Here is a 57671-nt window from a genome sequence, read left to right as displayed (position 1 = left end):
ATAAAAACAGTGAGATTTACGAGGTAGAAACAAAATATTTAAAAAGAGATACTAAAGGCAAGTTAAGATTTATACCACCTATGCCATTAAACATTTTCAGAGCTGAAGCAAAAAAGCAGTTGGAAAATATTTTGATTTCTATTAAAGCAAAGAACAAAGTAGTTACTGTAAACGTAAATAAAACAAAAAAATCGGGTGGAGTAAATAAGAAAAAGCAACTTACGCCACGTGGTCAGCTACATAATGAAACTATCTACGGTAGCATTCAATGTCCTAATGTAAGAGAGGAAAAAGTGGGTGGGGGATTCGATGAAGCACAAATAGCCAAAGTCGCAAGTAAACGCTATCGTGAAGCCCTTTTGGCTCGTTTAGCGGCATTCGGAAATGATACGAAAAAGGCATTCACAGGAAAAAATGCTTTAACTAAGAACCCTATTTATTTGGGTGAACGTCAAATGGAGTGTGTGCCCGAAAAAGTGAAGATAGTAGATGTGGAAACAATCTATACGATTCGTAAAGAGATTAGTCCCGATCTCAAATTAGATAAAGTGATCGATTCGGGTATTCAAGCTATTTTAAAAGTACGGTTAGATGAATATGGCGGAGATGCTAAAAGAGCATTTTCTAATTTGGACGAAAATCCCATTTGGCTGAATAAAGACAAAGGTATTTCTATCAAAAGGGTAACTATTCGAGGGATTAACAACGCCAATTCGTTGCACGATAAGAAAGATAAAGACGGCAATTTGATATTGGGCAAAAATGGTAAAAAACAACCTGTGGATTTTATAAATACTGGAAACAATCATCATGTTGCTATTTATAAAGATAATGAAGGCAACCTGCAAGAAGTGGTTGTGTCATTTTATGAAGCGACAATGAGAGCCAACCAAAAATTGCAGATTGTTGATAAAACTTATAAACAGAGTGAGGGGTGGTGTTTTTTGTTTACCATGAAACAAAACGAATATTTTGTTTTCCCAAATCCTAACACAGGATTTGATCCTCATGGCATCGATTTGAAAGATCCCGATAAGTATGCAGAGATAAGTCCGAATTTATTCAGGGTACAGAAATTCACGAACAAAGATTATTTCTTTAGACATCATCTGGAAACTAATGTTGAAAATAATAATTCTTTGAAAGGAATTACGTGGTTGAGATTAGGGCTAAATGGAATTAATAATGTTTTAAAAGTGAGAGTAAACCATATTGGGCAAATAGTGGATGTGGGAGAATAAACAAACAACCCAAACCACTATAGTTTGGGTTGCCAATAGCAATCTATTAAACAATGAAAGCAAATCATAACTGGACTTGATATTCAATAATGTAAAACCCATCTCGAAATATAGATTGCCGTTTATTTAGTCCAGGGGTGGTACTTTCTAAATGAAGAGAATACCCAACATAAATGAATGTTCCTCTTTTATTATTATTTATAACTTTGAATAACAATATACAAATATAATAAAAAATATTATTATCAAGTCCAAGAACGTAAAATTTTATTTTTTTTTGTTTAATTTGTTATTTAATAGTGTTTTATGATAATTAAATCTTCAACCTATGATAAAGAAAACTCTTTACTTTGGCAATCCAGCGTACTTGAGTATGCGCAACAATCAGTTGGTAATAAAGCTACCCGAAGTTGAGAAAAATAGCAGCTTACCAGATAGCTTTAAGAAAGCAAGCGAAACCCTCTTTCCCATTGAAGATTTGGGAGTAGTTATACTCGACCATAAACAAATAACGCTAACACATGGGCTTATCGAAAAACTGTTGGATAACAATACTGCTCTCTTGACTTGCGATAGTAGCCGCATGCCTGTAGGATTGATGCTTCCATTATGCGGAAACAAGACACAAAGTGAAAGATTTAACTCGCAGATCAATGCTTCTGACCCTTTAAAGAAAAACTTATGGCAGCAAACCATAAAGGCCAAAATAACCAATCAGGCAGAAGTCTTGAAAAAGATTAGATCGTGTAATATTCGTAATATGATATATTGGGCAGGAGAAGTAAAAAGTGGCGATCCAGATAATTTTGAAGGGCGTGCTGCTGCATATTATTGGAAAGAGGCTTTTCCTCAGATCGAGAATTTTACTAGAGGCAGAGAAGAGAATCCTCCTAATAATCTGTTAAATTACGGATATGCTATTCTTCGTGCAGTTATTGCCCGCTCTTTAGTAGCAAGTGGTTTATTACCAACGTTAGGTATACATCACCACAACCGTTACAATGCTTATTGCTTAGCGGACGATATAATGGAACCATATCGCCCATTTGTAGATGAATTAGTTTTCTCGATAGTTGATAGTGGAGAGGATTATACCGAATTAACGACTTCGTTAAAAAGCAAACTGCTACAAATACCAACAATAGATGTGATGATGGGGAAACAAAAAAGCCCCTTAATGATTGCTGTAGGTCAGACAACTGCATCCTTAAACCAATGTTTCGAAGGGAAACTACGTAAAATTAAATATCCCGAATTATTGTAATCTGTCGGTAATATGGAGCAAGACCGATTAAATCAATACCGTATTATGTGGGTTCTAGTATTATTTGATCTACCTACCGAGACAAAGAAAGATAGAAAAGTATACGCTGATTTCAGAAAAAACTTACAGCGAGATGGATTTACCATGTTTCAGTTTTCGACTTATTTACGGCATTGTATGAGTGTTGAGAATGCGAATGTGCATATCAAACGAGTGAAAAACTTTCTTCCGGCAAAAGGACATGTTGGAATACTCTGCATTACAGATAAACAATTTGGAATGATGGAACTATTTTATGGGAAAAGCCCTGAATCAAAGAAAACAGGAGCGCAGCAACTTGAATTATTTTAGAAAATAAAAATCCCGACTTCGATCGGGATTTTTATTTGAAATACATTGATTTTTTTAATGCTAATGGTGTTTGCAATGTATTGAAATACATACACTTGTTGTATGGTATGATGTATTTCAATGAACTAAGATACAATTTTGAAAGCAAATCACAACTAGTGAAGATTATTTGTTACCGGGTGTAGAGATGTATTTCAATGAACTAAGATACAATTTTGAAAGCAAATCACAACGGGGATTAGTTGAAACTTACGAAGATAAAGATGTATTTCAATGAACTAAGATACAATTTTGAAAGCAAATCACAACTGTGCAGTTAAATTTCCTATCGTTTCTATGATGTATTTCAATGAACTAAGATACAATTTTGAAAGCAAATCACAACTTGTAATATCGTGTGCTGTATTTAGCGAAGGATGTATTTCAATGAACTAAGATACAATTTTGAAAGCAAATCACAACATGCCATATCGAAGGCTATGGACGGTTTATGATGTATTTCAATGAACTAAGATACAATTTTGAAAGCAAATCACAACAAGCTTTTTACGGTAAAACGATTTTAAGAGATGTATTTCAATGAACTAAGATACAATTTTGAAAGCAAATCACAACTGGAGCACCCGATACTATTCAGGTGTCAAAGATGTATTTCAATGAACTAAGATACAATTTTGAAAGCAAATCACAACAGCTACAAGATGAGATAAAGAGCAAAACAGGATGTATTTCAATGAACTAAGATACAATTTTGAAAGCAAATCACAACCGGATATTTATTGTTTTGCATATCACTGGTGATGTATTTCAATGAACTAAGATACAATTTTGAAAGCAAATCACAACATCAATATAAGAATATGATTGCTTTCGGTGATGTATTTCAATGAACTAAGATACAATTTTGAAAGCAAATCACAACGCGTCTCTACGGTTCTTAAAACCAATGCAGGATGTATTTCAATGAACTAAGATACAATTTTGAAAGCAAATCACAACTATTCCATCCTTTTAATGAATCTTCTATTTGATGTATTTCAATGAACTAAGATACAATTTTGAAAGCAAATCACAACAGACTCTTCTTTTGTGACTATTCAACCGAGGATGTATTTCAATGAACTAAGATACAATTTTGAAAGCAAATCACAACCGACAAAATATACTTCCAGTCAGAATAACGATGTATTTCAATGAACTAAGATACAATTTTGAAAGCAAATCACAACAGGTGGTTCACGTTATATTGAACAGATTCGATGTATTTCAATGAACTAAGATACAATTTTGAAAGCAAATCACAACAGGGGAATATATTTTATTCTTAGGCGAAAAGATGTATTTCAATGAACTAAGATACAATTTTGAAAGCAAATCACAACAGATTGGTAGCTAAGGCTTTCATTCCAAATGATGTATTTCAATGAACTAAGATACAATTTTGAAAGCAAATCACAACGCTTTCCGCTCTTCTCCTTTATCGAAATAGATGTATTTCAATGAACTAAGATACAATTTTGAAAGCAAATCACAACGCATAAGGTCCATATCAATGGAACGAATGAGATGTATTTCAATGAACTAAGATACAATTTTGAAAGCAAATCACAACGTACGAAACATGCTTAGCAGGACGGTTCATGATGTATTTCAATGAACTAAGATACAATTTTGAAAGCAAATCACAACCAGGTCTGCTAGCAATAATCCGATCAACATGATGTATTTCAATGAACTAAGATACAATTTTGAAAGCAAATCACAACTATGTCACAAGACACAGGGGATAAACTTGTGATGTATTTCAATGAACTAAGATACAATTTTGAAAGCAAATCACAACATCTATTGATGTCACAGCAAGCTTAATTTGATGTATTTCAATGAACTAAGATACAATTTTGAAAGCAAATCACAACTATTCTCTTATAGGTATTATATCATATACTGATGTATTTCAATGAACTAAGATACAATTTTGAAAGCAAATCACAACTTTACGAGCCTCTTCTCTTTTTGATTTTTCGATGTATTTCAATGAACTAAGATACAATTTTGAAAGCAAATCACAACATCAGTCGGATTAGCCTTTCCGTTTGCGAGATGTATTTCAATGAACTAAGATACAATTTTGAAAGCAAATCACAACATGTATCTTGATGTACGTTTGGAACTGTTTGATGTATTTCAATGAACTAAGATACAATTTTGAAAGCAAATCACAACAAGGAACTACTCTTATAAACAAGATATATGGATGTATTTCAATGAACTAAGATACAATTTTGAAAGCAAATCACAACATCTGTTAAAGATTTTATAACTAATGTGTTGATGTATTTCAATGAACTAAGATACAATTTTGAAAGCAAATCACAACTAATCTTTGTAGTATAAAATTACTTAGGAGATGTATTTCAATGAACTAAGATACAATTTTGAAAGCAAATCACAACCGTTGTAAGATCGAAATACATAAGTCTATCGATGTATTTCAATGAACTAAGATACAATTTTGAAAGCAAATCACAACCGAGCTGCAAAAGTAAAACGGTATATGTGGATGTATTTCAATGAACTAAGATACAATTTTGAAAGCAAATCACAACTTTCATATATTTATCCGCTATCTCCGGATTGATGTATTTCAATGAACTAAGATACAATTTTGAAAGCAAATCACAACTATACACCGAGTTGTAGCTGAAACGTTTATGATGTATTTCAATGAACTAAGATACAATTTTGAAAGCAAATCACAACAAGTTGGGTTACACATCGGAGACGCTTCTGATGTATTTCAATGAACTAAGATACAATTTTGAAAGCAAATCACAACCAGAGAGCGCTCCAATCTTGAGCACGGTGAGGATGTATTTCAATGAACTAAGATACAATTTTGAAAGCAAATCACAACATCGGTATCTTCGTACCCACGATTAATAATGATGTATTTCAATGAACTAAGATACAATTTTGAAAGCAAATCACAACAGGTTTGATACGAAAATCACGTCCCGGAACGATGTATTTCAATGAACTAAGATACAATTTTGAAAGCAAATCACAACGCATCTTTAAAGTTATATTTATAATTAGCTGATGTATTTCAATGAACTAAGATACAATTTTGAAAGCAAATCACAACATAATCATAGTTATAGAAAAGCATATAAAGGATGTATTTCAATGAACTAAGATACAATTTTGAAAGCAAATCACAACATTTCGATACTGATATTGCTACCACAAGGGGATGTATTTCAATGAACTAAGATACAATTTTGAAAGCAAATCACAACTAATGCTGCTGATGGTGCAATTGATGGTATGATGTATTTCAATGAACTAAGATACAATTTTGAAAGCAAATCACAACGGTGTCTAGCGTATAAATACGATCAACGTTGATGTATTTCAATGAACTAAGATACAATTTTGAAAGCAAATCACAACGAATGTTGTAGGGTCAAAGAAGTCAATATTGATGTATTTCAATGAACTAAGATACAATTTTGAAAGCAAATCACAACAGGACTGGTGAAGAAATTGAAGATTTTATGATGTATTTCAATGAACTAAGATACAATTTTGAAAGCAAATCACAACACCTGTCAACTCAGCACGATGCTACTATGTGATGTATTTCAATGAACTAAGATACAATTTTGAAAGCAAATCACAACTCAGTCGGATTTGGCTTTAGCGAATATTGGATGTATTTCAATGAACTAAGATACAATTTTGAAAGCAAATCACAACTGGTGGGCTGATGAATCTTACAACGAAGTTGATGTATTTCAATGAACTAAGATACAATTTTGAAAGCAAATCACAACCAGTATATCCTGCTGGATGTATTGTTCAGAGATGTATTTCAATGAACTAAGATACAATTTTGAAAGCAAATCACAACTACGGAGAAGGTATTTTGTTTACTCGCCGGATGTATTTCAATGAACTAAGATACAATTTTGAAAGCAAATCACAACAAAGGCTTATCACAGTACGCCGGCTATCAGATGTATTTCAATGAACTAAGATACAATTTTGAAAGCAAATCACAACACTGCGCTTACGTGTATTGATTTACCAGATGATGTATTTCAATGAACTAAGATACAATTTTGAAAGCAAATCACAACAGGTTCTAACGCTTTAAATAAACATAATCCGATGTATTTCAATGAACTAAGATACAATTTTGAAAGCAAATCACAACTTCACTCAGGTATCTTTCGCCTTGCTCTATGATGTATTTCAATGAACTAAGATACAATTTTGAAAGCAAATCACAACTTATCAAACAGCCGAAGATTACATCTTGGTGATGTATTTCAATGAACTAAGATACAATTTTGAAAGCAAATCACAACACACCAGGCATATATTTGAGATACAAGGTCGATGTATTTCAATGAACTAAGATACAATTTTGAAAGCAAATCACAACAGATAGAGTGCAGTATGTGTTACCTGATAGATGTATTTCAATGAACTAAGATACAATTTTGAAAGCAAATCACAACTTATCAAACAGCCGAAGATTACATCTTGGTGATGTATTTCAATGAACTAAGATACAATTTTGAAAGCAAATCACAACACACCAGGCATATATTTGAGATACAAGGTCGATGTATTTCAATGAACTAAGATACAATTTTGAAAGCAAATCACAACAGATAGAGTGCAGTATGTGTTACCTGATAGATGTATTTCAATGAACTAAGATACAATTTTGAAAGCAAATCACAACAGGTAAAAGATCTATATCAACACCGCCAAGGATGTATTTCAATGAACTAAGATACAATTTTGAAAGCAAATCACAACAAACGAAAGCGAGGAAAATATATTAAAAAGATGTATTTCAATGAACTAAGATACAATTTTGAAAGCAAATCACAACGACAAACTTGATTATCCTTGGCCTGAGTTAGATGTATTTCAATGAACTAAGATACAATTTTGAAAGCAAATCACAACGGTTGGAGTTACACCGCCAACTCTATCGCTGATGTATTTCAATGAACTAAGATACAATTTTGAAAGCAAATCACAACCCAAATACGGCTCTGTTACTTTCTTTTGAGATGTATTTCAATGAACTAAGATACAATTTTGAAAGCAAATCACAACGTTTGCTTCCTAAGTATGGTGTACCAATTTGATGTATTTCAATGAACTAAGATACAATTTTGAAAGCAAATCACAACGACAAGCTTGATTATCCTTGGCCGGAATTAGATGTATTTCAATGAACTAAGATACAATTTTGAAAGCAAATCACAACAGATAAAACGTCAGACAGTTGATTCCATGTGATGTATTTCAATGAACTAAGATACAATTTTGAAAGCAAATCACAACATTAGGTCGTCATCATTCCAACGTGTAAAGGATGTATTTCAATGAACTAAGATACAATTTTGAAAGCAAATCACAACTGTTGAACCTCCGGATAATGCTATATCATGATGTATTTCAATGAACTAAGATACAATTTTGAAAGCAAATCACAACAGAGTATGTCTGAGGGATTGACGATACAAGGATGTATTTCAATGAACTAAGATACAATTTTGAAAGCAAATCACAACACTTAGGGGATAATGTTTTTGATCAATCAGATGTATTTCAATGAACTAAGATACAATTTTGAAAGCAAATCACAACTGTCAGCGAACATCTGACGAATGTTCTTTTGATGTATTTCAATGAACTAAGATACAATTTTGAAAGCAAATCACAACGACAAACTTGATTATCCTTGGCCTGAGTTAGATGTATTTCAATGAACTAAGATACAATTTTGAAAGCAAATCACAACGTTTGCTTCCTAAGTATGGTGTACCAATTTGATGTATTTCAATGAACTAAGATACAATTTTGAAAGCAAATCACAACGACAAGCTTGATTATCCTTGGCCGGAATTAGATGTATTTCAATGAACTAAGATACAATTTTGAAAGCAAATCACAACAGAAGTAAATTGGGCTTCAACCATCAACTGGATGTATTTCAATGAACTAAGATACAATTTTGAAAGCAAATCACAACGCACCAGCCTCTTTGGCTGCTCGTATTATCGATGTATTTCAATGAACTAAGATACAATTTTGAAAGCAAATTAGCAATTGATGGCTCAAAATATATTAAGCAGATAGTCTTGTCGCTAACTTAATAGTACATTGTTAGTATGCGAGTACTCTATTGAAAAATGTATCTATTCCCAAGCGCGTATTGACGATAATTTGTAATGTTCTTATTGTCCGTAAATAGCAGACGCTATAGTAGTAGTTCTTTATATACCTATCTCGACTTCTATAGCACACTGTCTGTAGCAAAATCGGTTTACAGAACCATATAGTCCTTCAGCTTGATACGGAGTATTTTTAAAGATCTTGTTATACGATATTCCACCGTTTTTATAGATATTCCGAGGTTTGTAGCGATCTCTGCATTCGTATTTTCTCCAAACCTGCTCATTTCAAAAACTTCTTTGTATTTTTCAGGCAATTCTTTAATAGCGGACTGTATTCTGATTGCCAGTTCTTCTACCATGTAATAATCGGGGTCTTCGAATTGCTCTTTTATTTTTTCATATAATATCGTATGTACTTTTTTTCTGTATTGTTGACTCCTGATTGCATTAAAAGTACGGTTTCTGGCAGCAACGAACAGATACGATTTCAGGGACGTTTCGACAGCCAGATATTTCCTTTTCTCCCATATATGCAACATGAGATCTTGAACTAATTCTTCAGCCTCAACGTCAGAAATAAATTGTGAAACATATTCACAAAGAGGTGAATAGAACTTAATAAACATTTCTTTATAAGCCCTAGTATCCCCTTCTAAAATTCCGTTTAGAAGCAATTGTTCATCCATAATATTTAAGGTGCGGGCAAAGGTAATTTTTTCATCAATAATAAGTATATAAAACTTTCAAGAAAAGTAGGGCCATTAAAATTAATAAAAAATTTGATTTGTAGTTTAGGGTGGTGCACAATATATGTGTCGTATATATAGAAACATGTAGTCAATAGACTTATAAAAAAAATGGAATTAAACGAAAAATCATATATTGAGGTACCAGATGAGTCATTGCTCCTTAGATATATTACCGGAGAAGTAACGCAAGAGGAGAGTTTATTGGTCAAAGAATGGAGTGGGAAAGACACCGCAAATGAAGAGCTCCTTATTCAGCTGGCACGCATGTATTATGCTCAAAGAACACAACAGCGGATTAAGAATCGTGATACTGAAGCCGCATTTCGAATCGTAAATAATAAAATCAAGAGAAAAGGAAGGCGTTTATTCCTCCAGCGGGTTGGCGTAGCAGCATCTTTGATTATAGGTATTCTAGGTATAGGTTCTTTCTTCTTTCAATATCTAGGCTTGCGCGAGAGCTTTCTTCCATCTATGATTACAGTAGAATCGAATGATAACTCCCGTACTCGTCTGGTGTTACCCGATGGAACGGAAGTTTGTCTTAATTCGGGAAGCAGCATCACATATCCGTCCCATTATACCGACGGAGAACGAAATGTTACTCTCTCAGGTGAAGCATATTTTAAAGTGACTCATAATAAAGAGAAACCTTTTGTTGTGAGTGCTTTGGATAAGAAGTATAAAGTTAAGGTACTCGGAACAGAGTTCAATATGCAGGCCTATAAAGACGACAATGTTATTCAGACAACACTTATATCCGGAAGTGTTCAGGTCGATATTCAGGGGAAGAACACGAAGACGGTTTTGTTGCCTTCGCAAAAAGCAATCTACTCCCTACAGAATAACGAATTGGAGGTAGTAAGTGCTAATACGGATAGAGAGACAGACTGGATGTATAGCCGTTTGGTATTCAAGAAAACACCCATGCCGGAGGTATTGGCGCGATTGTCCCGTTTCTATAAAGTGGAGTTCGATGTGAGAAATAAAATCATAGATACTTATACATTTACCGGAACCTTCGAAGACAGACCTTTGTATCAGGTGTTGGATTATATGAAGATATCATCACAAATAGATTATAATATAACTTATCAGAAAGATGAAAAAGGGACTAAATCTGTCGTGGTATTGAGGCGATAGAACGAAAAGAAAACAACTCGGATATCTTTCAAAATCAACTAACCTTAAAATTTAACAGCCTATGAAAAAATAACCAGAAGAAATCTAATAAAAACACGGAAACATGTTACCAGCATATTCCCGTGCTAAAAAACAAATCTGAAAAACAATTTATTTTTTACTTAAAGCATAACAAAAATATGAGAAAAATCCATCATCTCCAACAACCTTGGAGATATTGTAACCGTTTCCTCGAGTTACACAAAATTCCTCTTACTATGAAATTATCGTTGACATTACTTATTCTGTCAATTAATGTCTCTTTTGCAGCCCATTCGTATGCTCAACAAGTAACATTATCCCTTGACATCCAAAACAAGAAAGTCGTTGATGTTTTGGACGAAATCGAAAAACAATCGGAATTTCGATTTTACTACAATAATAAACTGGTCGATGTAGATCGTACGGTATCTGTAAAAGTGAAGAAGAAAGCCGTGTTTTCTATTCTGGACGAATTGTTTTCAAATTACAATGTAGAGTACAAAGTAATTGATAAAGATATCATCCTTACTGAAAAAAATAAGGGTGAAAATAAGACCCGCGAAGCACATCAGCAGCAAATAGATATAACGGGTATAGTTACAGATGCAAACGGAGAAGTATTACCCGGGGTAAGTGTTGTCGTGAAAAATACTACATTCGGTACAATTACCGACACAGATGGCAAGTATACCATAAATGTTCCCGACAGAAATGCTGTTCTGATCTATTCGATGATAGGTTTTTTGAAATATGAAGAGCCTGTGGGTAATAGAAGGTCTATAAATATATCACTGAAAGAAGAAATCCGCGAAATGGATGAGGTTGTTGTGATAGGTTACGGAACTGTAAAAAGAGCCAATCTGGGAGGAGCTGTCGCTACAGCCGATTCGAAAGTATTCCAGTCCCGTCCTATCCAAAATGCAGCCTCAGCACTCCAAGGCGAGGTTCCGGGTCTTACTGTGATACGTACAAGTGGGGCCCCCGGAAGTAGTCCGGTTTTGCGTGTACGTGATATCTCGTCTGTCAATGGAGGAGCTCCGTTGGTATTGATTGATGGCGCAGAAGGAGATTTGGGTACAATAAACCCTGCCGATATCGAGAATATATCTGTTCTCAAAGACGGGACAGCAGCTATCTACGGGGCGCGTGCTGCTGACGGGGTTGTACTGATTACAACAAAAAATGCGAACAGGAACCAAAAATTAAAGGTAACCCTCGATGCATATTACTCGATAAAGAAACCGGCACTGTTGAAAAAACCTGCCAATCTTTATCAGCATGCTGCTATGGCTCTTGAAATCACAGACGGCAGTTTTCCTATAGAATATACCCAAGATGAATTACAACTCATTCTTGAGGGCAGCGATAAAGTTATTCCAGCCGGAACAACATGGGGACGCTGGGGCAATGCATATCCAAAATTCTACAAAGACCAGAATTGGAATGAACATATTATAGGAAATGGCAATATTCAGAATTATAATGTCAGCTTTTCCGGAGGGGGAGATAAATATACATATCTCATTTCTTTGGGCTACCAGAAAGAAGAGGGACTACCTAAATTTGGAATAGATTCGGACAAGCGTTATTTTGTGCGTGTAAAATCTAATATAGAAATAGTAAAAAACCTCAACTATGACCTTAATATATCCTATGAGGCTAGTGATAGGGATTACTCTTCCAGTATTAGTCAGGGACAGAATATATGGGAGTTGATATACAAAACTCGCAGTTGGGCACCTGTATACAATCCGGCAGGAAATTTCTATACTTTCGAAGGTTTTGACAATCCGGCACAAGTATTGCAAGATGGAGGAGAGTCTCGTCGAACAGCCGGAAACTTTACGTTCAACAACCAATTGCGTTGGCAGGTTATAGACGGGCTAAACCTTACAGGGCGTGCTATAGTTCGCAAGAGCGATGCAGATGAGTATATCGTCCAGAAGATGCTTTACAGCTACAATTGGGAAAATGTAAATCATCGGACGGCAAGAAAACCCAATAGCGCCGAGCGTAATTATGCCAAAACGTTGTCTAAAAACTTTACATTGTATGGAGAATACAAAAAGACATTTGCTCAAAAACATGATATAGGTATAATGTTCGGAGGGTCTCATGAATCTGCCGACTATGACAAATTCTGGGCAAAGCGTATCAATTTCGATCAGCAGGAACAGATGCCTATCAGCATGGGTAGCCCCGAAGATCAGGATGCAGCTAGTGATGGTAACGCATGGACCATTAACTCTTTCTTCTCGAGGCTTAATTATGGATTCGCTAATAAGTATTTTATCGAAGCTACATTACGTGGGGATGGTTGTTCTCGATTTGCGCCGGGTGAACGTTGGGGATATTTCCCGGGAGTAAATGCAACATGGCGTATAGGTGAAGAATCATTTATAAAGCCGCTAAATATTTTCGACGACCTCAAATTCAGGGCTTCCTACGGAAAAATGGGAAATCAATCTAATATAGGTCCTTATGATTTTATCGAACTAATTAATATCAACAGAAATTATTACCCGTTCGGCAATGGGGCAAAAGGTCAGATGGCGAATCAGTCGAATCTGGTTTCTACTTCCCGTACATGGGAGACTATCAGGTCTGTAAACATCGGTATAGATTTCAGTTTTCTGAATAACAGACTATACGGGTCTTTCGACTACTTCTGGAAAACCAATGAGAATATGTTGATTTCCATTACTTATCCTTCCATTTTGGGGATTGCAGCTCCTTCAACGAACAGTGGAGAACTGAAAATCCACGGTTGGGAAATCATATTAGGATGGAGAGACCAGATCGGTGATTTCAAATATTCGGTAAGAGCGAGTTTAAGTGATGCTCAGAATGAAATAGCCAAAAGAATCGGGAACTCTATAATAGGATATGGAAATAACAGGACACCTGTAGGCTATCCAATGGATTCTTATTTCGGATATGTATTTGATGGTATTATCCAAAATGAACAGGAACTTGCCGAATACAAGTCTCGTTTCCCTAATAGCGGAACCGTACAGGATAAAAGGATACAAGTAGGAGATGCCAAGTATAAAGATCTGAACGGCGATGGTAATCTGACTGAATATGCTGATGGCGATGGCGACCTTGTTTATTTAGGAAATACTAATCCCCGGTACAACTTCGGATTCAATCTCAATGCTGAATATAAAGGCTTCGACTTAGGTGCATTCTTTCAGGGAGTAGGCAAGCGCACGATGTTCCTCGAAGGAGATGCCAGTAAACCGTTTAATGCACCATGGTATCAGTCGGCAGAATACTGGTATGGAAAAACATGGACGCCAGAAAGAACCGATGCCAAGTATCCGGCTATATCAAACGATGGTACCAGAAAAAATTATAACTATTATATCTCTACCAACACCAAACATAATGTAGGGTATATCAGGTTGAAGAACTTGCAGGTCGGCTATACTATCCCTAAAAAGTATACACTGAAAGCGAAACTGGAGAAAGTCAGGATATACTTCAGTGGGGAAGACCTCTTTGAAATACACAATGCGCCCGGCGGATGGGACCCTGAAGACGGAGGCAGTTTTGTGAGTTATCCGTTTGCCCGTAATTACTCGTTAGGTGTTAATATTGTTTTCTAAATTTCGCTAAAGTAAATAATCATGAAAAAATATATATCAATAATTTCTGCGCTCATTGCTATTTTAATGGTAATGTCAGGTTGCCAGGATATGGATTTGCTTCCGAAAGAAAACCTAAGCGATCCTCAGTTTTGGAAAACCCCGGCCGATTATAAGAAAGCGGCAAATCTCTTGTATGACAGGATGGAAAGTTTTAATACAAGCGACAGTGAAAGTGATATTGCTTACGGCGAAGGAGCAAATAATGTAAGTAATGGAACATATATAGCAAATTCTTCGGATGGAAATTGGAATGACAGGTTTACTGATATCCGTAATTGTAATAAAATTATAGAGAAAAGTGAAGCCTACGAGGGCAATCCTTCCGAAATAGAACATTATGTAGCCGAAGCCCGTTTTTTCAGGGCCTATACTTATTGGCGTTTGATGAAGAGATTCGCTGACGTGCCTGTCATTACTAAAACTTTAAATGTGGATTCCCCTGAATTATTTGCTCATAGAGATTCTCAGGACAAAGTAGAAGATTTTATACTTTCGGAACTGGAAGCAATCTATACTAAATTGCCAAAACAGAGTGAGCTTGCAGCCGATGATAAGGGGCGTGTAACACAGGGCGCAGCCTTAGCTTTGAAAGCGAGAGTTGCATTATTCTCCGGAACATGGGCCAAATATCATAAGCACCGGACAGATTATAAAGGACTGTTGGAACAGGCGGTAGCTGCAGCTGAAAAAGTAAGGGCAAGTGGAGAATACTCCTTATATGAAGGCTCAGGTGCCGAGAGCTATCGTTATCTGTTTATAGAAAAAGGGGACGATGCGCCGGAAGCGATTCTTTCTAACCGCTACTTTAAAGATATACGTATGCACTCGCAGGCTCACGGTGTTTATTGGGGGCAGAGGGGTACTCCGACCAAAAAGCTGGCCGAGATGTATCTGTGCAAAAGTACGGGCTTGCCTATAACCGCCTCCGGATCAGGATTTGAAGGATATAAAAAAATGGCTGATGAGTTTAAAAATCGTGACCCCCGTATGACTCAGACGTTCTTGATACCGGGGACAACATTCCTGAGCCCGCAGGATGGTCAGTTGGTCAGTGCTCCGGGTTTTGAAACCCGTCCGAATACGAAGACAGGATATAAGCTATGGAAGTTTATGGGAGAAGAAAGAACCGGAGTAAACGATTCGTATTATGATTATCATATCATCCGTTATGCGGAAGTATTACTTATCTTGGCAGAAGCCACATTCGAAAAAGATGATAAAATAAGTAATGAAGTCCTGAATAATACGATCAATGTAGTCCGCTCACGAAAGGGAGTAGAGATGCCTGTCCTTACAAATGAATTTGTACAGGCAAATGGACTGGATATGCGGACTGAAATACGCAGAGAGCGTACGATAGAGCTTGCATTTGAAGGATTTAGACGAGATGATCTCAGACGTTGGAAAACGGCGGAAACTGAATTGGTTGGAGCTCTGAAAGGTTTCAGGTATAAAGGTAGTGAGTATGCAGAACTGAAGGTGCTGGATGATGAAAGCGCAAAGAAGCTGGATGAGAATGGTTTCTATATTGTAGAACCTGAGACAAACCGTAAGTTTATAGCACCTAAAAATTATTATTATTCTCTGCCTTTGGATGAAACAAAACTCAATCCGAATTTATTACCAAATAATCCGGGGTGGTAGAATATATTAACGGTTATAAGATGACAAAGAAAAGTTTATTTTTAATTCTATTAACCTTTACTTCAGTTTGGTGTGGCTCTCTCTCTTCCCTAAAAGGACAGAGTAAGGGGGAGCCGACACCGGCTGTACTGATGGGAAATCGTTTCCTCACCCTGAATACAATAATCCGTGTAAATCAGATTGAGGTAAGCAGAGACAGAAACGAAGGATTGGACGAACGTTCGGAGCATACCCCTGAGCGTATAATCGCATTCCGGGAAGCTGTATCTTCTGAGTTTCCGGGTGCAAGGATAACATGGGCATTTAGTTGGTTGGCATTGCATGACGAAACCGAAAATTATAAGAAGATTCGTGAACTGGTAGTCGGATATCGCCTTAAGTATGGTGACGATATTACATTCATACCCGGTGCATACTTTGCCAATGCTTATAATACTCGCGAACAGGTAAATAAAGACTTGCACGATGGCCTGGCTAAGGTGAGTGAAATAGTCGGAAACGGATTCCGCCCCAAAAGTGTTGTCGCCGGCTTTCTGTCTGCCGAAAATCAACAATTCTTAGCTGAAAAAGAGGGAATACATGTATGTCAAGGCAATATATGGAGCCAATTTTCTATCGATAATCAGGATGGCGACGGGGCAGTTTCTTATCCTTTCTATCCATCGAAGGAACATTTTTGTAAGCCCGCTCAAGGCAAAGATGACTTTATTGACTGTGTGAATCTGGATGGATGGACAATGGATTTCCTCTCGGCTCGTAGAGCTGGTTTTGCCGACGGTTTCAACAGCCGTATGGGGGTAGGTCCTATCGAAACCTTAATGGCCTATGGGAAATTGACAGGACTAACGCAGATGCTATATACTTCCGCTATGCATTATGACAGGGGATTTGAGCTCAACGGATTTGCCTGGGTAACTAATTGCTGGGAACTGTCTCTTCCAATAGATATATCAGGCCTTAAAGACTGGCTGAATGAGATAAAACGAAACTGGCCAGATGTTAAGTTCATCACTCAGGGCGAATTCGGCTTATTGTGGAGGGATTATTACAAGGATAATTCTTTCAATTACCGTTTCGAGCAGAAGGGCTCAGGTATCGGAGGTTCTGATTCTAATCTGAAAATCAGATGGTTTATGAACAAGGATTTCCGTCTGGCGCTAGTTAAAGATTGGCAGAAAAACAGAACGGAAAATGTGATTGATTTTACCAACTATAATCTCAAGGCAGAAGAACCTAAGGATATGACCCGAAAATGGAGCCTGATGGGAGAAATTAATCAAAAACAGAGCCGTCCGCAAGATAAACCGAAGGCAATTGATAAAATATCTCCGGAAGGACTTGCTCTAATTAAGAAATATTACCCATATTTGCTTGTTGACTGATGTCCACAGTTACTAAAAATGCCCTGATTAAGTAAATAATAATAACCGGCTATTTATTCTTTTTATAGTAGGCCGGTTCTAAAATGAAAATTCTAATAAACAAATGATATTTATGAGTCTAAGAAAACTGACTGTTCTAGCATTACTCTTCTCCGCTGTGAGCATGAGTTGTACTACCAATGCTCCTAAAACCCAAAAGGAAGGGATATCGGATGCTCCCCGGATAATCAATATTGTAAATTTTATCCGTCAGACCGACTACCGTGTTGAAAATGCAGATAGTCTTCTGTTCGAAACTGTTCGGGAGCAAATTAAGTTACTGGATAAGTATTCCTTTCCGGCCACATTCCTGCTTCAATACGATGCTTTGATCAATCCTAAATATCAGGATTTACTCAAGAATGAACTGAAACCAAATTCTGAAATTGGTGCGTGGTGGGAAATTACCCAGCCTCATGTAGAAGCTGCGGGCATAAAGTGGAGAGGAGAACATTCATGGGTTTCTCATGCCAATATTGCTTTCACTACAGGATATACGCCCCAGGAAAGAGAAAAGCTGGTAGATGTATATATGGAGAAATTTAAGAAAATATTCGGGAAATATCCGCAATCGGTAGGTTCGTGGTATATCGATTCGCATACATTGGCTTACATGTACGACAAATATAAAATAATAGCTTCGTGTAACTGTAAGGATCAGGTGGGTACCGACGGCTACACACTTTGGGGTGGATACTGGAATCAGGCATATTATCCTAGCAAACTAAATGCTTATATGCCTGCCCAAACGTCGGAGGGACAGATACCTGTGCCTATTTTCCGCATGCTGGGAAGCGACCCTATTTATCAATACGATACCGGACTGGGACACGACAGGCAGGGTGTCATATCTTTGGAACCTGTTTACCGCGAGTCGGGTATGGATAAGAAATGGGTGGAGTATTTTCTGGAATCGATTGTCAACCAGCCTTGTTTGGCTTTCAATTATGCACAGGCCGGACAGGAAAATTCTTTCACATGGAATGGCATGCAGAAAGGACTGGAAATGCAGTTCCCCATTTTTGATTCACTAAAGAAATTGCATAAAATCAAAATACAGACATTGGGCGAATCGGGCAGATGGTTTAAAGAGAAGTTTTCAACCACTCCGGCTACAGCAGTAACTACCATGACTGATATCCGTAATGAGGGTAGAAAAACAGTTTGGTTCAACAGCCGCTACTATCGTGCCAATCTTTTGTGGGAAGGAAAATCTTTCCGTTTCCGCGATATTCATCTTTTCGATGAGAAATTCGAATCTCCTTATCTGAATAAACCAGGAGAAGGAAACCAGTTCTTATATTATACGCTTCCGTTTGTCGACGGCTTCATGTGGAGTGTAAACGACGACCGGGCAGGACTGTACATAAAGAGTATAGATAAAGACGGAAATAAGAAGGAAGTATTGTTGAACGAGCCTGTAGTAACAGAAATAGCCAAAGATGTGCTGCAAGTGGAATGTAAGGATGATAACAAGAATGTTTTTAGAATTATATTCCATGAAGATGTGTTTGAGGTACACTGTGAAGCTGCTGAAAAAGAATTTCGCTGGGTACTTGAACTTAAAACTGCCGAAGGAAAAGAATTGCCATTCCACTTCATAGGCAACAATCGTATCGATGCTGAATTTATGAACTACAAATACAGTATTACATGCAAAGCAGGGATAGTAGAAAGGGGGATTGCTGCCAACTATGTCTTTCGTCTGATACCTGTAAATAATCAACTAGTTGTTGATTGTACAAATAAACGATGAAATGAATTACAGTGCATTCGCTTTTCTTGAATGCACTGTGCTTTTTAATTCTTTCCGAAAGATTTTGTAAAACAAATAAATATGAACAAAAATATTCTTTTGTCAAAGATTATATTCCTTTTTATAATTTTTGCTTTTACCAACTTCCTAAAAGCCTCAGAGCCTTTTATTGGCTCTAATAATGAACCTTTTCCGCTCAAAGGAAATAGATTTGTAACCCTTTGTATTATGATACGTACCACCCCTTGGGAAGTTTCGCGGGATGTAAAACTGCATCCACGTGACGAGGGAGACTGGCATACATTGGACGGAGTTCGCTCATTAAGAGAAGCCTTTGCCAAGAATAATCCGGATGGACGATTGACCTGGGGTTTTACGATGAATGCATTGGAAGACCAGCGTGAAAATTACAAGCAGATCCGTCAGTATATTGTAGAATGTCAGAAAAAATATGGTGACGAGGTATCTTACTTTCCGGGTTATTTTCCGGCAATGTATCTGCCTCGTGAGAGGGTAAACCGTGAAATGTCTGAAGCAATCCAACTCATATTCGATATGGTTGGGGATGGATATCGCCCCCAGTCAATTATCGGTGGATTTTTATCAGCCGATAACTTAAAATATCTTGCCGAAAAAGAAAAGATACATACGGCGCATGCCGTCATCTGGAGTCAGCATAATATAGACGGAGGAGGGGCTGACGGTTCTCCGTCATATCCATTCTATCCGTCAACAGAGCATTTCTGCAAGCCGGCACAAAGCAAAAATGATTTTATAGACTGCGTGAATCTTGATGGCTGGACAATGGATTTTCTATGTGCTCGTCGTAGTGGGCAAAGCGGACATGGTATTGAAGGGTATAATAGCCGGCGTGGGGTAGGCCCGATAGAGACATATAAAGGCTGGGGTCTCGACTTGGGACACCTGGAAGTTATGCATACACAATCCATTCATTTTGATAAAGGTTTTGAACTAAACGGATTTGGATGGGTGACTAATATCTGGGAAGCCCAAATGGTTCATGAGTTTGGAAAGGAATTTATATGCAAAGCAATGGAAATGTGGGTGAGCGGAACAAAAGAGCGCTGGCCGGATACTCATTTTGTAACTTTTGGAGAGTTTGGCAATATCTGGCGTGAACATAATAAGACGAATGATGACTGGAACTATAGATTCGAGGAAAGAGGGTCGGGGCTTGGCGATTCGTATAATAATCTGGAGATAAAATGGTTCATGAATAAAGAATTTCGATTGGCTTTGTTACGCGATTGGCATAGAATGACTCCATTTCATGTTATCGACTTTACTCGCTACGATATGGAAGCAAAAGAACCGTCTGATCCTACGCCTCTAAAACCCGTCAAAGACTGGAGTTTAATAAATGTGATGAATCAAAAAGGATTACGGCCTCAAGACAAACCTAAACTTTTGGAAGAACTAGACCAGAAAGATCAGGATTTGATAAGAAAGCATTATCCTGAATTATTTGATGATAAAAAGGATTTACAGTGAATAGCTTTTAGCCTTATGAATAAAGCTTTAAGAGTTTGTTCCTTATTCAGACTTACCTATATTTATGCTTAGTCCACAATTTTTTTGGATTGATTAGCAAAGAGATTTAAATAGAAACAACGGATACAGGTACGCCATAGCAGCGTACATTATTCTGCCTTTTTCCATTTGTTGGAATCTTACCGATTCCAACAGACAGGACATAACAAGTACAATATCTTAGAATCTCCCTATTATGTGAGTATTATTCTGATAACAAAGATATAATATTTTGAATCTATAAAGATGAGGTAAGTATAATTTTAAGGAGATTAGAAAGTAGTATTATATCCTAAATAATTGATCAAACTGTTATTATCAGTATTATTTAAGAAAAGATTGGCGCATCTAGTTATCGTGTGTGGTGTTCAAAAATATACAAACATTAATTGAACTCAACTAATCCTATTTCTCATGTATACTGACAAATGCGGATTAGAGTATTAATGATTTTCAGATTCTAGACCCCGAAAATCTTCGACTGTTTGCACCAATCTTTATATTTTAGTAAGTAGAACCCCATTCTTTCTTCTTGAGAACACGTTCTAAATCAATTTCTGTATCCCAATCCATAAACCATGTTTTATAATTAGAGATATTTGCTATCTCCTTTATCTCATCACCAGCTTTTGCATAATGAGCATCTCTTACTAACCTCTTTTTTATATCAATATGAATAAATGGACAATTAATAAAATCAAAAAACAAAAGAGTTAATTCCGATTTAGTAAAAGGGTCATTATCTTTATTAAACTTATGAATAACGGACTTCTCTAAGTTAGCTTTTAGTCTTGCATATAAAGGATTATCTGTAATATAGTATAATAATGTCACAATATGAAAATAATTCAATTTATCATAATCATGTTCAGACTTTAAGTTAAACAAATCTATAATTTTTTGTTCACTTAATAAATATATCTTATCTAATTTTTTGAGAGCAATTAATAAATTCAAAGTTTCGATATTGGTTTCATTTTTCTTAGACTTACGTTGAAATATAGTCATCACAAAGTCTGCTTCCCTGTGTATTTTTGAAAAAATATTATGTCTTACGTCTTCATTTTTACCATCCAAAAATTTACAAGTTAATACTATTAATTGAGCAAGTTTAAAAGTCGTACTTGAAGTAATGTTTAAGGAATATGCATAAAAACTTATATCTAATACTAATAATAAAATCTTTTCGATAATAGAAATTGGTTTTTCCAGTTTACTATCCTTAAATATTTTTACGATAAATTCTTTACAATAACGAACTATGTCTTTACTTAAAATATCGTATGTTAATCCATTTCGTTGTACAATGCATTGAAAATCTTTTATGAAAGATTGAGATACAGCATAAGGACTTCTAAAGTCTTTTAGTTGTTTTATTTTTTGTTTATTGCCTGCATCGTTTTCTACTTCATCAAGAACAATTATAGAGCTTCGGAGGCTATCCCATAGATACCTTAATTCTCTTTTGCTTACAGCTATATTAGAAATAAAAGGGGTTGTTCTTTTGGTTGTCTTGGATTCATTTATATATAATTTGAATTCCTTCAATTCCTTTTTGTATGTTTTTAAAATGAAATCTTGAATGTTTTCATCATTTGTAAATAAGAAATAGTCATCAACATAGCGTCGTATTTCATAATCCACGCCAAATTTAACACCTTCTTCATTCAATTTTACAAGTAGATTTAGATCTATTCTCTGCAAAATTATTTCAGCGAATATTCTAGAAATCTCTGGACCAACTACTATTCCATTTGTTTCATTGTAGTTAGCTTGTTGTATTATTTTATCAAAAGTATTTTCAAAAGATATCTTTTTAGCATTTCTTTTAGAACTTTCTTTATCTTTTACAGCCCATGTGACGGAATGAGTATATATATTGTAAAAGCATTTATTTATATCAAATTCCAACATTAAATTGAAACGCTGTTCTAAACGCTGATATTCATTTCTTTCATAAAATTTGTATATTAAATCTATGGGTTTATAGGTAAAGTATGATTTAAGTAACTTTGTTTCCTTGTCTAATATATCTGGTTCAACTTCTACTTCAGCATTTTTGTGTTCATCTTCTTCAAATACAAAATCTGGTGTATAACAAAATCTGGCAATTCTAGAAACCCTTCTTAAAGAGAACGGACTTTTTGAGCATAGATGAATAATTACAGAGTCGTATTTTTTATAAAAATCAACAAATGGAATCTGATTTATGGGATGAATAACACTTAAGGTTCTAGTATCTCCTAAAACAGATTTTCGAACTTCAAAGTTGAAGGGAATTCCATAATCAGAACTATTTTTTATAGATTTGATTTTACCTGCAAAGTAATCAAAGTTTCCAGATGAAACAATAGAATAAAACCCATCATTAGAAAACAACATAGGAACTTCATATGGTAAAAGTTCTGTAAGAAGAACTCTATTAATATCATCTTTGTTAATCTTAACCTTACTCATTTTACCAGCATTTTTTGATATTACTCATTTCTTCGAAAGTAAATGATATATATACTTTTTTTAAAAATCCATGTTTGAAAGAGTACTTTGATAATATATCCCTTTGGTGCGAAGATAAATTAGCATTAAGTTTTATACCTAAAGAGCCATTTCGACTATATAATAGTTTTCTATAAAATATATTCAATTCATCAAAAACTCTTAAATCTGTAATATGCGAATAATTATAATAAAGACCTGCTTTTAATTCATTCCCATCATTACTCTTTTTTACGCTAAAATTTCCAGTTAAAAATTTTATTCTTTTTTCTAATAAATCAAAATCTGCATTTTTTAGATAATCAAGAAATGAGTATATAATTCGGCTTTTTATCTTCTTTACTTTCTTTTCAGCAATAGAAAGAGATAAAGATTTATTCCTGCCATTCGTCGTTGTTGTAAATCTATATCCTAGATATTCTAAAGGGTATGAAGTTTTTATATCACTACCATTGTAAATAGCAGTTTTTTTCTCCTTCTTTTTTAAACCCTTTTCGAGATTAAAATTAATGTTTTTATTGATATCTTCTATAACACTTTTATCATTACTAAAAATTACAATATCATCCACAAAGCGAGCATAGTAATATACTCCAATTATTCGTTGAACCCATCGGTCAAATTTCCGCATATAAATTTCTGAAAGTGTAGCACTTATATTCAATCCTCTAGGTATTCCCGTTATTCCTTCTATTTTATCATTAGAGAATAATTTATCAATAAGGTACAATGAATGAAAAGATAACATAGAATCATTTTTTAGCTTTGATATTATCTTTTCCTTGTCAATACTTTCATAAAACTTTTCAATATCAGTTTTTAGAATCCACATTGGACCATTTTCCTCTAAAAGTGTCTTTACCTGTCTTATTATTATTCGCCTATTTGCCTGTTCATCCTTATATAATCTTTTGAGATTATCATTTAGTTTTCTTAATATTAATTTTTGAGGTAAATCTTCGGTCAAATAATAATCTCCAACTTTATTGATTTGAAATTCAAACGTTCCAGATATAATTTTTTCAAAATTCTCATCAATAAGCTTTAAAAGACCATCTTTTGTTAAATCATAGTCTTCCCACTCATCCTGTTTGCAAAGCCTCATTAATTGTTGACTAGAAAAGTTCTGATTCATAAATAAATTTTCTCTTTATGTGAAATGTAACCTTCCTTTAGCAAAATAATCTATCTATTATCTCATTTTAAATGAGAATAGTATAGCTGATTCGACAAATATAAATAAATATATTTTAGTATTTTTTTAGAATGCTTATTTTATTAATTGTTTTTTAGTGATTGGATGTCTTAGCAAGAAGTAAAGAATGGGTACAAGTCGCTCTTTATATATAATCTAACAAAAGAAAGACTAATAATGTGGGTGCTCACTTTATTGTACACCCATTACGTAATTATATTCTCACTGAAGGGATAATCAATATTCTATAAATCAAAATTACCTTTTTATTTATAGAATGTAAAACATGGTTTTGCTACTTATTTGCCTTTTCATGTCCTTGTTTACAGAATAGGGCAATTTTGTATCTGTATGTTTGAGAAATCTCTTTTTTTATAAAACGGAAACTATAACATAAACAAAAAGACCTAACTATAATTAGTCAGGTCTTTTTGTTTCGTCGGGATACCAGGATTCGAACCTGGGACCCCCTGCTCCCAAAGCAGGTGCGCTAACCGGACTGCGCTACATCCCGTCTTTTGCTTATTGCGGTGCAAAGGTATGACATTTTTTTATATTTCAAAATAAAAAATAAAAATTTACGCATAATTTATTTTAAAACTAAAAAACGAAGCTGGGAAAGGATTCTACATATTGTTGAAAAAAAACGATTGTTAAATCTTCTTCGACAAATATTTAATTCTTTTTTTTACTTATTTTTGCATTTTTAATAATAAATTCTAATAATATGGCAAAAAAGGTACTATTCACATTAATCGTATTAATGGCTTCATTCTATGCTTCGGCACAGAATCTTCAGTTACATTTTGATCCACGTCATGCCCTACATGGAGACAAAATTTCTGGAAAAAACTATTTTACTGCAACATTTGAGATGTTCAAACCTGACAAATGGGGGTCTACTTTCATGTTTGTCGATTTGGACTTTAACCAAAGCAGAGGAAATATAGGAACAATGTACCTTGAAATTGCCCGCGACCTGAAGTTGGGAAAAAGCCCGATTATGGCCCACTTAGAGTTTAATGGTGGTGTAGGTAAGGCAGAGAACTTTGGTTTTTCTATCGCAAATGCCTACTTAGCCGGAGCATCTTATGCTACAAATATTAAAGGCGTAAACCTTGGAACTTATTTAGTATATAAATACAATGCTTTCGAGAGAGTTAGTAACGATGTTCAGTGGACAGTAACATGGGGAGCTAATCTCTTTGATAATAAATTCACTGTATGTGGATTCCTTGATGTTTGGACTCAGGATAAAAACCCGGTTCATGGAGTAGACCGAGGTGGTAAAAAAATAATTCTGCTTACAGAGCCACAATTCTGGTATAATGTTAATTCAAACTTGTCCTTAGGTACAGAAATAGAGATAAGCAACAACTTTATTAACTCAGCTAATGGGTCTCGCTTAAATGAACCATATATAAATCCTACTATTGCTGCTAAGTGGAACTTTTGATCATTAATAGAATATGAAAAACTTACTAGAAAAAACATTTAAGCTTTCGGAAAATAATACGACTATACGCAAAGAGTTTCTTGCGGGTCTTATCACTTTCCTTACTATGTCTTATATCCTGATCGTAAACCCAAGTATATTGTCTACTACAGGGATGGATAAAGATGCATTGTTTACTGCTACAGCTTTGGCAACTATTTTCGCCACCCTTATGATGGCATTATATGCTAAACTGCCAATTGCACAAGCTCCCGGAATGGGGTTGAATGCATTCTTTGCTTTCACAATATGCGGTGTAATGGGATATTCTTGGCAATTTGCACTCACAGCAGTATTTATCGAAGGAATTATATTTATACTACTTACGTTCTTCAATGTTCGTGAACTAATAGTAAAAAGTATACCAAAAGTATTAAAAGACGCAATTCCTGTAGGTATCGGGCTGTTTATTACATTGATTGGGTTGAAAAACGCAGGAATCGTAGTGTCAAGTCCTGCTACATTGGTTGCATTAGGAGACTTTTCTCAACACAGTATATGGATTGCCTTTTTAGGACTATTTGTTACAGCTGTACTATTTGTAAGAAATGTAAATGGTTCTATTTTGATAGGGATCGTTGTAGCAACTATCTTTGGTCTTATTTTGGGAGATGTTAAATTACCCGAAGGAAATGTGATTGATACACCTCCATCTATTGCTCCTATCTTTGCTCAGTTTGAGTGGGATCATATTTTATCTATCAACATGGTTATCGTTGTATTCACCTTGTTGTTTGTAAACCTCTTCGATACAGTAGGAACATTGATCGGTGTGGTATCAAAAGCAGGACTTGCAGATGAAGACGGAAATTTCCCTCAAATGAAGAAAGCCCTGTTCTCTGATGCTCTAGGTACTACCGTGGGTTCTATACTTGGTACAAGTACAGTTACTGCATATGTAGAAAGTGCATCGGGTGTAGCATCGGGCGGTCGTACCGGACTCACCTCTGTAAGTACAGCGTTATTCTTCATCTTAGCTCTGTTTTTTGCACCATTATTCCTGATGGTTCCCGCTGCTGCAACTTCACCGGCTTTGATTATTGTTGGTTTGTTTATGATTTCGTCTGTTGCTAAGATCAATTTCAGCGACATGAGCGAAGGCTTGCCTGCATTCCTTACCATCGTGTTTATGCCTTTTACATACAGTATAGCAGAAGGTATTGTTTTCGGTATGTTGAGTTTTGCGTTTATCAAAGTTTTTTGCGGAAAATCAAAAGATGTATCTGTTACAGTGTACGTCATTGCAGTATTATTCCTTCTAAAATTAGTGTTGGATGCAATGCATGTTATAGGATAGTGTATATTTGTTAAAAAGCGAGGTTTCGCTTACAAAAAATAATATTTTCATGTAATCCCGGCAAGGTCTCTTGTCGGGATTATTATGTTTTATAACCATATTAAATTACTCTAAAATACTTTGTTATCCGGTTATTTTTTCATAATATTGAAATCGATTGATTGTAACAGATAGTCAGTCGATTTTTGCACTATACGAATATCATGAACATGTTAAATACTATTATCTAACCTTTTAAAATCGTTACAGTATGAGTGGAAAGTCTGTTTATGTCTTTGGCGGTACAGTTACCGAGGGAAACGCGAAAATGAAGGAGTTACTAGGAGGAAAAGGTGCTAATTTGGCAGAAATGAGTCTAATGGGAATACCTGTGCCTCCGGGATTTACAATCACTACAGAAGTGTGCAATTTATTTTACAAGGAAGGTAAAGAAAATGTTATTAAACTTCTTACAAATGAGGTGAAAGAAGCAATACATCATATCGAGCGTGTTGTGGGAGGACCAAAATTTGGTGATGATGAAAACCCTCTTCTCGTTTCGGTTCGCTCGGGAGCAAGAGCTTCCATGCCGGGGATGATGGATACAATCTTAAACCTAGGATTAAACGAAAAAGCCGTAGAAGCCATTGCGCGTAAGACACAGACTCCTCGCTTTGCTTGGGATTCATATCGTCGTTTCATACAAATGTACGGTGATGTGGTGATGGGTTTGAAACCTGTAGAAAAGGATGATGAAGATGTTTTTGAAGAAATTATAGATGAACTGAAAGAAAAGAAAGGTATAAAACAAGATTCAGAATTTGGAACAGAAGATTTGAAAGAACTTGTTGTACGTTTCAAAAAAATAATAAAAGAAAAAACCGGACAAGACTTTCCAACAGACCCATGGGTACAACTTTGGAATGCCATCATGGCTGTATTTGAAAGCTGGATGAACGAACGTGCTATCTTTTATCGCAAACTGAATAATATTCCTGCAGAGTGGGGTACTGCCGTTAACGTGCAGGCAATGGTATTCGGTAATATGAATGATAATTCCGGTTCGGGAGTAGCATTTACTCGTAATGCTGCTACAGGAGAAGCTCGGTTCAATGGTGAGTTCCTTATCAATGCACAAGGTGAAGATGTGGTTGCCGGTACACGTACTCCTCAGCAGATTACCTTACAAGGTTCTTATGACTGGGCAAGACAACAGGGCATCACTGAAGAAGAGAGAAAACAAAGAGGATTGTCTCTGGAGGAAGTAATGCCTGAAGCTTACAAGAGCCTGAATGAAATTCAGAAAAAGCTTGAATTGCATTATAAAGACATGCAAGACCTTGAGTTTACAATACAAGATAACAAGCTATGGTTGCTTCAGACACGTAGTGGAAAACGAACCGGTGCTGCTGCCGTAAAGATTGCCATGGATATGTTAAACGAAGGTTTGATATCCGAAGAAGAAGCTTTGTTGCGTGTTGAACCTCAGAAGATAGATGAATTACTACACCCAGTGTTCGAGCCGAAGGCGTTAAAAGCTGCTACAGTTATAGCTAAGGGGCTCCCTGCGTCTCCCGGTGCAGCTACAGGGCAAATCGTTTTCTTTGCCGATGATGCTGAATGGCAAACAAGCCATCATAAAAATAAAAAAGTTATCCTTGTCAGAATAGAAACTGCCGCTGAAGATCTAAAAGGTATGGCTGTTGCCGAAGGTATCCTTACGGCTCGCGGAGGGATGACTTCTCACGCTGCCGTTGTTGCTCGTGGCATGGGTAAATGTTGCGTGTCCGGTGTTTCTGACCTTCGTATCAATTACAAGAGGCGTTCTCTTATGATTGATGATCGTGAGTATCGTGAAGGTGATTGGATCTCTATCAATGGCTCTACAGGAGAAGTGTATGACGGTAAGGTAGGAACAAAAGATGCCGAATTAAGTGCAGATTTTGCCGAAATGATGAAACTTACAGATAAATATTCCCGTCTGAAAGTAAGAGCGAATGCCGATACTCCACACGATGCTTCTGTTGCTCACAACTTTGGAGCTGTAGGAATTGGTTTATGCCGTACAGAGCACATGTTCTTCGAAGGGGATAAGATCATTGCCATGCGTGAAATGATTTTGGCAGACAATGTAGAAGAACGTAAGAAAGCATTAAAAAAACTGCTTCCTCTTCAGCAAGAAGACTTTGAAGGTATATTCGCCGCTATGGAAGGACTTCCTGTAACAGTTCGTTTACTCGACCCACCATTGCATGAATTCTTGCCTCATGATATGAAGGGTTTGGAGGAAATGGTAGAGGCAATGCAAATTTCTGAAAGTAAGATAAAACAAAAGATTTCATCATTGCAAGAAATGAATCCAATGCTGGGACATCGTGGTTGCCGTCTTGCAAATACTTATCCTGAAATTACTGAAATGCAGACAAGAGCCATTCTGCAAGCTGCTCTGAAACTGAAGAAAAAAGGAATAAAAACTCATCCTGAAATCATGGTACCATTGACTACCTCTTTGAGTGAAATGAAATTCCAGGAAGATATCATTCGCAGTACTGCTGAAAAGGTATTTGCAGAAATAGGTGATAGAATCGATTTTGAGGTAGGAACAATGGTGGAAACGCCTCGTGCCGCTATCACAGCTGACAAGCTTGCCGAATCTGCTGAATTCTTCTCTTTGGGAACAAATGACCTTACTCAGATGACATTCGGGTTCTCTCGTGACGATGTGGGTAAATTCCTGCCTATTTACTTAGAGAAAGGTATTCTAAAAATAGATCCATTCCAGGCTATAGATAGGGAAGGTGTGGGACAACTTGTACAATCTGCTGTGACTAAAGGCCGTCAAACCCGTCCGGGCATGAAAGTCGGTATTTGTGGAGAACATGGCGGTGAACCATCTTCTATCGAATTCTGCCATTGCGTAGGATTGAACTATGTGAGTTGCTCTCCATACCGTGTTCCAATTGCACGTCTAGCGGCAGCACAGGCTGCTATTAACTTTAAAAGTTAATTAACAACTTCTGATATATATAATGGCTGTGAGGAAACATCACAGCCATTTTTTTATATATAAAAATCGTTGGGAATTAAAATTATATAGAAATCAAAAAGATCGAAAATTGCAATATTTTCAAATTAAAGGAAATCTCTTGTAACACTATGGCTTTTCATTTCGTGTAAATAGTATAAATAATTAAACAAAAAGAATGAAAGCTATATTATCCTTACTTTTACTTATTATCGTCAGCATCTCGGTAAGTGCGATAGATATAAAAGGGCGTATTGTAGATCTGAGAACAAAACAGCCTATTGAGTTTGCTACAACAGTATTGCTTAAAGTGGATTCCACATATATCACCGGATCTCAAACAGACACTACCGGTTTGTTCTTGATTGCGGGGCAGTTTCAAAAACAAGATTACATCCTCAAGGCCTCTTATATGGGCTATCGTACAACATTTATCAAGATTAATAATCTTACAACACATATCGATTTAGGTGATATAGAAATACAGGAAGATGCGAAAACTCTTGGTGAAGTTATTGTAACAGGAAATCGGATAATAAACAAAATAGATCGTCAAATACTTATGCCCGACTCTATGCAAGTAAAAACATCTGTGAGTGCATTCGACTTGCTTAGCAATATGGCAATACCCCGATTGAATATAGATGCTGTAAATAGAACTATAAAAATTAGCAACCAAGAAGTTCAACTTCGAATCAATGGGGTCAGGGCTTCTGTACAAGAAGTTGCAGCTTTAAGATCACAAGATATTCTTCGTGTCGAGTTTTTTGAAGATCCCGGAGTACGTTTTGGAAATGAGAATGTGGGTGCTGTATTAAATCTGATTGTTGACCGGCAGAAAAATTATGGAGGGTATGTGTTTGCAGACGGACGAAATTCTCCATATGTAGGGTTTGGAAATGATAATCTAACTTTCAAGACAAACTATAAAGCTTCAGAATTCGGACTCAATTATTTTATCAATTATAGAAGCTATGACAAACGGTGGTCTGATCAAACAGAGACACTGAATTTTCCGAACAATCCGATCACCAGAGAGCAGAAAGGTATTTATGCTCCTATGGATTATCAATATCAATACTTGAATCTATCATACAATCTTACTTCCCCTGATAAGTATGTGTTTAACGTGTTGTTTAAAAATCAGTTCTACAATTATAAAAATCAAAACGCACAAAATATATTATATTCCAATAGTCTAAATAAGACACTCTCCTCTTCAAGAAATAAAGGGAATGAATATACTCCTGTACTCGATATATACTTCAAACGAGAATTGAAGAATAAGCAATCACTTGCTGTGAATCTTGTGGGGACATACATTGGTTCCAATAGTGACCGTAGATACAAAGAAACTGAAGATGGCGAAGTGCTTTCCGATATTTTTAATAAAATAGACGGTAATAAATACTCTGTTATCGGTGAAGCCGTATATGAAAAGCAATTCGAAAATCTATCCTTCTCCTCGGGTATAAAACATACACAAGGTTTTGCTGATAATACATATGAAGGCGGAGCAAATACTATTACTAAAATGAAAAATGCGGAATCTTATTTGTATGCTCAGATACAGGGAAAAATAGCTAAAAAGTTAGGCTACACTATCGGTATAGGTGGAACTCGTCTGTTTTTCAAAGAAGGCAAGAAGGATGCTACCTATTATACCTTCCGCCCTTCCGTTCAACTTAGTTATCCATTAAATGATAATTTTTCGTTGAAATATTCATTTATAGTGAATACACGGACTCCTTCCTTGGGGCAACTAAGTGGTGTGGAACAACAAACCGATACTTATCAGATAAGTAGGGGAAATCCTAACCTAAAACCATATAATCTCTATAACAACAGATTGACTTTAAGTTACAATAAAGGAATATTTGATATAAGTACAGTTATCGGTTATATGTATTTTGATAAGCTTATAGTAGACGCATTTAGTATAGAAGGGGATAAGGTGATAAGCTTTTCGGATAATCATAAGGGAGAACATTACTTATTCTTAAATGGAGATGTTACTTTGAGGCTTATTAAAGATATATGGACTGTTACCGGGTGGTTTGGAGTGCATCGGGATATATTTAAGTCCAATTATGGTAATACACATGTACACAATTTTATGCATGGCGGAGCTCGTTCCAACCTTATATATAAAAACTGTTTATTGACAATGGGGATGTATACCAGATATAAAGAGTTGTGGGGCGAAACTATCTGGTATGGTGAAGACTGGAACTATATAGAAGCCGGATATAAGTACAAAGAAGCACAACTTTCGGTTGGGATGTCATATCCGTTTAAGGATTACTGGAGTGCAGGAAGTCGTAACGTGTCCAATATTAAGCCATCGACGTCATGGTCGTATATAAAAGAAAACGGGCACATGCTTTATTTGCGCTTTTCATGGAACGTATCGTTCGGTAGAAAGCATGAAGCAGGGAAAAAGAGCTTGGAGAACTCAGATTCAGACAAGGGAATATTATAAACGTTCTTAAAAATTCATAACACTATTAAGATCAATTTGGATTTGAAGCGTGTCGGCTCTTCTGATGGGATATCAGGAGAGCCGACTATTTATGTTGTACCGGTTAGTCTTACTGTTATAAAAAGGAAAAAACTAAACAAAAGCTCGTTCTATGTGTTCTATCAGTGATGCAAAATATTTATATATGTATAATTTATGAATAGAATGTAATATCTTTGCAAACTGGCAATAAGCATTCTGCTTACAACCAATAATTGACTTTAACAGCCTATAGCCTACCGCTATTCGCTAAAATAAAATTAATCATGCAAGAAACTCAAGATAAAATTTTAGAAGACGTTACCACCGGAGATTATAAATACGGTTTTGTAACGGATATTGAAACTGAGGTTATTCCGATCGGACTCAACGAAGATGTTGTACGTCTGATTTCAGCGAAAAAAAATGAGCCGGATTGGTTGCTCGAATACCGTCTTAAAGCATATCGTCATTGGCTTACAATGAAGACGCCGGAATGGGCGCATCTGGAAATTCCGGAGATTGACTATCAGAGCATCAGTTACTATGCAGCACCAAAGAAAAAAGACGGACCGAAAAGCCTTGATGAAGTAGACCCTGAGTTGTTGAAAACATTTGATAAACTCGGAGTTCCGCTTCATGAACGCGAAATATTAGCCGGTGTGCAAACTATGGCTGTGGATGCAGTTGTAGATAGTGTTTCCGTAAAAACTACATTTAAGGAAGTGTTGGCCGAAAAGGGTATTATATTCTGTGCTTTCAGTGAGGCTGTACAAGAACACCCCGAATTGGTCAAGAAATATCTTGGTTCTGTAGTTCCATATAGAGATAATTTCTTTGCTGCGCTTAACTCTGCCGTATTCAGTGACGGATCTTTTGTGTATATTCCTAAAGGTGTACGTTGCCCGATGGAGTTGTCTACATATTTCCGTATCAATGCAGCTAATACAGGGCAGTTTGAGCGAACTCTGATCGTTGCTGAGGATAATTCATACGTTAGCTACCTTGAGGGTTGTACGGCTCCTATGCGTGACGAAAATCAGTTGCACGCTGCTATTGTAGAAATCATAGCTCTCGACTACGCAGAAGTAAAATATTCTACTGTGCAAAACTGGTATCCGGGAGATAAAGATGGTAAGGGTGGAATTTATAACTTTGTTACTAAGCGTGGTATATGTAAAGGAAAAGGTTCTAAGATCTCTTGGACACAGGTAGAGACAGGTTCCGCTATTACATGGAAATACCCATCATGTATCCTTGCAGGAGATGATTCTATCGGTGAGTTTTACTCCGTTGCAGTAACCAACCATTATCAGCAGGCCGATACAGGTACCAAGATGATACACCTCGGCAAAAACACAAAGAGCCGTATCGTATCGAAAGGGATATCAGCAGGGCTTAGTCAAAATATATATAGAGGTTTGGTTAAAGTTTCACCAAAGGCAGAAGGTGCACGCAATCACTCGCAATGCGATAGCTTATTGCTCGGTGATAAGTGTGGTGCACATACATTCCCTTATTCAGATATAGCAAATCCGGGAGCTATCATTGAGCATGAAGCTACTACTTCTAAGATTAGTGAAGATCAAATTCTTTATTGTAATCAGCGCGGTATAGGAACTGAAGAAGCTGTAGGGCTTATCGTAAATGGCTATGCTAAAGAGGTAATGCAAAATCTTCCGATGGAATTTGCTGTTGAGGCTCAAAAGCTATTACAAATCAGTCTGGAGGGTAGTGTAGGATAAGAAAATCAGGATATTGATAATAATACAAGAAAAGACGGCTTAAGACCGTCTTTTTTATTTTGTATAACTCAAAACTTTTTCAGCTCTCTATATAATCTTTGTATTGGCAACCCCATTATATTAAAATACGATCCCGAGATATACTCTACAGCTACATATCCTATCCACTCTTGCACTCCATATGCTCCGGCTTTGTCGAAAGGCTTATAGTTGGAAACGTAATATTCAATTTCATCGTCATCAAGTTTAGAGAAGCGAACTTCGGACGATACACCAAAAGAGACTTGCTTGTCTTTAGTTGTGATGCATACCCCTGTGATTACCTGATGCGTTTTTCCGGAAAGATCGCGTAGCATTTGCTTCGCATCTGTTTCATCTGATGGCTTTCCATAAACTTTTCCATCGAGTAAGACGATTGTGTCTGCAGTTATAAGTAATGTATTCTCATCCAGTTGATCGAGGTAAGCATTAGCCTTTTCTTTCGCAATATAGATAGCGATATCCTCTCCTGCAAGGCTGTCCGGATATGACTCATCAATATCAGGTAAAGTTTTTATCTCATAGGGTATGTTTAGCCCACTCAGAAGTTCTTTTCTACGAGGCGAATTGGATGCTAGAATTATGTTATATCGTGAGAGGTTTAGCATTTACATGAAGTTATAATAATTTTCGAGTTCAAGAAGAAGAAGTTTTATATCTGTTCCATATGCATAGCCACCCAATTGTCCTCCTTCATTTACCACACGGTGGCAAGGTACTATAATGGCTAGATTATTTTTTCCGTTTGCAGCACCTACAGCTCTACATCCTTTGGGTGAACCGATAGCGATGGCTTCATCTTTATACGAAACAGTTTTGCCATAAGGGATTGTACTCAGATATTCCCATGCTTTTTGCTGAAACGGTGTACCGTTTTGTTTCAGGGGTAAGTCAAAAACTTTACGTTCTCCGGAGAAATATTCTTCCAACTGCTTTATTGCATTATTCAAAAGTGGTGAAGAGTCGGCTTTTTCCTCCCCTCCTTGGTGAATAATCCTTACCGATGAAATATAACCGTCAGTTTCTCTTATCTCGATTAATCCTACGGGAGATTGTAAAAAAGCCTTCATTTTTTCTTTTCTTCGGTTTAGGCCTGTCTTCGTATTTTGTCCAACTCCAGTTTATCATTTGTCGAAGTCTCTTCAAAAAACGTTTCGAAGGTTTATCTTTTAAGTAGGACTCAATATGTCTTTTTTTCTTTTCTTCTAATATCTCATCTACATTGATGAGGATTCCTGTTTCCTCTACATTGCCAAAAGTATCGTTTACTGCCGTTCCAAAGACCTTCATTTGAGGGGAAAGGCTCATGTAAGCATTTACAAGTGGAGGAATATTAAGATCTAATTTACGAACGGAAGTGTTTAATATTCGATAGTCAGACTTGAACGACTCTCCATCAAATAGCCTTCTCAGCTTGCTCTTTTCGGTCTCTATCGTTAAGGCTTGCTTTGGCCATACAAGCTTTTCGGGATCCGGGAAATATTTATTCAGAAAATACAGAATCATATCCCGTGCTTGTGTATTGTATGTGTCGTACATTGTTACCTTCCCAAAAAAATACTTCATGGAAGGGTCTGCCACAGATAGGGCACCTAATCCATCCCAAAGATTATCTAATGCGAAGATACCTCTCGAGCCGGCTAGTGTTGATTGATATTCGAGCGTAACAAACGAACGTCCAAGCTCGAATGTATAAGGGAGATATTCCTTAATAAACCTTTCGGAGAAATGGAACAAATGCGATGTTGCCAATATGGGTTCACCATTCTCATCGAAGCAAATATCAGGTCCGCATATAAAGCGATATCCACCGATTATCTCTCCTGCTTCCGGATTCCATACTATTAATTGCTTGTATGGATTGTCCATTTTGTCGTACTCGTCTATATCTACAGACTTCCCTGTTCCTCCGCCATAATACCGGAATGCTATCTCACGCAGACGGCCTATCTCCAGCATCACATTCGGCGAATTATGATGTGTGACAATATAGATTTCATTGTTAGCCTTATTTGTATACCTGAGAAATTTATCTTTCGTCAGTTCGGCTCTCAATAAATCCTTATTTATCGGTGCGATAACAGTTTCCATTTATTGCTTGTTTGTTTTTGCCAAATTATATGACTTTTCCTTTACATACTGCGCCCATTGCATAGCACTCTTTGAATTGTCAAAGAATGTATATGGTATAGGTTCACCAAATGTTATGGAAAAACTTTTATTTTTATTCTTAAACATTTCGTCAGGCAATAGGATCAACTCAATATTAAATTTTATGCCCAGACGCTTTCTTATATTTGCAAATCTATAAAAGAAATTTGAATTTTTGCCCTCAAAGTGTACAGGAACTACGTCCCTTCTTGATTCTACAGCTTTCAGAATAAAATTTTTCTGCCAATCCAAATCATGAATCTTGCCATTCTCTTGTCTGGAACATAAGCCCGCAGGGAAGGTAATGATTTGGTTGTCCGATTCATAGGCTTCATTTAGGCTTGTAGTCGCTTGTTTCGACTGACGTCCATATTTATTGACCGGAAGAAAAATAGGTTGCAGATTCTTAATAAAGTATAAAACATCGTTTACTACGTATTTTATTTTTTTATCGAATCGGTCTCCAATAACCGCAGATAAGCAGATGCCATCGAGCCCGCCTAAAGGGTGGTTTGATACAAATATATACTTTTTCCCGTCTTGAATATTTTCTAGCCCCGAGGTCTCTAATGTAAGATTGAAATATCCTACAACCGCTTGCATAAAATCCACTCCATACTTATCAGCATAGATCGTAAGTATTTCGTTCAGTTCATCTAAATGGATTTTTCGCTTGAGGTAGTTTATTGCAAAACGTGGTACCTTATTATAAATCTTGGGAGCTTTCTCGGCAAGTACTTTATCTAAATCTAGTATTTGAGGTTCGTGATTCATTCCGTATTATATACCTTTCTGATGCAAAAATAGTTGAATTTAATATATATCATACCGAAAAATGTATAAATAGTTATAACAAGAACATTTTAATAGATAAGAACTATTATATTTGCCCAAAATCATATAAAACTATTAATAATGAGACGTAAAATAACCCTTCCAATACTCGGCATAGTTCTTATGACTTTGACTGTTTTATTGGGAAACAATAGTGTGTTTGGGAATAACAACACTACGAATAATGATACTCCTATTGTAACGCTTACCTCTTCTAATTATGAAAAAGAGACCGGAACAGGATTAGTATTTGTTGACTTTTGGGCTCCGTGGTGTGGGCCATGTCGCCGAATGGCTCCTATTCTCGAAAGTGTAGCTAAAGAATACAAAGGATCGGCAAAGATCGGAAAGATAAATGTTGACAACTACAAGAAATTCTCAATAGATAAAGGGATTGAGGTATTGCCTACTATTGTTGTATACAAAGATGGAAAGGAGATTACTCGCTTGAGAGGTTTGGTATCTAAAGAAGACCTTGTGAAAATAATTGCAGAGCATACAAAAAAGTAAGCTATTATTATAAATAACAAAAATGGCAGATCAGATGATCTGCCATTTTTGTATCTTATATTTCAACTGTTATTTTGTTCCTTTCTCCAACTCTATTGTCTTAATTATATTCTCTCCGATTCCAATGCGGTAACCTTGCGAAGAATACAAAATACCTCCATTTGTAGAAATATATACTGTAAGCGGGAAGTTATTTGAGAATTCGATTTGCAAAGCTCCCGCAACTGTATTTAACAAAGTCCTGTTATGATCAGTCATCCATAATGATTGCTTAGGTAGACCTTTAAAGACAGAAGCATCAAACGCTTTACTTAGCTTGTCGTCAGGAATAGCAAACAAGATTCCTCCGCCCCATTCTTCAATAGCTTGTTGTACGGCCGGAAGGTCTTGCAGGATATGCTTAGTAGGTTCTTTGTCAGGATCAGCAAAGCAGATCATCAAACCTTTACCGTTCGTTAGTTCTTTGATTGACTTTTTACTGCCGTCTTGTAATGTAACAACTGTGTTCGGATCTACGATACCTTGTACCTGAATGCGGCCTTCTACTTTCGGTAATTCGATTTCGAATGTTTTCGCTTCATTGCCTTTTACTTCAAAGTAGCGTGTACTTATCGTTACAGAACCATCATTTCCACGACTACCTATCATCAAACGATAGTAGCCTGCATCCACTGTTATTTTAGCCGGTAGATCTTTTATACTGTTTTCATAATCGAGAGTAACAAAGTCACCATTGTCGTATCGGGCAATTGTGAAATGAGTATAATAACCCGGCTTCACAATATTATCCTTTGCATTTGTAAACTGAATTGTAGCCTTTGGCTGTTTTTCGGCTTGCTTATCAAAGAATACATCAGTCCATGCAGTTTCCCCCTTTAGATATTGAGGGCGTCCTGTTGCACGATCAATACGTGCAGGGATATCCATAGAGCGACAAAGAGCAACAAATAATATATCCCTTGATGGCTTATCTGAAACTTTCAATTCATATACGCCTTGTGGGGAGATCGGGCATTTGAAATAATTTTGTTCTTCATCAATTTTTATATTTTCACGAACAAAGTTTATTACTTCATTAATATCATTTCTCGATTTGTTTACAAAATCTTCCGTTAATGCTTTTTTGAAGAAGCTTCGCCACGGACGAATCAATTCTTGTGATATTCTTGGAGAATAGATACTGCCTACCAGAGGGCTGTCTTCAGCTAGTTTCTTTTGTGTCGCATCTTGTCCGATAGTAAGGTGATCTAAAAGGTATGCAGCCGGAGTATCTCGTAAATCTTTATCGGAAAGAGATAATAAGAATGCATTCAGATATGGATTATCTTTCTTAGCCTCCATAAAAGAGGATATTTCCTGCCAGTTTCCTTGCGATTTGGATAAAATATTCCAAGTCTTATCAGGGTTTAGCTTATTTTTTTCTGCAAATTTCTTAGCATCCGATTCGCTAATAAAGGTTGCCATATATGCATTTCGTATCGAGTCTTCGTGAGCCAGACGCTTTGCATTTTCTGCAATCTTTTCTGGTGCTAATTCTTTTATGGCTTGTTCTGCCGGAGCTTCCATTACAATGGTTTCATCTAAGTCTTTTCCCGGTTTATTATTTAATGTAACTGTCACTTCTGCCGATTCAGGAGTAGATTTAGCATATCCATATATATCGCCCTTATTTGCCCAAACAAATATGTCTCCCATTCCTGAGATTATAGAAGCTGTTCCATCGGTTTTAGAAGTACTTGTGGCAATAGGGTAAAACTCAGCATAATTGTACACTTTAAATTTTACGGTTGCACCTTCTACAGGTTTACCTGCTTCGTCTACTATTTTTACTTTTACATCGCGTGTATTTGTATAATTAGCAAGTAGATTGATAACCGAATAGAGGTCTGTTTGTACATTCTTTTCCTCAGGTCCATTGTACAATCCAAAAACATTGGTGTGTACCATCATGGCACGTTTTACCGGAGCAGAGAACCACGCTACATCCAATTCTGGTTCTGGTTCGCAAGCTCCTATATAATGCCATTTGCCATCTACCCATGCTTCTACCCACGCGTGATTGTCGTCGGTGTGTACCCAGCGTGGCGTGTAACACTGGCGGGCAGGAATACCTACAGCACGAAGTGCAGCGGTAGTGAAAGTCGATTCTTCACCACAGCGTCCCCAAGATGTTTTAGCTAAAGCCAGAGGGGCTGATGTGCGTCCGTCTGTTCCTCGGTAAGTTACTTTTTCGTGACACCAATGGTTTACTTCCAATACTGCTTTTTCCATTGTCAGCCCTTTTACTCTATCTTTGAGTTCATCGAAGAACACTTGTCGGGCAGTATCTAGGTTTTCGTTATTTACACGATAGACCAATACAAAATGTCGGAATATATCATCCGGTATTTTTTTACCCCAATCGAAGTAATCACGAGCTTTGAATGCTGCGTCTACCTGACCAAGGAAAAAATCCGCATCATAATCTGCCAGATCTGAAAGAGGCATATAAGCGTATAGGAATTCTAAAGCCTCACGTTGTTCCAGAGTGAGGTCTTGTTTATCTAAAACAGAAAACAATTGTTCACTACGTCCTGTCGCAAGGTCTTTGCGCTTCATAAACTGTTGGTGTACTTGTTCCCTATACTCTTTATCTTTAAGGAAATGCTTGTCTGCCGAACTGCATGCGCCTAAGATAAAAAGAAGAGATATCATTAATAGAGAACTGAAAATGATTTTTTTCATCTTTGGTGATATTTATAGGTTTAGTAAAAGACAAATACTGATAATACTTTGCATAGCTCAAAGTATTATGATACATATTAATCCCAATTAGGATCATAGCTGGAAGCTCGCCCGCGTTGCTCGTATTTCAAATCCTGAAGCATTGAAGAACTTGCACGTAACGATACATAATATGATTTGTATTGACCCACAGGGTTGAAACTTGCCGAAATAGACCAACAGTGTAGGTTGCGAGTAAGATTACAACTCATGTATGCTATTTTGCCGGCATCGAAGTCATAACTGGCATTGAAATTGAAACTCCAATTTTTGGTTGGTTGTATATTTCCGTTCAAGCTGAGGGCTTTAGTTAACGTACCTCTATATTCTGCATAATCGTTTCGAGCTGCTTGTTTAGGCAGTTTATTCGTATTATAATTCATTGAGAAGCTGATCCCCAAATTCCACTTGATCTCATTTTTTACATAACCATCTTCATCATATTGGTTATCATCTTTTTTTGCCTCCATCAAGCTTTTACGTTCTTTTTCTTCTCCGGGTGCGGCCAAATTATTCTCACTCTGTGTGGATTCATCTTCCTTCTTTTTAGAATCCTTATCCTTGTCATCGCCGCCTCCAAACCATTTTTTGAATGTATCCTGATTAATGGATGGCGATATGGAATATCCTGTACTTTTCAATCGTCCAAACCCTTTCCCGTTTGAAATACGAAGTTCATTCACACGTCTCAAACTGGTTACTTCCCCTGCATCGTTTGTCTCAGCTCTATAGAGATATGGATCGAATGCCGCATTCAAATTCACTGTGAATGATTTGCTGAATTTCAGGCGAAGTCCCATATTAATATCACTCCATTTGAATTCTTTGGCCATCATGTTGTGACTGAAATTAATCCCGAGATTATCAATCAAACTGATCTTCTTTATAGAGTCGTTGGAGTCTCTGTATTTCATTTCAAGATTGTTGTCGAAGCTGAAATTAATCATTCCTTGGGCTCCTTGGCTTGGTACACCAAACATACCTTGTTCATATGGAGAATATTTATTTCCTGTATCTCTCCAATTCCCTTCCGAATCATAGTAATATAACTTCTCATAAAATCCGAATTTTTGACTACTGAAATCGGGAGCATAACTTAGACTTATGCTAGGGGTGAACACATGGCGGATCTGAGTGTTCTTTGAAAATATAGGAGTGAACATCCCATACAGCTTGGTTTGAAAACCAAGAGAGAAATTGAAATCATAAACGCGGTTGAATGAATAGGTTGTATCTTCAACTACCATGCGGCGTTGATCAGCATCCCATCGCTTTTCTATTTTGCTTGTATACCATCGCTCGGTATAGTTGAAAGACGGAGTGATATTTAGGTAGTTTAACGCACTGAAAGTAGCAGACACAGGGATTGTATGTTTCATTGCATTATTCCAGTCTTTTTGCAAGTTAGACTGAAATAGCTTGTTTTCTTTTGTCGTAATACTATTTCTTAAATCTCCCGTATAACTCAATTGTATCTTCTCGTACCATTTTTCTGCGCCTACAGCATCTTTCCTTTTAAACGGAGCTATGCGGCTCATCGTAACTGTAACGTTAGGCAAGGTAAGAGATATTGTTGAGTCTTGTGTACGTTGGGCTGCACTAATATTGGCAGAGAAACTCCAAGGGGAATTAGGTATCTTTTGGGTTAGTGTTACATTTGAGCTTTTTGTATTATTCGTTCCCATAGGGGTGTAAGCTGTATTCAGGTCATTACGGTCGTAAGAACTGGTAGAGAATTGTACACTTGCCGATAACGTCCTAAACATATTTGACTTAGGGTCTTGGCTGTGTGTCCAGTTGATTTTTAGGTCTTTTGCCAAAGAGTAATCTATTCCCTTTTCTCCGAGTTTAGTCACAAGATATCCGACATCAAATCCCCCCGAATATTTATACCTTTTTCTGTATGATGAGCGGGCATTGATTCCCCATGAACCTTTAGTATATATTTCTCCGGTCACAGCTAAATCGATATTATCATTGATCGCAAAGTAATAACCTCCGTCTCTTAAGTTAAATCCTCGGGCGAGCTCATCTCCATAAGATGGCATAATAACTCCAGAAGAATACTTTTCAGAAAATGGGAAAAACCCAAACGGTAAACCGATAGGAAGAGGTAAATCTTCAATAACAAGGTATGCAGGACCTGTTACGACGTTCTTTTTAGGTCTCACCTTGGCTTTTGTCAGTGCCAAGTAAAAGTGAGGGTGTTCGTGATCGTCGCAAGTGGTATATTTTCCCTCTCTCATAAAAAACGAATTGTCGTCGTTCTTTTTTGCTCTGCTTGCTACAATGTATCCTTCTCCTTGAGTGGTAATCACATTTGTAATATAACCTTTCTTTGTTTTAAAGTTATATTTCATTGTTTTTGATTCGTAGTCTGTTCCTCCATCAGTAAATACTGGGAATCCAAATTCTTTTCCTACAGAATCGAGACCGTATGTGGCATAAACAAGGCTACTATCCATGTTCATCCAAATCTTTTCTCCTTTGAGTGAAATATCGGTGTATTTCACAACGCTTTCGCCATATAGATATCCCCAATTTCCTGCTGTAAGAACGATAGAGTCATTGGCTGTATAGTCTACTACAGCATCCAAAACGGCTTTCTTTTTCTTTATAGAGTCGGACGGAAGGGAGTCTCCACGCATCCGTATAGAATCATTCTGAGTCTTACGAACCGGGTCTCGGTTTAAACGAACCCGAGGTGATGCAGAGTCGGTAGGTAATGAGTCTTGAGGTCTGTCGAGGTGGGTTATACGTGACTCTATACGAGAAATTTGTGCACCCCAAAAAGGCACAGAAAAAAGAATAAGCAGAAACGTATACGTCAACAACTGAATTTTCCTCATGTAGAGACCTCTAACTATATAGTGTATTCGGATGCAAAGCTAATCAATTATATAAGAAAGCATAATATGAAAAATCAAAAAAAGTATAAATTTTCATCTTCCATCCTAAGAATCAAATTGAATTGATAGAAACTTTATCCTTAAATATTGTGATTAATTTTTTATCTTTGTTCTATTCTAAAACGAAGCTTTTCATGAAATATTTTCTGTTAACCCTATCACTTTTCCTTCTTGCACTGGGGGGATATTCTCAAAACTTTGAAGAATACTTTGAAAACAAAACGTTGCGTGTGGATTATATATTTACAGGTGACAATGTCTCTCAAACCGTTTCTCTCGAACAATTAAACCAATTGCCCCAATGGGCAGGGCGCCGTCACCATCTTGCAGAACTGGGAAGACAAGGAAATGGGCAAATCAAAATGACGGATCATAGAACCGGGAAATGTATTTATCTTGAATCCTTCAGTTCGTTATTTCAGGAATGGCTCACTATCCCGGAAGCTGCTACAGTAAGAAAAAGTTTCGAAAACACATTCTTATTACCATACCCAAAAGATAAGGTTGATATAGAGGTAAGTTTGCGAGAAAAAGACGGTTCGTACAAAACCGCTCTTAGGCATACTGTCACTCCTGACGATATCCTAATAAGGAAAAAAGGATTGAAAAACACCCCGGCTTATACCGTTATACATCAAGGGGGACCTGTAGATAAATGCGTCAATGTCGTTATCCTGGCAGAAGGTTACACGACTTCTGAAATGGAAAAATTCAGACAAAATGCAAAAACGGCATGCGAACAGATTTTAGCACATACCCCATTTAATCGTATGCAAGATAAGTTCAACTTTATTGCTGTAGAAACAGAATCGAAAGACTCCGGTGTAAGCGTGCCTCGTAAAGGCAAATGGAATGAAACGGCTTTTCATTCCCATTTCGATACCTTTTATTCTGATCGTTACCTGACTACTACCAATGTAAAGGATATACACGACCCAATTGCGGGGATACCTTATGCTCATATTATTATATTAGCGAATACTGATGTATATGGCGGTGGTGGTATTTTTAATGCCTATACATTGACCACGACGGGGCATGCAGACTTCAAGCCTGTTGTTGTTCATGAATTTGGTCATAGCTTTGGTGGATTGGCCGATGAATACTACTATGAAAATGATACGTTTAGCGATAGCTATCCTTTTGGTGTAGAGCCATGGGAACCAAATATAACAACGCTTGTCGATTTTAATTCGAAATGGAAAAGCTTATTGGTAAAAGACACTCCAATTCCTACAGATATAAAGTCGGCTGATAAATATCCAATAGGTGTCTTTGAAGGAGGAGGCTATTCGTCTAAAGGGATATATCGTCCTGCTGTTGACTGTAGAATGAAGACAAATACTTGTAAAGATTTTTGTCCTGCATGCCAAAAGGCACTTGAACAACTCATTAAATTTTATACCGAATAAAAAAAATATAGTTAAGGATTTTATTTATAAGGATAAAACAGCTATTTTTGTCGCTGCTAAATTTGAAATAAACAGAATAATATAAATATTTATAACAGATTAAAAATGTCTAAAAAGAAACAAGCTGAATTGCGTGAAGAAAAAGACTGGGAACGTATTGGAACAGCAGTTGCAGAATCAGAACGTTTCATTGAAAAATACCAAAAACAATTATTAATAGGTATTGGTGCTATAGTTGTGGTCGTTAGTGCATTTCTTGCATACAACTATTTTATTGTAGGGCCAAAAACTACCGAAGCTCAGGTGGCAATGTTCAGAGGTGAACAGTACTTCAGAGCCGGACAAGATTCATTAGCTGTTTTTGGAGATAAAAACGGATATGTAGGATTTGAGTCAATCATAAGTGACTATGGTTCTACTAAAGCCGGAAAACTGGCTAAACTATATGCCGGAATCTGTTATGCAAATATGGGTAACTACGAGAAAGGTCTTGAATACCTGAAAGACTATAGCGGTAGTGATAAAATAATATCGCAACTGGCGAATGGTGCAATCGGCGACTGCTTGGATAACCTGGGAAAATCAGATGAGGCTGTTTCTTATTATATCAAGGCTGCTAAAGGTGTAGATAATGCTTCTCAAAGCCCTATGTTATACAAAAAAGCAGGTCTTATATATCGTAATCAAGGAAATTACGATAAAGTAATTGAAGTGTTTTCAATTATAAAGAATCAATATATGAACTCACCTCTTGCTATTGAAGCAGATAAATATATTGATGAAGCTAATATACTGAAAGGACAGAAATAATAGATCTTATATATATTATACAAAAGAGTTCCGCTAGACAGCGGAACTCTTTTTGTTTATAGAAATATCATATCATTTGCATATTTTCTATTCAGACTATATTAAATCTTGTAGATAAAATGTTACTTGTTCTCTACCTCTTATTTAACATTTTCTTTTCTTGTAAATATAAATTAATAGATTTAAATCCAGTTGATTAAAAAATATATCACATTTATTTGTTTTTTTATTTTTTTTGCTAATTTTGGAAAAATTAAGAAATTCTACCAGGTATTGATTTCCACCATTAAAGTATGAGCCGAACATAATTTCTTATGTCTTCAAGAGGAAAATTCACAAATGTGTGTCCACACAGAGCCCATACTTATTCATACAAAACATACACTAAATAATTGTAATTGACAGGGGGGGTACTCCCATGTTCATTTTTGTAAATCCTTAAAGCTCTTCGTGAAGAAGTTGTGTGGGTTTGTTAATTCGAAGTAAGCAAGGAGCAGTTCTATTGATCTCTTCTTCTTACATCTATCATGAAGGCAAGACCTGCAAAGCCGTAAGAGCAGGGGTAAGTAAGTTGTATATGAACGAGAGTGAAAAAAAGATGTTTTTAGGCTTATATCAAATGGTGTTAGCTGATGCAGAAGTTCATCCACATGAATTAGAATTGCTTTATCAAATAGGCAAGGAAAAAGGAGGAATTTTGGAAGAAGAAATACAGAAAGCGATTTTTTCTCCAAATACATTTGTCTCGTTAGAAAGTTTAAGCGAAGATGAGAGAATAGAGTATCTATATAATTTATCTCGCATTGCTTGGGCTGATGGAAAGATAGAGGATAAGGAAAAGGAAACTTTGCAAGAGGCAAGTAAGCGACTTGGTTTTGCAATAGAAAATGCAGTAGAGATATCAGAATATCTTTTAGCGCAAGCGAAGGAGGAAAGATCATTTGACGAAGTATTACAGGCCATTAAAAAATCATAGATATGGGACTTAAGGATATTTTTACTATTCAAGATATTGAACCCCAACAAAGGTTTCAACAAGACGATACAGATGATTCTATTGCCGTCATTTCGGGAGCATCTTATGCTAGCAAAGGGACAAGAGATGCGGGTTATTGTGGAGGCTCTTCTCAGGCATTATTGCCCAGACTGCATGCGGTATATATGCAATTGATTCGTTATATCCAGCAAGATAAAATGAAACAAGATGAGAGAAAAAGTCAAATCAAACAAGAAATCAGTGGCCTTGAAGCGAAAAATGCAAATGTTGAAAATCAAATAAAAACAGAGCAAGATCGATTAATGCATGAGGAGAATAAAATTGGAAGAATTTTACAGGAAATTCATGATATAAAGGAAAATCCAAAAGTTGTTCTGGGAGATTCTTACGTAAAAATAAGCTTCTGGATTGGCTTAGTCATTATAGTATTTCTTACCATTTACTTGTTTGTGTTTTACAGCTCAGCGGCTTATTCAGCTTTTTTCAAAGACTTTACACCTGATGACACAAAGATAACTCAAGCTATCTTTGATGCGCAGGCCGTAGGTAAAGCTTGGGCAGACGGTTTTACTGAGTTGATTTTCATTTTAGCAATCCCTGCTGTGTTTTTAGGTTTGGGCTTTTTAATTCATAAATTCTCAGAAGAAAAAGGTATAAGTAAGTATTTTAAAATCTCGGGACTTGTTGTTGTCACGTTCTTTTTTGATTTTATTATAGCATATGCTATTGTTAAAGAAATATACAATATCATGATAGGGGGACTTTTTATGGATATGCCACCGATGACGATATCGAGAGCTTTTCATGAAGTTAATTTCTGGATAATAATCTTTGCGGGTTTTGTAGTTTATATTATTTGGGGGCTTGTGTTCAGCTTTACAATGAGTGAATACGAGAAAATGGACAAAGTTAGATATGCAATTAAAAATAAAGAACAAAAACTAGCATCTTCCAAGACTGAATGTAAGCAGTTGAGGGATAAAATTTCTATTCTTCAAAGAGAAAAGAATAATAATCAGGGAGAAATAGATAAATTGAAAATACAGTTGGAGTCATATGTGTTGTATTTCAATGATGTAAGAGAAGGGGTTAATAATTACTTCTCGGGATGGATTGTTTACATGCGCTCAACGAGTTCTTCAAAAGTTCAGATTGATGAATGTGAAAGGATTAAAGAAAAATTTTTACTTGAATTAAAAAATTCAGAATTTATTAGGACAAATTCAGTCTCTAGTAACTAATCAAAATAATCATGGATTTATGAAACATCTATTTATTATAACAATCTTAGCATTCTCAATGGTGGCTTGCGGAGGTAAAAATAATGTTAGTGATAGCAATAATGATACTAATCGTAATAATGCTGGGAATAGTAAAATATCGAAGAAACAAGGGCAATTGAATATCTCGATTTTATTGGACTTATCTGATAGAATTAGTCCCAAAATAAATGCGAATGCTCAAAAAAACGATATTGAAAATATTAAGACCATTACAGAATTCTTTAAATCTAATATGACAAGCTTGGGGGCTTATAATGCCAAAGGAAAAATTAGAATATTCTTCAGTCCTCCGCCTGTAAGTAGTGATATTAACTCAATGGTTAGTAAGCTTATTATTGATTGCTCTAAAATGGATAACAAAGGCAGAAAAGGTGTATATGATAATATAACAGAACTTTATTCGCAAAATTTAGAGAAGATATATCGGCAAACTGTTGCTACAAGTGCATGGGAGGGTAGTGATATTTGGCGTTTCTTTAAGAATGACGTAAAGGATTTTTGCATTCAAAAAGATCCCAACTATCGAAATATATTGATAATTTTCACTGATGGGTATTTGTATCATAGTCAGTCGGTGATAAATGATAAGAATCGCTTCAGTTATCTCACAAATACTAATTTGAAACAATATAGAAAGCAGGATTGGAAGCAAATGATTGAGCGAAACAATTTTGGGATAAAGACAGAGCGTAATGATTTGAATAATTTAGAGGTTCTTGTGTTAGAGATAAAAGCAGAGAGTCCGAACAATAAAGTTGATGAAGATATTATGTCATATCTTTGGAAAAAATGGTTCAAGGAAATGAGTGTATCTAATTACGAGGTCTACAGCTCAGATTTACCCGCAAATACAAAAACAAGAATCGAAAATTTTTTAAATCATAATTAAGAAGTAGCTTGTATGAAAAGTGATGCATCATACTGGCAGATCTCTCTTTAATTATTTAAATAATAATTATCTAACTAAAAGAGATCTTTGAAATAAAAGTAAAATAAGAGTGGTAATCAGAAACTAAAAAAGGTGACATAAAGAACATATTAAAACCTGTCACCTTTGTCACTTTTTGAATAAGGAAGAGAGCGCTAATACCGTATCACATATTGCAAAAAAAACGGGCTTTAAAACAAAGCCCGTTTATATTGATAGATGATATCTTAATATCTGTAATGTTCAGGTTTGTATGGACCTTCTACAGGAACCCCAAGATATTCGGCTTGCGCCTCAGTCAGCTTGGTCAACTTCACTCCAATTTGTTCAAGGTGTAGGCGTGCAACTTCTTCATCCAAATGTTTCGGCAAACGATAAACATTTACTTCATAGTCGCGAACCCATAACTCCAATTGAGCTAAAGTCTGGTTTGTGAATGAGTTACTCATCACGAATGAAGGGTGTCCGGTGGCACAACCTAAATTCACTAAACGACCTTCGGCCAAAAGGAATATAGAATGTTCATCAGGGAATGTATATTTATCTACCTGCGGCTTAATGTTTACATGCTTAATGCTAGGGTAGTTTACAAGCTTGTCCACCTGAATTTCATTGTCAAAGTGCCCTATGTTACATACTATAGCCTGATCTTTCATGCGAGACATGTGCTCTATTGTTATAATATCCTTGTTGCCTGTTGTTGTAACAAAAATATTACCTTCTTTCACGGCCTCTTCCATTGTTGTCACTTCAAAGCCTTCCATTGCTGCCTGCAAGGCGCATATCGGGTCTATCTCAGTTACAATGACACGAGCTCCGTACGAACGCATAGAGTGAGCGCAGCCCTTACCTACATCTCCATATCCTGCAACAACCACAACCTTACCGGCAATCATCACGTCGGTAGCTCTCTTGATGCCATCGGCTAATGATTCGCGACAACCATAAAGGTTATCAAACTTAGACTTGGTTACCGAGTCGTTTACATTAATAGCCGGAACAAGCAGTTCGCCTCGCTCCATCATTTGGTACAGCCTGTGTACTCCTGTTGTTGTCTCCTCGGATACTCCTTTCCAATCGGCAACTGTACGATGCCAGCGATTGTTGTCTTCTTTCAGAATGCGAGATAAGGTATCGAGTATTACTTGCTCTTCGTGGCTCGAAGCTTTTTTATTCAGGAAGTCTGCATTTTCTTCGGCTTTATATCCCCAGTGGATAAGCAGTGTAGCATCGCCACCATCGTCTACTATCAGGTTCGGGCCTTTCCCTTCAGGGAACGCTAACGCTTGCTCTGTGCACCACCAATATTCTTCAAGGGTTTCTCCTTTCCATGCAAATACGGGTATCCCGGCTGCTGCAATAGCTGCTGCTGCATGGTCTTGGGTAGAGAAAATATTACAACTAGCCCAACGTATATCGGCTCCTAATTCTTTCAGGGTTTCGATAAGTACAGCTGTTTGCACAGTCATGTGTAACGAACCCATGATACGAGCGCCTTTCAGCGGTTTTGTTGCTCCATATTTCTTGCGAAGTGCCATTAATCCCGGCATTTCATGCTCTGCTATTTCTATTTCTTTTCTCCCAAAGTCTGCCAGATTGATATCTGCTACAAGGTAAGGAAGATTTGGTAAAAGTTCTTTTGACATATATTTATTTGATTGTTATATATATTTTTCTCCGTATTTTAGCTTTACGTCAGCAACGAACTGTTTGATACGCTGTTCTTCCGACTTCTTGCAAATCAGTAGTACACCGTCTGCTTCAGCTACAATGTAGCCCTCCAAGCCTTGTATAACGCCTAATTTGCCGGCAGGCAATGTCACAACATTTTCTGCACTATCAAAAAATATAGTGTTGGCAATGAGCGAAGCATTGGCTTCATCATCTTTTTCGGATATTTCGTAGAGTGATCCCCAAGTTCCTAAATCAGACCAACCGAAATCTGCTGCCTGTACATATACATTTGTAGCTTTTTCCATTATGCCATAATCTATTGATATATTGGGGCAAAATGGGAAATTCTCATCAATGAAGGCTTTTTCCTTTTCTGTACCAAAGGCATCGATGCCGCGGTCGAAACGGGAAGTTATCTCAGGAAGGTATTCACGAAGTGCGCTTAAGATGGTTTTGTTATTCCAGATAAAGATACCTGAATTCCACAGGAACTCTCCGCTTTCGAAGAAGACCTTAGCCAGCTCCAAATTCGGTTTTTCGGTAAAGACCTTAACCTTATTTACTCCGTCCAGCTTTTCTTCACTCATTTGTATGTATCCATAACCTGTTTCGGGACGACTAGGCTTAATGCCGAGAGTCAACAACGTATTGTGCTTAGATACAAATTTGTAAGCGTTCTGAATAATAGAAAGAAATTCATCCTCTTTCAGAATCAAGTGATCGGAAGGAGCAACTACAATATTTGCTTCAGGATTAAAAGAGTTGATATGGTAAGTCGCAAAAGCAATACATGGAGCTGTATTGCGTCGCATTGGCTCTAACAATATCTGATTGGGTTTCAACTCAGGCAGTTCTTCTTGTACCATCTGAGCATATTCATTATTGGTGACTATAAATATGTTCTCAAGAGGAAGGATTCTTTTAAACCGGTCTACAGTCATCTGCAAAAGAGAACGTCCTGTTCCAAAGAAATCAAGGAACTGCTTTGGACGGGCTTCGCGGCTAAAGGGCCAAAAACGGCTGCCAATGCCACCACCCATGATCACGCAATAATTGTTCTTGTTATCCATGTTTGTTTTAAAAATTTATACAAAGTTATATCATACTAATATACAAACAAAACGATTAGGGACAATAGCGAAATAAAATTATACGATTCTTTTTCAAAAAAGTTATACCTGATCTTTTGATATATGAAAAATATGTGTACTTTTGCACCGCACTAGGCACAAGCCCAGATGGCGGAATTGGTAGACGCGCTGGTCTCAAACACCAGTGGATTCACTTCCATGCCGGTTCGATCCCGGCTCTGGGTACTAATACGCCAAAAGTCTAATTGATAATCAGTCAATTAGACTTTTTGTTTTAATTATTTGTTCCCAAATTGCTCCCGAAAGATTTTCTTAGCTATTCATTTAATCATAAAAAAGAAGTAATAAGGCCTGTCTCATTGTGAACTTACATTTGTATATGATTTATACGCAAGATTGATGAGAATGATATTGCTTAAATAAAGTATTCTTTAGTATAAAGAGGTCAATACTTAAAAAATTGAATTTCAACCATATATTCTTTGTTTTGTATGTACTGGACCCTTCAATCATATACTTCAACAAACATTTGTTCAAAATTAATAGTTGTTTTTCTAAACGCATTAATGAAAGCCATTCCCAAGGCTCCTGACTCGAATTGTGTGCCAATAGGTAGCTCACTCTCTACAGTCATATTCTCTATTTTGAATTGCTTATTTCCTATCTTTATCGAAAAAAAAGGCAAGTTATAATATTCTCTTAGACCAGCTCCTCCGAAGCCGCCACTCACCCGACTACTTTTTGTGCCATTACGCATTACAAATTCTTTATTTGAGCCAAGATAATGACCATTAAGATGAGCATAAGTATCTCCCGTATCGAATAGCATAACTAATCTATTATCGCCTGAATAGACTTTCAAAAAGAAAGCATCACCACCTAGAACTCGCATCATATTTCGCCCTGTAGCAGGCAAGGGTGTTTTGTTCACCGGAAAAACGATTTTCCTGTCTTCGGGAAATATCTGTACTTCGCCCGCATAGTCCATTATATCATTGCCCAGCACTGCGTTTACCTTAAATAGAGAATCGACTTCGGCATTGGGCGGAACAATAGTCGCTGTCACATTCCTAAAAGTCATATTACCTACCATTATGCTGTCGACAATACCCATTTGTCCATAACTTTTTCCTCCTGCTCCCGATATCAAAAGTGAATCCATCTTGATCCTTACCCCCAAGCGAGTAGCGTATTCCTGCGATAAGAACACTCCGCCACCGCATCCTGTGTCGAATATAAAACGTTCGCGGACGCCGTTTACCACAACGGGAGCGTACATGAGCGTCGAATGCCTGATTGTATCATCTTCGTTTTCTTTTATTTTGATGGTATCTATTTCGATAGGCACTACGCAATCGGCATCGGGACGGATAAGCCGTGGTTTGTCTTCGTCAAGCAAGGCTTGGTACATTTTTAGATTTTCTTTCGAGGCTACGAGAAATTCGGGTGGCGCGTGAGGTTCGATCTGATCTATAAATCCTTTCATACGTTCGTAAGCCTCCCTGTATTCGCCTTTTCGCAAGAGAATCCTGCATTGAAATATAAACATATTTCTCACATTTTCGAGTCCTATTTCGCCTTGGTAGTTTGCAATGAGGGAGTCTATCGATTCTATTGCACTGTCCGGTTGGTTGAATGCAGTGTATAAGACAGATTCTGCCAAGTTTTTTAAATAAGGTGTTTGAATCTTATCTTCTATTTTAGGATATATCTCCTCCAACAAAAAGAAATCAGATGTACTTAAACAATTTATAGCTTGTTCATCAGTTGTTTGCGAAAAGCAAACAGCGTGGATAGAGACAATGAGAAATGTTAATACCGTTTTTTTCATATCGTATATTTAAATTGATTCAAAATATAAAGCGTAGAATTGTTTTAATTATTTAAAACATCAATAGCTTGTATACCAATGATTACACATAATATTGTATAGGAGGTAAAGGACATAAACTAATTTTTAATTTAAATTAGGTATTTATATTTTATACTTTAAAAATAAAAAATAATCGAACATCTTCGATGTATAGTAAACTTAAACTATCTTTATAAATTGAACTTTTTTCAGATAGCAAAAAAACAACTATACTTCATGCTCTTTCTACATATCCTGTTTCAGAGTTTTTACTTCTATAATTAGATTTTCCTTTTCTTCTTTCAGCGTTTCGATCTCCTACTGTTTTCGTTTCACTTTAGAAGAGCCTATCATAGAACTGTACCATCCATAATAGTAGCACCGATATCAGCAGCCGTATTTTTAAGTTTCTCGGTTTTCAATTCACTTTTAGTTTTACTGAGAGCCTGTTCTGTTTGTTGCAATTCGGCTTCTTTCTGTTGTTTTTACTTTTCGACTTGTTCTCACTCTTACTCTGCCTCTCTCTCTTCGCAAACAGGGCTGTAAATAAGCCAATTATAAAATGAACGCCCAATTTTACACCCTAAACTGTAAAATTGAGTGTTTTAGTTTTGAGGAAGGATGATTCTCAATAAATTGTCGAAAGTTCAAGGATTATTAAAAACTTATCCCAGTTCCTAAGCATACTAATAGGTATATAGGCATAGCAAAACGAAAATTGAGCTGGTAGCCACCAAAAAACACATATCTATATTAATCTTCTAAAAATCAATATCTTCTTCTTGCATAACTCTATTTTCCAAATATTCAAGCAGTTTTTTATGGTTTTCTACGCCTGATTTAATCACATTATCAAGTGTTTTTTCAGGCATGAAGAACTGTTTTTTGATTTTTTCATCAAAATCGTTTTTCATTTCTCTGAAAAGTGGTACTTGTTGATATAATTGTGGGTGCAGTTCTATATCTGCAATTGACATCATAAAAATATCGTCTCTTGCTTCAAGTGGACGCATACTTGCACGAGGACTTAATGCATCAAATCCTGTTAATGGTTCATATAGTGCTGACATAACAGTATATACTAATGGCTCATGTCCCATTTTTAATAATAATAATCTGTCTTTATATAAATTCAGGTCGAATCTATTTTGTTCAATGGCTTTTGATATACATAAATAGCCAACACTTGCCATCATTTGTAAAGTATCAATATCATCAGATAGATTTTGATCGAGCATAAATAAAAATGCTTTACCAATGCTTGAAAAATCCTTTACTTCATTAAGTTGTCCGGGATTTGATTTTACAGAACGATAAATTTGTACCAAAAAACTTCTTGCACCACTTGAATTTTGTTTTTGATATTGTGCAATTGCTTGTTGAGATAATGATACTATTTCGGGTTCTTGCGCTATTTGTTGATTTTTTCCCTTATGATACTCAATATCCACATTTCTATCATGCATATGCAATACACATTTATCTATTTCACCAGATTTCAAAAAAACACTCAAACTATAATCAGCACCGTTAAAGTCTATCCAACCAAATGGTGACATCGCTTCGCATTGATAACCTCGCAACACTATTTTATCCTCTGATTGATTAATCATTTTCATCGGCTTTGGTGTCATTTGGATATTATTGCCCGACATAGGGTGATTGCCATCTAAATTGAATGTGGTAACAATATATCCTTCTCCTCCTTTTATGTTATACCCTTCACAACCATTGATGTTTTTTTCGATTTTAACAGCACGTTTGCAACCTTGTTGCAAATCTCGAACAGGAACTCCATTTTCATACCTTTGATGACTGTTCGATACGAAATATACATTACTTAAATCAATCGTCTCCCTTCTTCTTACATTTTGTATTTCTTCTGCTATTTTCTTCAAAGGATTTTCCACATCTGCAATTTCACCGTGTTTGTTTAAATTAAACTCCATCATAATCAATGGATTATTGCGATTGATGTAGATTCTTGACAATATGCCATTGCAATAAAATAGAGACATGTCTTTGTACTCAAAGCCTTCGCCACCGCCTAAGATATTATTACTCCAAAGTACCCTGTCATTCAACATAGATATTTCAGAGAAGCTGATTTGATCAGTAATATATTCTTCTATTTCGGAATTGTCAATACTCACTTCTACTTCTCCATTAAAAGGGCTAATTTCAGCATTAATCACGAATGTTGAATCTAAATCAACAATGCAGTTGCCCTGATGCCAAACTTTACAATTATCGGCAACAAAATGGAAAGATTTTCTTTCAATGTTACCTTGCATTTCTAACATATTGATTGGAAAGGTATCGTATGTTTTCATTTTTATGTTTTATCGAACAATTAATAGATACTTATTATTACCCACAAAAATACTAAATATTTGAGAAACAGCCTTATTTACCTCCTAATTCCTTTATCCTTTTCTGACCTTTGGATTATTCTAACTGACTGCCTTAACTCCTGATACTTCTGTCTAAACCAATCAAGGATATTTTTTCCATTAAGGGAGAGTTTCAGCTTGTCGGGATTATCTCGGTCTTTGAACAGTTGCAATTTAGCGTTTTTTACCTCAAAAGATTGGCTATATTCCGATGAATATAGTTTGCCCGTGACAGATAAATACTCGCCATTAAAAAGCTTTTTAGTACCATCTATGGTTAATCCAATCCCTTTACACAATTGAGTTATTCGCAAGCGTTCTTTTAGATTTGGAAATACTTCAAAAAATAAACTCAAGTCTTCTTGTGCCTTGTATGGCTCGTAATCACGTTTCAGCTCCTCCAAACGAGTTTCAATAGCAGTGGCTTCCTGCTCTTTTTGCTGAGTGTGTTCATGGAGATTCAGAAACTTTTCTCTGGCTTCGTCTTTGCGGTCATACATATCTCTAACTTTCTCATAGACATCTTGCTTCTCATCTTCAAGATATTTTATGTGTTCTTTTAGCTCTGCTTCTTTTTGACTTTTGAGTCTTTCAGCTTCTATCTCTCGTAGTCTAAGTTCCTCAATGCTCAATCGTTTAGCATCTTCTATGGCTAATAACAATCCAATATTTTCTTGCAAATTATTCGATTCCACTTTCTGATTACGATAAAATTCTGATGTGGTAATGTGCCTTGCTTCCGAACCTCTGATGCCACGTTCCAAGCCATATTTTGCCATTGCTTGAGCATAACTATCTTGATAATGAATCAATTTATCTTTGGTCATCACATCATCGGCACACAAACGAGGTCTGTCTGCTTTTTTCTTTTTGTATTGCTTTTTAGGAGCTTCTTGTTCTTTATTCGATTTTTTCTTTCTTCGTTCTCCCTGAACAATAGGAACTACCGATGCATGTATATGCGGAGCATCTTCATCCAGATGCAAAGTTGCTGCCACAATATTTTTCTCTCCGTATTCTTTTTTTAGCCAGTCCATACTATCCCGACACCATTCATCGAGTTTGCCTTCCGCTTGTATCCGCAACATATCTTCAGTACTTCCGGAGAGTATAACTCGGATAACCTGTACCTGATTCTTTCCAACCTTACGGCTCAATCCTGCATTTTCGATCCTGTACTTTATGGCCTCTGTCCTGTTGGTTACTCCTTCGGGGAATGGAATTAACTCTTTATTCAGATGTGTCCGTTTCGGATCGACATTCGGAGCTATTACTTTCCGTTCTATATGGTCT

34 protein-coding genes, 2 tRNA genes and 1 CRISPR repeat array (1 of these 37 running past the window's edge) are annotated in these 57671 nt (G+C 36.4%); of the genes, 21 read left to right on the top strand and 15 right to left on the bottom strand.

The annotated features are described in order from the left end of the window. The 3 genes from cas9 to cas2 all read left to right on the top strand — a co-directional run. On the top strand, window positions 1-1241 hold the 3' portion of the coding sequence (cas9, locus tag PKC55_RS15490; protein WP_291129254.1) for a type II CRISPR RNA-guided endonuclease Cas9. Its footprint begins 2878 nt before the window's first position; 1241 of the gene's 4119 nt are visible here — the last part of the coding sequence; its start codon lies beyond the left edge, outside the window; its stop codon occupies window positions 1239-1241. A gap of 328 nt (window positions 1242-1569) precedes the next feature. Continuing rightward, window positions 1570-2505, top strand: a complete 936-nt coding sequence (gene cas1 / locus PKC55_RS15485) for a type II CRISPR-associated endonuclease Cas1 (protein ID WP_291129252.1) — start codon at window positions 1570-1572, stop codon at window positions 2503-2505. A 12-nt stretch (window positions 2506-2517) separates the two neighbouring features. Then, the gene (gene cas2 / locus PKC55_RS15480) at window positions 2518-2856 is read left to right on the top strand and encodes a CRISPR-associated endonuclease Cas2 (RefSeq protein ID WP_050708797.1); all 339 of its coding nucleotides are present in this window, start codon (window positions 2518-2520) and stop codon (window positions 2854-2856) included. A 109-nt stretch (window positions 2857-2965) separates the two neighbouring features. Next, a CRISPR array of direct repeats spans window positions 2966-8997; the repeat unit is 47 nt; unit sequence GATGTATTTCAATGAACTAAGATACAATTTTGAAAGCAAATCACAAC. Window positions 8998-9214: 217 nt separating this feature from the next. Here cas2 and PKC55_RS15475 read toward each other — a convergent pair. Then, window positions 9215-9751, bottom strand: coding sequence for an RNA polymerase sigma-70 factor (locus PKC55_RS15475; protein ID WP_324373562.1), 537 nt, complete (start codon window positions 9749-9751; stop codon window positions 9215-9217). Between the two features lie 171 nt (window positions 9752-9922). On the opposite strand from PKC55_RS15475, the gene PKC55_RS15470 reads away from it, so the two are divergent. From PKC55_RS15470 to PKC55_RS15445, 6 genes are all read left to right on the top strand, one after another. Beyond that, window positions 9923-10954, top strand: a complete 1032-nt coding sequence (locus PKC55_RS15470; protein WP_291127955.1) for a FecR family protein — start codon at window positions 9923-9925, stop codon at window positions 10952-10954. Window positions 10955-11211: 257 nt separating this feature from the next. Continuing rightward, complete coding sequence (locus PKC55_RS15465; protein WP_324373561.1) at window positions 11212-14586, top strand: SusC/RagA family TonB-linked outer membrane protein; 3375 nt, start codon at window positions 11212-11214, stop codon at window positions 14584-14586. 21 nt (window positions 14587-14607) lie between these two features. After that, on the top strand, window positions 14608-16272 hold the full coding sequence (locus PKC55_RS15460) for a RagB/SusD family nutrient uptake outer membrane protein (RefSeq protein ID WP_324373560.1): 1665 nt from the start codon (window positions 14608-14610) through the stop codon (window positions 16270-16272). Between the two features lie 20 nt (window positions 16273-16292). Then, entirely contained in the window at window positions 16293-17654 is a 1362-nt protein-coding gene (locus PKC55_RS15455) for a DUF3863 domain-containing protein (RefSeq protein ID WP_324373559.1), read from the top strand. A 163-nt stretch (window positions 17655-17817) separates the two neighbouring features. Then, window positions 17818-19449: a hypothetical protein gene (locus tag PKC55_RS15450; protein ID WP_291128209.1), complete on the top strand. Its 1632-nt coding sequence runs from the start codon at window positions 17818-17820 to the stop codon at window positions 19447-19449. Between the two features lie 81 nt (window positions 19450-19530). Next, window positions 19531-20961 carry a DUF3863 domain-containing protein gene (locus tag PKC55_RS15445; RefSeq protein WP_324373558.1) on the top strand — a complete coding sequence of 477 codons (1431 nt, stop codon included), beginning with the start codon at window positions 19531-19533 and terminating at the stop codon, window positions 20959-20961. Window positions 20962-21504: 543 nt separating this feature from the next. Here the strand turns inward: PKC55_RS15445 and drt3b are convergent. The 3 genes from drt3b to PKC55_RS15430 all read right to left on the bottom strand — a co-directional run bounded on the left by drt3b (window position 21505) and on the right by PKC55_RS15430 (window position 25205). Continuing rightward, window positions 21505-23457, bottom strand: coding sequence for an antiviral reverse transcriptase Drt3b (drt3b, locus tag PKC55_RS15440; protein ID WP_283685378.1), 1953 nt, complete (start codon window positions 23455-23457; stop codon window positions 21505-21507). Window position 23458: 1 nt separating this feature from the next. Then, on the bottom strand, window positions 23459-24631 hold the full coding sequence (gene drt3a / locus PKC55_RS15435; protein WP_283685377.1) for an antiviral reverse transcriptase Drt3a: 1173 nt from the start codon (window positions 24629-24631) through the stop codon (window positions 23459-23461). A gap of 499 nt (window positions 24632-25130) precedes the next feature. Beyond that, window positions 25131-25205, bottom strand: a tRNA-Pro gene (locus PKC55_RS15430). 213 nt (window positions 25206-25418) lie between these two features. Here PKC55_RS15430 and PKC55_RS15425 point away from each other — a divergent pair. The 5 genes from PKC55_RS15425 (at window position 25419) to sufB (ending at window position 34732) form a co-directional block, all read left to right on the top strand. Then, complete coding sequence (locus PKC55_RS15425) at window positions 25419-26147, top strand: DUF5020 family protein (RefSeq protein WP_006841862.1); 729 nt, start codon at window positions 25419-25421, stop codon at window positions 26145-26147. A gap of 13 nt (window positions 26148-26160) precedes the next feature. Continuing rightward, the gene (locus tag PKC55_RS15420; protein WP_135105587.1) at window positions 26161-27483 is read left to right on the top strand and encodes an NCS2 family permease; all 1323 of its coding nucleotides are present in this window, start codon (window positions 26161-26163) and stop codon (window positions 27481-27483) included. Between the two features lie 250 nt (window positions 27484-27733). Then, entirely contained in the window at window positions 27734-30469 is a 2736-nt protein-coding gene (gene ppdK, locus PKC55_RS15415; protein WP_291128546.1) for a pyruvate, phosphate dikinase, read from the top strand. Window positions 30470-30665: 196 nt separating this feature from the next. Further along, window positions 30666-32969 (top strand): outer membrane beta-barrel protein, encoded by a 2304-nt coding sequence (locus PKC55_RS15410; RefSeq protein ID WP_324373557.1) that lies wholly within the window; start codon window positions 30666-30668, stop codon window positions 32967-32969. Window positions 32970-33274: 305 nt separating this feature from the next. Further along, the gene (gene sufB / locus PKC55_RS15405; protein ID WP_135105592.1) at window positions 33275-34732 is read left to right on the top strand and encodes a Fe-S cluster assembly protein SufB; all 1458 of its coding nucleotides are present in this window, start codon (window positions 33275-33277) and stop codon (window positions 34730-34732) included. Window positions 34733-34800: 68 nt separating this feature from the next. Here sufB and PKC55_RS15400 read toward each other — a convergent pair whose 3' ends face one another. The 4 genes from PKC55_RS15400 to glsA are packed head-to-tail and all read right to left on the bottom strand — an operon-like array spanning window position 34801 to window position 37696. Then, entirely contained in the window at window positions 34801-35379 is a 579-nt protein-coding gene (locus PKC55_RS15400) for a Maf-like protein (protein ID WP_135105593.1), read from the bottom strand. After that, on the bottom strand, window positions 35380-35841 hold the full coding sequence (locus PKC55_RS15395) for a methylated-DNA--[protein]-cysteine S-methyltransferase (RefSeq protein WP_291128541.1): 462 nt from the start codon (window positions 35839-35841) through the stop codon (window positions 35380-35382). It abuts the gene before it with no gap. Next, the gene (gene glsB / locus PKC55_RS15390; RefSeq protein ID WP_135105597.1) at window positions 35789-36862 is read right to left on the bottom strand and encodes a glycine N(alpha)-acyltransferase GlsB; all 1074 of its coding nucleotides are present in this window, start codon (window positions 36860-36862) and stop codon (window positions 35789-35791) included. Before glsB ends, PKC55_RS15395 begins: the two co-directional genes overlap by 53 nt. Then, a complete protein-coding gene (gene glsA, locus PKC55_RS15385) occupies window positions 36863-37696 on the bottom strand; it encodes a lyso-glycine lipid O-acyltransferase GlsA (protein WP_283685371.1) in 834 nt (277 codons plus the stop codon). 141 nt (window positions 37697-37837) lie between these two features. Between glsA and trxA the strand changes: the two genes are divergently transcribed. Then, window positions 37838-38266 (top strand): thioredoxin, encoded by a 429-nt coding sequence (gene trxA / locus PKC55_RS15380; protein WP_291128538.1) that lies wholly within the window; start codon window positions 37838-37840, stop codon window positions 38264-38266. Between the two features lie 69 nt (window positions 38267-38335). Here trxA and PKC55_RS15375 read toward each other — a convergent pair whose 3' ends face one another. Next, window positions 38336-40990 carry a transglutaminase family protein gene (locus tag PKC55_RS15375; protein ID WP_291128536.1) on the bottom strand — a complete coding sequence of 885 codons (2655 nt, stop codon included), beginning with the start codon at window positions 40988-40990 and terminating at the stop codon, window positions 38336-38338. A 77-nt stretch (window positions 40991-41067) separates the two neighbouring features. Next, complete coding sequence (locus PKC55_RS15370) at window positions 41068-43878, bottom strand: putative LPS assembly protein LptD (protein WP_324373556.1); 2811 nt, start codon at window positions 43876-43878, stop codon at window positions 41068-41070. 194 nt (window positions 43879-44072) lie between these two features. Here PKC55_RS15370 and PKC55_RS15365 point away from each other — a divergent pair, with 194 nt between their 5' ends. The 5 genes from PKC55_RS15365 to PKC55_RS15345 all read left to right on the top strand — a co-directional run bounded on the left by PKC55_RS15365 (window position 44073) and on the right by PKC55_RS15345 (window position 49329). Beyond that, window positions 44073-45350: a M64 family metallopeptidase gene (locus tag PKC55_RS15365; RefSeq protein ID WP_291124964.1), complete on the top strand. Its 1278-nt coding sequence runs from the start codon at window positions 44073-44075 to the stop codon at window positions 45348-45350. Window positions 45351-45455: 105 nt separating this feature from the next. Further along, window positions 45456-46160, top strand: a complete 705-nt coding sequence (locus PKC55_RS15360; protein WP_006841876.1) for a tetratricopeptide repeat protein — start codon at window positions 45456-45458, stop codon at window positions 46158-46160. A gap of 577 nt (window positions 46161-46737) precedes the next feature. Further along, a complete protein-coding gene (locus PKC55_RS15355; protein WP_291027794.1) occupies window positions 46738-47136 on the top strand; it encodes a TerB family tellurite resistance protein in 399 nt (132 codons plus the stop codon). A gap of 2 nt (window positions 47137-47138) precedes the next feature. Next, window positions 47139-48398 (top strand): PTS sugar transporter subunit IIC, encoded by a 1260-nt coding sequence (locus tag PKC55_RS15350; protein WP_291124966.1) that lies wholly within the window; start codon window positions 47139-47141, stop codon window positions 48396-48398. 19 nt (window positions 48399-48417) lie between these two features. Next, on the top strand, window positions 48418-49329 hold the full coding sequence (locus PKC55_RS15345; RefSeq protein WP_291124969.1) for a hypothetical protein: 912 nt from the start codon (window positions 48418-48420) through the stop codon (window positions 49327-49329). Between the two features lie 266 nt (window positions 49330-49595). Here PKC55_RS15345 and ahcY read toward each other — a convergent pair whose 3' ends face one another. Together ahcY and PKC55_RS15335 are read right to left on the bottom strand one after the other, a co-directional pair. Beyond that, entirely contained in the window at window positions 49596-51014 is a 1419-nt protein-coding gene (ahcY, locus tag PKC55_RS15340) for an adenosylhomocysteinase (RefSeq protein WP_135105607.1), read from the bottom strand. A gap of 15 nt (window positions 51015-51029) precedes the next feature. After that, window positions 51030-52112 carry a mannose-1-phosphate guanylyltransferase gene (locus tag PKC55_RS15335; RefSeq protein ID WP_135105608.1) on the bottom strand — a complete coding sequence of 361 codons (1083 nt, stop codon included), beginning with the start codon at window positions 52110-52112 and terminating at the stop codon, window positions 51030-51032. A 162-nt stretch (window positions 52113-52274) separates the two neighbouring features. Here PKC55_RS15335 and PKC55_RS15330 point away from each other — a divergent pair. After that, window positions 52275-52358: transfer RNA gene (locus PKC55_RS15330), tRNA-Leu, on the top strand. A gap of 280 nt (window positions 52359-52638) precedes the next feature. On the opposite strand, the gene PKC55_RS15325 is transcribed toward PKC55_RS15330, so the two are convergent. The 3 genes from PKC55_RS15325 to mobV form a co-directional block, all read right to left on the bottom strand. After that, complete coding sequence (locus tag PKC55_RS15325; protein WP_291127851.1) at window positions 52639-53964, bottom strand: retropepsin-like aspartic protease; 1326 nt, start codon at window positions 53962-53964, stop codon at window positions 52639-52641. A gap of 782 nt (window positions 53965-54746) precedes the next feature. Beyond that, window positions 54747-56318, bottom strand: coding sequence for a hypothetical protein (locus PKC55_RS15320; protein ID WP_291127849.1), 1572 nt, complete (start codon window positions 56316-56318; stop codon window positions 54747-54749). A gap of 77 nt (window positions 56319-56395) precedes the next feature. Further along, window positions 56396-57671 (bottom strand): MobV family relaxase (mobV, locus tag PKC55_RS15315; RefSeq protein ID WP_324373555.1); only part of this gene is annotated, 1276 nt, incomplete at its 5' end.

It is taken from the genome of Dysgonomonas sp. (assembly GCF_035323175.1).
Classification (GTDB): domain Bacteria; phylum Bacteroidota; class Bacteroidia; order Bacteroidales; family Dysgonomonadaceae; genus Dysgonomonas.
Note: the sequence above shows the minus strand (reverse complement) of the source record. Positions and strands in the feature narration are given on the sequence as shown.

Coding starts and splice junctions, on each gene's coding strand:
- PKC55_RS15335 (WP_135105608.1), bottom strand. CDS start 52,112: ATGGATAACAAGAACAATTATTGCGTGATCATGGGTGGTGGCATTGGC.
- PKC55_RS15475 (WP_324373562.1), bottom strand. CDS start 9,751: ATGGATGAACAATTGCTTCTAAACGGAATTTTAGAAGGGGATACTAGG.
- PKC55_RS15395 (WP_291128541.1), bottom strand. CDS start 35,841: ATGAAGGCTTTTTTACAATCTCCCGTAGGATTAATCGAGATAAGAGAA.
- PKC55_RS15400 (WP_135105593.1), bottom strand. CDS start 35,379: ATGCTAAACCTCTCACGATATAACATAATTCTAGCATCCAATTCGCCT.
- cas1 (WP_291129252.1), top strand. CDS start 1,570: ATGATAAAGAAAACTCTTTACTTTGGCAATCCAGCGTACTTGAGTATG.
- PKC55_RS15370 (WP_324373556.1), bottom strand. CDS start 43,878: ATGAGGAAAATTCAGTTGTTGACGTATACGTTTCTGCTTATTCTTTTT.
- PKC55_RS15365 (WP_291124964.1), top strand. CDS start 44,073: ATGAAATATTTTCTGTTAACCCTATCACTTTTCCTTCTTGCACTGGGG.
- drt3b (WP_283685378.1), bottom strand. CDS start 23,457: ATGAGTAAGGTTAAGATTAACAAAGATGATATTAATAGAGTTCTTCTT.
- PKC55_RS15375 (WP_291128536.1), bottom strand. CDS start 40,990: ATGAAAAAAATCATTTTCAGTTCTCTATTAATGATATCTCTTCTTTTT.
- cas2 (WP_050708797.1), top strand. CDS start 2,518: ATGGAGCAAGACCGATTAAATCAATACCGTATTATGTGGGTTCTAGTA.
- glsA (WP_283685371.1), bottom strand. CDS start 37,696: ATGAATCACGAACCTCAAATACTAGATTTAGATAAAGTACTTGCCGAG.
- drt3a (WP_283685377.1), bottom strand. CDS start 24,631: ATGAATCAGAACTTTTCTAGTCAACAATTAATGAGGCTTTGCAAACAG.
- PKC55_RS15425 (WP_006841862.1), top strand. CDS start 25,419: ATGGCAAAAAAGGTACTATTCACATTAATCGTATTAATGGCTTCATTC.
- trxA (WP_291128538.1), top strand. CDS start 37,838: ATGAGACGTAAAATAACCCTTCCAATACTCGGCATAGTTCTTATGACT.
- sufB (WP_135105592.1), top strand. CDS start 33,275: ATGCAAGAAACTCAAGATAAAATTTTAGAAGACGTTACCACCGGAGAT.
- PKC55_RS15345 (WP_291124969.1), top strand. CDS start 48,418: ATGAAACATCTATTTATTATAACAATCTTAGCATTCTCAATGGTGGCT.
- PKC55_RS15360 (WP_006841876.1), top strand. CDS start 45,456: ATGTCTAAAAAGAAACAAGCTGAATTGCGTGAAGAAAAAGACTGGGAA.
- ppdK (WP_291128546.1), top strand. CDS start 27,734: ATGAGTGGAAAGTCTGTTTATGTCTTTGGCGGTACAGTTACCGAGGGA.
- PKC55_RS15350 (WP_291124966.1), top strand. CDS start 47,139: ATGGGACTTAAGGATATTTTTACTATTCAAGATATTGAACCCCAACAA.
- glsB (WP_135105597.1), bottom strand. CDS start 36,862: ATGGAAACTGTTATCGCACCGATAAATAAGGATTTATTGAGAGCCGAA.
- PKC55_RS15355 (WP_291027794.1), top strand. CDS start 46,738: ATGAACGAGAGTGAAAAAAAGATGTTTTTAGGCTTATATCAAATGGTG.
- PKC55_RS15450 (WP_291128209.1), top strand. CDS start 17,818: ATGAGTTGTACTACCAATGCTCCTAAAACCCAAAAGGAAGGGATATCG.
- PKC55_RS15325 (WP_291127851.1), bottom strand. CDS start 53,964: ATGAAAAAAACGGTATTAACATTTCTCATTGTCTCTATCCACGCTGTT.
- PKC55_RS15410 (WP_324373557.1), top strand. CDS start 30,666: ATGAAAGCTATATTATCCTTACTTTTACTTATTATCGTCAGCATCTCG.
- PKC55_RS15460 (WP_324373560.1), top strand. CDS start 14,608: ATGAAAAAATATATATCAATAATTTCTGCGCTCATTGCTATTTTAATG.
- PKC55_RS15320 (WP_291127849.1), bottom strand. CDS start 56,318: ATGAAAACATACGATACCTTTCCAATCAATATGTTAGAAATGCAAGGT.
- PKC55_RS15455 (WP_324373559.1), top strand. CDS start 16,293: ATGACAAAGAAAAGTTTATTTTTAATTCTATTAACCTTTACTTCAGTT.
- PKC55_RS15470 (WP_291127955.1), top strand. CDS start 9,923: ATGGAATTAAACGAAAAATCATATATTGAGGTACCAGATGAGTCATTG.
- PKC55_RS15420 (WP_135105587.1), top strand. CDS start 26,161: ATGAAAAACTTACTAGAAAAAACATTTAAGCTTTCGGAAAATAATACG.
- ahcY (WP_135105607.1), bottom strand. CDS start 51,014: ATGTCAAAAGAACTTTTACCAAATCTTCCTTACCTTGTAGCAGATATC.
- PKC55_RS15465 (WP_324373561.1), top strand. CDS start 11,212: ATGAAATTATCGTTGACATTACTTATTCTGTCAATTAATGTCTCTTTT.
- PKC55_RS15445 (WP_324373558.1), top strand. CDS start 19,531: ATGAACAAAAATATTCTTTTGTCAAAGATTATATTCCTTTTTATAATT.